Here is a 48,985-nt window from a genome sequence, read left to right as displayed (position 1 = left end):
AGTGAAACGCCGTAGTGCCGATGGTAGTGTGGGTATTACCCATGTGAGAGTAGGGTGCCGCCAGACTTTTAAATAAGAGCGAGAGCTCAGCAGAGATGCTGGGCTTTTTTGCTATTTACAGAATAACAAATTAAAATCAATCAAACTGACGACTGAACGGGATATGATTTGAAATGAGCTCATTAATCGCTTTTAATAAACCATTTAAAGCGGTATCTCATGAATAATATCAAACAGCAGATTGGATCTACCTAATACTTATTACAAATATTAATAAGTTTGTTTGATGTTAATAACATGTCTATTATCTACATTAAGTCGTCGATTACAAAATTCCATTAAATATCTATTGTTATATCAGTGTAATGTCGTAGTTCAATTTTCATAACATGAAAAATATAAATCTGTAGATTTAACCTGCCCAATGAGTGATAAATTTGTTTGATGCTAATAACATATCTGTTATTTAGACTAGACTGTTGATTATAAAATTCCATTAAATGTTTGACACCTATCTAGCCAATAGTCTAGTTAAGTGCTCTCTATAATAACAATGAGTCAAATTTATGCTCTTTATTGGAAAGATATTGAATCGAAGTTAATGTGTGTAGATTAAATATTTAAAAAAAGTGTTAGCTAAGGTATCTCTGTTATTGACCATCTATTAATATGAAAAAGTGATCTTTGATTAACTTATGCTTTGATAACATTGTGTGAATAATTGAAAAAGCTTAAAGTTTGGAGAGTTTGATTGGAAAGACAAAAAGAGAAAGCAATACTCCTAATAAGGAATATTGCTTGTTTGTTAATATTAACCTAAAAGTAAGGCATCGTCGGTAACTTTTTCACCGCGTGTTTTTTCAAACATAGCTAATAAGTCATTTACTGTCATCTTATCACGTTGTTCACCAGAAACATCAAGTACGACTTGTCCCTGATGAAGCATTACGGTCCTGTTTCCGTATTCTAGAGCTTGTTTCATTGAATGTGTTACCATCATGGTTGTTAAGTGGTTTTTGCCCACTATTTCATTAGTCAGATCTAGAACGAATTGAGCTGTTTTAGGATCAAGTGCAGCGGTGTGTTCATCGAGTAACAAAATTTTAGATGGCTGTAAGGTCGACATCAATAAACTTATTGCTTGTCTTTGTCCTCCTGAAAGTAACCCCATCATATCGGATAAACGATTTTCGAGACCTAAATTTAAAGTCGCAAGCTTTTCCTTAAATATGGACTGAATTTTGCGATTAAGTGCAGGGCGTAATGTAAAACAACGTCCACGATTATAAGCAATAGCAAGATTTTCTTCGATGGTTAAATTTTCACAGGTTCCCACCATCGGATCTTGAAACACTCTGGCAACCATTCCTGCTCTTTTCCAGGCAGGAACACGCGTTACATCTTTGCCATTGATGATGACATGCCCCGAGTCACTAAGTAAATCTCCGCTAATAATATTAAGTAACGAACTTTTACCCGCACCATTACTACCAATAATCGTAACAAACTCACCTTCTTTTATATTTAAATTTAAGCCACGTAATACGTGATTTTCAATAGGTGTACCTTGGTTAAAAGTTAATTGCAATTGTTCAACGTTAAGCATGTTTATTTCCTCTTTTTTTCGAGTATTTTTTTAATTGCTTAGGTAGTACAAGAGCAAGTACAACCAATATTGCGGTAATAAGATTTAAGTCTTCTGTGCCTACGCCTATTTTGTGCAAAAACTCATTACTAAGTGCAACGGCTATGAATAAACGATAAAGAATAGCACCTAGAATAACTGCCAGCATAATTGCCCATATACGTTTTGTTGGGAAGATACTTTCACCAATGATAATAGAAGCAAGACCAATAACGATTGTCCCCACACCTATGGTAATATCAGCACTGCCTTGGGTTTGCACAAATAATGAACCACCTAATGCGATTAAGCCATTGGAAATAGCCATGCCTAAAATGGTGATGCTGCCCGTTGGGACACCTTGAGATCTAGCCATTCTTTGATTTGTACCGGTAGCTCTCAATGCCAATCCCATTTGGGTGTTTAAAAATAAATGTAGCAATAACCAAACCACAACAACAAAGCCAAAAACCATAACGGATTGAACAATATATTGGTTACTGTAGTCTTCTGAAATAAAGGGTGAAAAAATAGTTTTCGCATCCAATAACGCAAGATTCGGTGATCCTGAATATTCAGTTGTTTCGTGAGTAATATAACGTCCAAGCCCTAATATCCTTAAATTGATTGAATACAAACCTATCATGACAATAATACTGGATAATAATTGCAAAATATTGAGCTTAACATACAGCAATCCAGTCAAACTACCGGCGATACACCCCGCAAACATACCTAAAAGTGTGGCAATCCAAGGGTCAATACCAATATAAATACATAAACCACATACTGCGCCACCTAACGGGAAGCTAGCATCGGCTGTAAGATCTGGAAAATCGAGTAAACGGAAAGATATAAAAACACCTAAGCTCACAATGGCATAAATAAGTCCAATTCCCAGCGAGCCTATTAAAAATTCAAAAGACATGAAAAAAACCTATTAAAATTAACCGCTAAAATTAGCGGTATCGTGATAAAATTAAAAAACTATTCAACAATCTTCGTTGCTGATTTCAATACATCTTCAGATAATACGACGCCTTGTCGCTCAGCTGCTTTTTTATTGATTGTTAACTGTGTAATGCTACCTATTTGTGGCGGAATATCGCCAGGTTTTTCACCATTAAGAATGCGGATAACGATTTTACCAGCTTGGCGTCCTAAATCGTAATAACTCATTCCCAAGGCCGCGATGGCTCCACGTTCGGCTGAGTCAGGATCGGAGGCTAACAAAGGTATTTTACTTTCATTAGCGACTTTTGCTAAAGATTCGTAAGCCGAAACGACATTGTTATCGGTAGTGGTATAAATCAGATCAACTTTACCTTTTAAACTTCTTGCCGCTGTAGAAATATCTGAAGTACGTTGAGCTGGAGCTGCGATAATTTGCATACCACGTTTTTCCAGTGCTGATTGTAATTGTTTAAGTACAATAGTTGAATTGACTTCGCTAGGACTGTAGACATAACCAATGTTTTTCGCATCTGGTTTGATTTTTAACATCATATCTATTTGCGCATCTAACGGTAGTGCATCAGAAACACCGGTTACATTGGTTTTTGACGCTTCCCAACTAGGGGTTAATCTTGCGGCAACGGGATCTGTTACAGCCGTGAAAATGATTGGAATACGTTTAGTCGTCGCTAATAAAGCTTGTGAGCTAGGTGTTGCAATTCCGACAATCACATCGGGTTTATTAGCAGCAAATTGTTTAGCGATTTGAACAGCATTAGCACTACTGCCTTGAGCGCTGGCATACTGTAATTTTAAGTTTTCACCGTTGATATAACCATTATCTTTTAATTCATCTTCCACCCCTCTTCGAACATTATCTAATGCAGGATGTTCAACAATGGCTGTGATAGCAACATACTTTTGTTCCTTTGCTGTATCAGCAAACGATGAAAAAGTAAGGGTTGATAAACAGAGTAGCATAATAAGTTTACAAATACGATTACGCATATAGGTACCTTTGTAATAATTTTTTTACAACTTAGATAAATATGTGTTTACTATAAATCATATTTAAATAATTTTCTAGAAATATCACTTTATTTAGCTGTAAATTTTTAATTACAATCTGTTATGATTAGTGCTTGTAAAGCACTTTTAATCGACAAAAATTGGGTATATTTTGCTTCTTTTATAGATAAAAAAAACGAAAATAATCATTCGTTCGAGAGTAAGCGAGTTCTGTTGATAATAGGGGTATGCTCTGCTGATTGATTCAGCAAAGCATAAATGGGATTATGTTATTCACCAATGACTTTATAAGCGGACTGAATAACTTCAGGCGATAATGTTGCGCCTTGTTTTTTCGCGGCTTCAATATTGATAACCAGTCGTAATGCTTGTCCAATTTCTGGCGCAATACTGCCGGGTTTTTCTCCATTCAAAATGCGAACAACAAGTTTGCCTGATTGACGACCAACATCATAATAACTCATGCCATAAGCCGCAACGGCGCCTCTTTCAATTGCATCAGGAAAAGATGCTAATAAAGGAATTTTGTTTTCATTAGCAAATTTCACTAATGATTCATAAGCAGATACAACATTGTTATCGGTTGTCGTATAAATCAAGTCAACTTTGCCTTTTAATGAATTTGCCGCAGTTGAAATATCCGCAGTTCGTTGTGCGGGCACTGCAACCAATGAAATATTTTGTTCTGCAAGTTGTGCTTTCAAATTTTTCATTACCACAGTGGAATTGATTTCACTTGGACTGTAGATGTATCCTACCGATTTTACATTCGGGACAATTTTTTTCATAAAGTCGATTTGAGGCCCAATCTCTTGAAAATCAGATACACCCGTAATATTGGTATTGGTTGGTTCCCAATTTTTAACTAGCTTTGCGGCAATGGGATCAGTAATTCCTGCAAATACGAGTGGGATTTGTTTAGTTACTGCGGCTGTTGCTTGTGCACTTGGTGTTGCAATAGCGACGATAACATCGGGTTTATCGGCGATAAATTGTCTAGCAATTTGTGCTGCAGTCGCGCTACTGCCTTGGGCGCTTTTGTACTTAACCGTTAAATTTTCATTCAATATATAACCACTGCTTGTTAATTCATCTTTTACACCATCTCGGATTTGATCTAGTGATGGATGTTCAACAATTGCTGTTATAGCAACACTTTTTACCGTATTTGCTATACACATAAAAGGGGTAATTAACATCAAACAACTGATTAAAAAAAAGCGTTTCATAAAAATAAACTCGCAAACTAGTACAATAGTATTATTCTAAACTGATTCAACCAAAATGTTAAGGTGTAATTGGACTTTTTTGTCATTCTTATTTTTTAAAAGGATGAGGCATTATCTGATTAATATAAAAATACGCTAAAATTTCAAGCAAATTAAGAATATAATAATCAGATTATTGGTTTTTTATCCTGCTTTTCATGAAAAAAAGCTAAAAATAGCTGCTAATATTGTTCAGTTACCTATTCAAGGTTAATTCTAAATTTATTAGAAGCTAAATTCTTATTGTGCAAATACAAAGGGATTGATACCACTTTTTGCAAAACCTTCTTCTTCGGTTTTGATATCAAGTATTAAAGAGGCAATATCATCAGCAACAACTTCAATATGCGGATCTTTATCCTGATCAAAGATTTTTAAGTAGCTGTGGCAAGCATCACAACATTCTGTTTTAGTCGCTGACAATTCACTATCTAGCGAAAAATATTCAATATTTTTCATATTATCACAGCTGGTACATTTTACTCTTGGCACATACCATTCACTCTCACATAAACTACAATGTAAATAACGCAGTCCATTATGACCACCCAGTTGAATGACGCTGGCAACCGGCATGCTATTACAAACGGGACATAGCCAATTTTTATCACTATTTTCGGATACTGCTTTACCTTTTATTTGGCTAGCTAGCTGGCTATAGTAAACAGAGAGTGCAGACCAAATAAATACGGCTTCATTGCCATCAACTGCGTGGAATTCGCCTTTAAGTAAATGCAAAGCTTTATTTTGTAATTGCTCAATACTATTTTTATCCAGTTGTTCAATCACGATTGAAATCTGATCGGTTAAATTTGATGATGATTGTAATAACGCCTTTAAATAATCCTGCCAAGAGTAGGGTAATGAAAAGTTTTCTATACTCAGTGGCGGTAAATCATTATTTAATGGCTCGAATAGCTCTTTATTTAGTGGTTTTTGGCTAACTAAGTCTGCTTGCGTTTGCGCTAATTGAGCACAAAAACAGAGATAATCACTAAATGGACTATTTTTTGCTAATTCTTTTAACCTATTAGCTCGATGCAAATAGAGCGTTGTTGGAGAAGGATAAAAAAGTAAGGGAATTTGTCTGATAACGGAATTGATATTTTGTTCTTCAAGCTGGACTTGTGGGATGATTTTTATACTCATTATTGGTTACCATTCATGATTATTTTATCCATAATCGATTTAGTGATTGAGATAATTCCGCTGATAAGTATCAGCGGATAAAATAGATATATTTTAGAAACAACTATAAAGCTGTTTTTTGTTCGACTTTTGTTGTTCGCTTCATGTCTACAGGTTTATCTGCTTCCAGTTCCTGTTGATAGATTTTTTGCATTTCTTCTTCATACCATGAAGAGTGGTTTTTTCGAGCCCAAGCTCGAGATACATACCCTGTAATCATCCCTTTAATTGAACCTTTAACCCAGATAGCCATATAAGCATGACCAATGGCGAGCAAGATTAAGCAAATAGCTGCAAACGAGTGGAAAAAGATTGCAATACGAACAATTTCAATTGAAAAATAATCTGAAACATATCTTCGCCACATAATCATACCGGTTACGAATAACACAGTGATTAAACTCATGATACACCAAAATAAAAATTTCTGACCAACATTATATTTGCCAATGGGTATACCTTCTTCTTTGCCCATGATGACGTGTTTAAAATTCTTGATCCATAACAGATCATTTTTATTAGGGATATTATGATGAGCAAGCTTTACAAACATGAACATCAGCAGTATAAAGACGATGCATCCAATTAGGGGATGTAACGCTCTAACCAGTTGAGGGGTTCCAAGAAAAAGCCCAAATAGTTTAATGGACGGAAAAAATAACGATAAACCAGATAATGCCGTTAAGATGAAAAGACACACCATACACCAATGGCAAAAACGTACAATAAGTGGTGTTCTAAGAATCATTCCTTTTTTATTCATGATGTTCCTCCTTTTGTGGTATGTCGGCACTATTTTTACGACCAAAAATAGGTAATCCTAATCGTTTTCTTGCTTGTTTATCCGCTTGTTTTTCCTGTTCGATATCTTCTTCGTCTACTTCAATTGCACCGACGCCCATGTAATGGAAAAGTAATCCTCCAAAAGTAGCAATAAAGGCGGCAGCTGAAAGTGGTTTCCAAGGGCCTTTCCAGAATCTAACCAGTTCACTGATATGGGGTTCATCTGGCAAACCGTGATACAGATCGGGTTGATCAGCGTGATGTAATACATACATGACATGCGTTCCATTGACCGCTTGAGGATTATAAAGCCCTGCATGTTCAAACCCCCGTTTTTTTAAATCGGCTATTCGGTGCTCAGCATGTCGAATCATATCTTGTTTAGTCCCGAAATGAATAGCACCAGTCGGGCAAGTTTTAACGCAAGCCGGCTCTTGTCCAACCGAAACACGATCAACACATAAGGTACATTTATAGGCTCGATTATCTTCGTTACTGATACGAGGAATGTTAAACGGACAACCTGCTACACAATAGCCACAACCAATACAATGTTCCGACTGAAAATCGACTATTCCGTTAGCATATTGAATGATAGCACCTTCAGAAGGGCAAGATTTTAAACAGCCAGGCTCAGAACAGTGCATACACCCATCTTTGCGAATTAGCCATTCAAATTTTCCGTTAATTTCAACTTCAGAATAGCGCATTACCGTCCATGCTTTAGGCTCCAAATCAGCGGGATTATCGTAAACACCGATCGTATTGCCTACTTCTGCTCGCAGGTCATTCCATTCGCTACAGGCGACTTGGCATGCTTTACAACCAATACAGGTGGTGACATCAATTAATTTGGCCACCTCCTGTTGATAATCACGTGCTCGCGGCGCAGGCGTTAAATCATTAGTTGCAGAACGACGAATAATATCTTGAGTTTGTAATGACATAATTAATCCTCCTGCCTATGCCACGGTGGTAACTTTTTCGATGTTAACTAAGAATGATTTATATTCTGGCGTTTGTGAATTTGCATCACCTAAATGAGGGGTTAATTCATTGACCAAAAATCCTTTCTTAGTTTGTCCAGTGAATCCCCAAACAATTGGGATTCCAATGGTTTCGATCTCTTTACCGTCTACCGTTAACGTAGGCAAGCGTTTAGTTACTACCGCTTTCGCTTTTATATAGCCTCGATACGAAGTCACTTTAACGGTGTCGCCTAATTTGATTCCTTTTTTATTGGCAAGATTTTCGCTTAGTTCGATAAATTGTTCTGGTTGCGTAATTGAGGCCAATCTTGCGTGTTGTGTCCAAAAGTGGAAATGCTCTGTAATACTGTATGTTGTTCCCACATAAGGAAATTCATCTGCTGAACCTAAACGCGCTAAATCTTCTTTAAATGCTCGAGCAACCGGATTATTGATTTGTTCTGGATGCAACGGATTATTGGTAATTGGCGTTTCAAATGGTTCGTAGTGCTCAGGGAAAGGCCCATCAACCAGACGATTTAAGCAGAATAATCCACCTAAACCATCGTTATTCATAATAAAGGCGCCTGCACCAGAACTTGGAGACAAGGTAGCGGTAAAGTCAGCAACATCATTGCCATCCCAATGAGAACCATTCCATTTTATCAATACTCGGTTTGGATCCCATGGATTGCCGTGTTCATCTGCCGATGCCCGATTATAGAGTACACGTCGATTCATTGGCCATGACCATGCCCAACCAGCATGGATACCTTTACCAGATGGATCTGTTGGATCACGTCTTGCCATTAAATTACCTTGTTCAGTCCACGAACCACAGAATATCCAGATACCTGAAGAGGTGGTACCATCATCTTTAAGCTGAGAAAAACCACTTAATAATTGACCTTTTTTCAGAATCACATTACCGTTGGTATCCGTAAGGTCAGCAAGAGCACGACCATTACACTCTTGGGCTAATTCTTCTGCTGCTGGTCCTTCTGGATCTTGGTAATCCCAAGAAAGATTATTAATTGGTTCATGATAAGCACCGCCTTCTTCAGCATAAAGTTCTTTGATTCTTAGAAAGATACGTGAAATGATTTCGGGGTCATATAGCGATTCATAAGGAGGCTTTGCTGCTGCCCAATGCCATTGCAATAAACGAGATGAATTGACAATCGTACCGTTTTCTTCAGCGAAACAGTTAGTCGGTAATCGAAAGACTTCGGTTTGAATTTTGCTTGAATCGACATCGTTTGACTCACCATGATTTTTCCAAAATTCGGCTGTTTCAGTGGGTAATGGGTCAATGCTCACCAAGAATTTGAGTTTAGATAAACCTTCACGAATACTATTTTTATCAGGTAAGGCAGCGAGTGGGTTGAATCCTTGACAAATAAAGCCATTGGCTTGACCGTCACGCATCATTTTACTAAAGCGTAAGATATCGTAAGTTTTATCCCATTTAGGTAACCAATCAAATCCCCACTGATTGTCTTTAGTCGCTTTATCACCATACATCGCTTTCATAAAACTGATAAAGAATTTGGGATAGTTACCCCAGAAGTTCACCTCATTGGCGCCTAACGGTTTAGGGGTTTTTTCATCCAGATACTGTTCAAGCGAAACTTGCGAGTCTTTAGGTAAGTCCAAATATGCAGGTAAACGATTGGATAAGAGTCCGACATCGGTTAAACCTTGAATATTTGAGTGTCCACGTAAGGCATTAATTCCCCCACCCATGACACCCACATTACCTAAAATAAGTTGAATCATGGCAGCAGTACGAATAATTTGAGTACCATAAGTATGTTGTGTCCAACCTAAAGCATATAAAAATGTTGCTGCTCGGTCATTGGTTTTCGTACTGGCAAGAGAGCGACAAACATGTAAAAATCCGTCTATCGGGCTTCCGGTAACTTTGTTTACCATTTCTGGTGTATATCGACTTACATGTTGTTTTAACAGATTCCAAACACAGCGTGGATGCGTGAGTGTTTTATCTCGAAGTGCATAACCCTTTTCATCTTTTTGATATGTCCAACTGGCTTGATCATATTGGCGATTATCAGCATTATAGCCACTAAATAAACCACTATTTTCATCAAAATTAAAGTCATCACTCACAATTAAGCTAGCGTTACTGTGTGTGACTAAATATTCAAAATTAACTTCGTTATGGGTAATGAGATAATTAATAATACCTAGTAAGAAGGCAATATCCGAACCTGCACGAATCGGAACATATTTATCGGCAACCGAAGCCGTGCGGTGAAAACGAGGATCAATAGCGATAAGTTCAGCGCCATTTGTGATTTTAGCTTCAATCGCCCACTTAAAACCAACCGGATGAGCTTCAGCGGCATTTCCACCCATAACGATGACGACATTGGCATTTTTAATGTCATTCCAGTTATTTGTCATCGCACCACGCCCATACGTTGCTGCAAGACTAGATACCGACGGGCCATGACAAACCCTTGCTTGAGTTTCAAGACTTAGCATACCTAATGAGCGAGCTATTTTGAACGCTAACCAACCCGTTTCATTACTCGCAGCTGAAGTGACCAACCAACCGGTTGATGTCCAGCGATTCACGGTTGTACCTAGTTCATTTTTTTCGATAAAGTTTTTATCTCGGTCTTCTTTCATCAATCGAGCAATACGATCAATCGCTTCATCCCAACTGATACGTTGCCATTGATCAGAGCCAGGAGCACGATATTCGGGATATTTAACACGTTGTTCACTTTTGATATAGTCTAGCACCCCAGCACCTTTTGGGCAGAGTGAGCCACGACTAACCGGATGATCAGGATCGCCTTCTACATGAAAAATGGAAGATTCGGCATTTTTAGCCCCATCTCCTCGACTATAAAGTAACATTCCACAGCCAACCGAACAGTAGGTACAGTTATTGCGGGTTTCTTTCGATTTTAATAATTTGAATTGGCGAGTTTGTGCGAGCGCCACATTGGGAGCAAGTCCAAGCGTGGCAACTGTTGTTCCTGCCATGCCACCAGCGCAGATCTTAAAGAACTGTCTACGGTTAAATAGCATATGAACTCCTTAAAAGCTGACATTACATTTTAATTTATAATATTGGTAGGTACTAATATCCCTATTGGATAATAATTCATAATAATCGTTTATTAATTAGAAATAAAGGAAAAAACAGATATCAATGGTTAAAATTTGACTTTGATCAAAAAATCAGAAGAAAAGATCCGATAATTTTTATTAAATTTTATCTAAAATTGTTAACAGCACTTTGCAATAATTGCGTAAAGCTCATCCTAACAAAACTTAAAATTATTATCAATATACAAGCTATCAAGTGAATCGATTGGTATTGTGGATTTTGCTATATTCAACAATATTGATAGAGCTTGCCACTGATAAAAGGACAAACTCTATCGATACCAATTCGTGATTAAGGATTAATTTCCTCAATTGTTTGCAAGACTCGATGTGTAATGAGAGGTTTTAAGATATTATTCATGTTTTCAATTTTTTGAAAACTGGCACTATCTTGATCATCCAGATAACCTTGTTCTCGTAGTGATGCAACCAGTGTTGAAAAGACCCCTTTATCAAAAAATTCTGGCGCATTGATTCCATGTAATACCGATAATCTTTCCGCAATTAATCGACCTTCTTTTTCTAAATTAGCTCGACTAATTGAAGGGTCTTTTTGCAAAAGCGAAAAAGCAATCGCATAACGTTGTAAGGTATCTTTTGATGACGAAGCAATTAATTGTAACCCCGACATTTTTGCATAATTGAGCACTAATTTATCTGACGTACAACTAATTAAATTTAAGTCACAATAGGTGGCGATAATTTGGTTTACATATTCAACTAACTGCGCTTCATTATGATATAAAAACAGTTCAGATTTAATTAATGGGAAAAGCAATTTTACCTGTTCTAAAACCGCTTCTGAGGAGATGCGATTATTCTTCACAAGAATTCTGGCAACGATTGCAGGAATGATCAGCAAATGTTGAATATTATTACGATAATAAGTCATTAAAACCGCTTGTTCAGTGGTTAAACCGACAATTTCGCCAGCCTCATCGGTTGTGATAACAAATTTACCCATCTGTTTAGCATGTTCAAATAGTTCATCTGCGCTTTGAGCGGGAATCGTTATCAAATCAGAATAAGGAATATTTTTTAATAATGTAAGAAGATAATTAATATGTTCTATGAGTTTAACTTTAGTTAATGCCCGTTGATCCGCTGCCAATAAGATAGAGCAACATAAATTCATGGCGTTAATAGCTGCTGAGGCATTGATACGCTCCATGATCTGTTTTGCCAGAACATTGGTAGTGGGTGTCAACCAATTTGGGCGAGCGGTGCCTGTTGGTTCAATTGCATCACGCCATTCTGGTATTTGTTGATTTAAAAATTGGTTCAGTGGGATAGGTTGACCAAAATTAACATAGCCAAAACCTAATTTTTTTAATTTTAAAAAGGCTTTTATCGTACGCCATAAACTCTCTTTTTCTTTTTTTGCTCCGCGTAATTCATTGGCATAAGTCGCCACTTCTAAAACGTGTTCATAACCAATATAAACCGGTACAACGGTGATAGGTCTTGCATCGCCACGCAATAACGTTTGAATGGTCATCATGAGCATGCCTGTTTTCGGATCGAGCAATCTACCGGTACGTGAACGCCCACCTTCGATAAAATATTCAACAGCATAGCCTCGAATAAATAACTCAGCTAAATATTCACGAAAAACGGAAGTATAAAGTTTATTTCCTCTAAACGAACGACGAATAAAGAAGGCACCTAGTCGTCTAAAAATCGGACCAGCAGGCCAGAAGTTCAAGTTGATACCAGCAGCAATATGAGGTGGTACTAATCCTTGTCGATAAAGAACATAAGATAATAAAAGATAATCCATGTGACTGCGATGACACGGTGCATAAACAATTTCATGTCCATTTTGCGCCAGTTCCCGAACTGGATCGGCATTGGTTACTTTTAAACCTTGGTAAAGTCTATTCCATGCCCAAGTTAAAACAATATCGGTAATTCTTAGCATTCGATAAGAAAAATTAGCGGCAATTTCGTTTAACATTGCCAGTGCATTTTTTTTCGCTTTATCAAGACTAATATTTTTGCTTTTGGCTTCTTCTTGAATTGCATCAGAAAGGCTAGGATTAGTTAATAATTTATTCAGCATTTGTTGCCGTACAGGCAGTTTAGGACCCACTGATGCCATTCTTTGTTTGGTAAAATGAATACGTGCAACACGAGCAAGCTTATGGGCTAAGACCGAAATATTTTGTTGATTATTGATTTCAATATTTTTTAATGACACGGTTCTTGAAAAACGGGTATAGCAATCTCGACCTGAAACAATGATTTTATATAATTTATAAGTTGCTCCCAGCACTTGTAGAGAAGGGCTTTTTTTGCCTTCTTTATCTGGACTGCGTCCGAACATCACCGAAACCGGTAACATTTGAATATCCAACTCGGGATTTTCTTGATGAGCAGAAATATATTCTCTTAAAATGTCGATTGCTTTTGTTTTTTGTTGATTAGAGGCAAAAATACCTGGGCCTTTATCAATAAAAATATATGAAGGAACCATATTACCATTAATATCGATGCCTTCTAGCGGATCAGGTAAGCCGAACTTGGAACATAAAGAACGAACAACCATAAGATCAATCTTAGAATTATAGGGCAAAACATATAATATGGGTTTATTAGTATCAAGACCTAATTCAGAAACAGGATCTGCTGGTATAGGTTTACTTTTAACAAATAATTTAATTGGGATTTGGATTAGTGAAAAAGAAACTTTAGTCCACCACGAAAACATAAAAATAAACCTCATCGTATTTCGCTAATTATAGGCTTAAATAATGAAATATACTTAATCAAGCTAATACAGAAATTAGTATTTAAATCATAATAGTGAATCTCTCTTATTGTTTAAATAAGAGAGAAAACACTAAGTATATACTTGTTATCATTTAAACGTTAGCTAATTTGCACAATCTTTCGTCGATATAGTTTGAGTTAAATAACTCTATTTATAACGATAGTTGAAAGCATTATAAATGTTTATTGATATCAACTCCACGAATCTCTTTGTTTTTTATCCTCTCCAATCGTTGGATCAGGGTAATAACATCTCGTCCTTCACGCATGCCATCGATAAGTTTACGAGCTTGTTTACAATCGCCAATTTTATGATAAACATAGTTATTTTTAGTTGGATGTTCAGAAAAAGCTTGGCTAAAGGTGTTTTCACTTAGCATTCCTAAACAGACAAAACCATAATCGAATTCTAATTTAAATTGGTGACCATCTTTATCTTTAACTAAAAAGTGATTTTCAGCGACTTCCAGTAAAGTTGTTGAAAGATGAACATCAACCTGATTATGTTTGAGCATGGTCATCATAGAAATACGACCAATATAATCCAAATCTTCAGCCATAGCAGGCTTCATTTCAACAATGGAAACCGCCTTGGCGTTGTTTTCAGAAAAATATTCAACGACATCCAGCCCGACAGCTCCCCCACCGATGACAACCACTTTTTTATTGGCAATATCGGTAAATTGATTGAAGTCTTCCATGATATCAAAAATCGAAAATACTTGTCTGTTTGGTGCACTAAGCTGATCGTGTAATCCTTTAATAGGGGGTAATAAAGGTTTTGAACCGGTTGCACTAATCACTAAATCGGGTTGTAATTTTTCGATTATTTCAGGCGTTGCTCGTGTATTAAGATTGATTGTGAGATTTTTTAAACTTTTGGCACGGTTGATAAGAAATTTAGGTAAATCGGCAATACGTTGTTTATATGGAAATCGAGAAATCATCATTGACAGACCACCCAAAAAAGGCTTTTCTTCATATAATGTAACATTACATCCGACTTCTGCTGCTGTGCATGCGGCTTCAAGTCCAGCCGTTCCGCCTCCCACTACAACAACATTAAGCGGGGTTGAGATCTGATAGCGTTTATAGTCTTCATAACTGATAATATCCGGATTAACTGTACAGCGAATTGGTTTAGATCTCGCAATGCGATGATCTGCACAACCAATATTACATGAAATACATTTTCTTAATGTGTCGATTTCGTTATTTTGTACTTTTTCAACCCAATAAGGTTCGGCAATTAGCCCCCGCCCTAAAACGACAAAATCAGCAATCCCTTCTTCAATTGTTTTGGCGATGATTGACGGGTCTCGAAAGTTACCAGACGCAATGGTCGGTTTATTAAATTTATCTCGCACAGCTTTTGCCATGTAAGAACGCCAACCGTCTGGGAGATTCATCTGATCAATCTGAAATTGGATAGTATCATTTTGGGCGGCAGATACATCAAAAACATCCACACCCTCACTCAGGTGTTCTAAAATAGCTAAGGTATCGTCTAAAGTATTTCCTCCATCTACAAAATCGACCGCACTAATCCGTAAAAGGATTGGAAAGAAAGGGCCGACTTTGCTACGCATTTCATCAATAACCAGACGAATTAATCTTGCTCGGTTTTCGATACTGCCTCCAAATTCATCTGTACGGTTGTTATACAGCGGTGATAAAAATTGACTCAGCAAATATGAGTGTCCGGCATGAATTTCAACAGCATCAAAACCGGCTCTTTGGGCTCTGTGAGCTGCTAGTCCATATTGTTTAACAATATCATGAAGCTCTTCAATCGTTGCTGGTCTGGGAATATTGCCACCTGTTTTAGACGGTATATTGGATGAAGAAATGGGTTGCAAGCCATTTAAGCGACCGGGGTAAGCGGATGCGCCTGCATGATTAATTTGTACTGCGACCGATGCCCCATGCTTGTGCATACGTTCGGTAAATTTATACAATCCGGGAATGTATTGATCGTTGTCGATTCTCAGTTGTGTGGTACCGTTAGTACCATAAGGAAAATCAACACATACGTTTTCAAGGATAATAAGCCCAGTTCCGCCTTTTGCTCGTTGTTCATAGTATTGAATATGGTCATCCACCATTTCGCCATGTAATGTGGCAAAGTTAGTCCCTATCGGTGGCATAACAATTCTGTTGCGTATAGTTGTTTTATTAATTACAAACGGTTCAAATATAGCTGAAAAATTGGGCATATTTGTCTCCTTTTTATTTAAATAATTTCTCTATCAAACATTGCAAAATAGTCTTCAAAACGTGTTAAAGTTAATAATAAATCCATTGCTAACTTATGTTTATATTTTATAGATCAAGTTTAATGTATTCATTTTACCTATAAATAGATGAAAACTAGAATGGCTCGCGTTATGCTAAGCGCGAGCCATTACGAGAATTCGTTATCTATTTAATTAGAATTTTTTCGTTTTATACCATTTTCTATCGACTAATTTATTCTCTAAGAATTGTTTAAATTCCATAAAATGAGCAGTCGTATTATGAAACTCAATGGCAGCTTGGTTTGCCCATATTTCTGAGAAAATAAAAATATGTTGGTTATTGGTATCCAGACTGAGTTCATAACGAATGCAACCAACTTCTTTTCTGCTTTCATTCCGCACTTTTAGGGCAGCTTGTTGATATTCGTTTACCCACTCTGGTTTTACCTCATGTATTGCAATAATATTTAGCTCACACATCGATACTCCTTATGGTTATTCTCTATTTTGATTGTGGTTTTCAAATCCTAAAAAGCCAATTAACCACCATGATCACGGTCGTGAGCTATAAGCCTAATTGACTGATATTTTTTATTTGTTCGATGCTTTCGAAGCCGCATGTTGTTGTTCTGCAAATTGGCGACGACCACCCGGACGAGGGACTAAATCTCCAAGCATTACTTCGTAACCACCATCAACCACAAGCTCAGTACCATTTGAATAATCAGAACGTTTACTTGCCAAATATAAAACAGCATTAGCAATATCAATGGTTTCACCAATACGACGGCTGGCAATCATACGCGTACGACCTTGTTCAACTTCTTTATCTTCATAGAATTTTTTTGATAAAGGTGTTTTGACAAAACATGGACAGACTGCATTACTGCGAATACCAAATTGTCCCCATTCAGCAGCAAATTGTTTAGACATCATCGAAACCCCAGCTTTGGTTGAACTGTAAGCACCACTGTAAGTTTCAGGCGTGTGCGACGCCACCGTTGAGATATGCACCATACGACCTGATTTTTGCTCAATCATTAAACGCCCAAAACGTTGAGACATAAGGAAATATCCTGTTAGGTTAATATTAACGGTAGTATTCCATTCATCAAGAGGAAGGTCTTCAATCGGACAAAAACGTAAAATCGCTGCAGTATTAACCAGTACATCACAACGTCCAAATTCTTGTTTTACTTTTGCGACCGCTGCATCTACTTGTGCTTCGTTAGTGGTATTACAGGCAAGACCGATTGCTTTTATACCGTATTCATTACTTAACGATTTAGCGAGTTGTTGACATTTTGTTTCATCTAAATCGATAAGTACGAGATTCGCTTTTTGTTTGGCAAATTCACGGCAAATTTCGGAGCCCATGCCACCAATTGCACCTGTGATGACACAAACATCATTTTCTAATCCTAACCAACTTTGGCTCATAAAAACTCCTATTGTTCAACTTGATAACTTTTATTTATACTTTCTTCGCATATCTTTCTGTTTGATTAAATCTTAATGTCAAAGTAAGTACCAAATTATTTAACCTACTGTTTACTTTGATACAACACATCTAAAATATAACGTAACTGTTTGACATCTAATTGCCCCGGTGCTGAGGCATTTTTAGCTGCTCCAAATGTCATTGCTGAACCAAATGTTGTTCCTGCCACTCGGCTAATTGCCCCCAGCCCTGCCATTGACATGGTAATGATGGGTCTGGTTGCATATTTTTCATTCATTTCTGTGGTTGCCGCTAATAAGGTAAGGACGTCATCTGTGGTCTGTGGCATAACCGCAATTTTGGGAATATCAGCACCTAAATCTTGCATTTTACGTAATCGAGAAATGATATCGTTTTTCGCAGGTGTTTTTTCAAAGTCATGGTTAGATGTGACAACCAATACATTATGTTGATGCGCTACATTAATAATTTCTTTTACGTATTGATCGCCGATAAAGACTTCAACATCGACCAGATCGACCAGTCCACTCTTAGCTATTTCTTTGTTTAATTCAAGATAATCGGTTAGTGGCCACGGTTTTACTCCACCTTCATTAGCGGTACGAAAGGTAAATAAAATAGGTTTGCTCGGTAATAAGGTTGCAATTTTTTTAGCAACAGTTTTCACAGTATCAATATTATCAACTTGGGTGAAGTGATCTACTCGCCACTCCAAAACGTCAAAATCTATCGATTGTAAAAATGTGACTTCATCAAGTAGTTCGGTTTCAGTTTTCCCCACAATTGGGACAATAATTTTCGGCGCACCCGATCCTATAACTAGATTTTTGGTTGTAACTGTTTTCATTTTATATCCTGTTGGTAAAAGATTATGTTTATAATGATTAATCTTATATTGTGTGATTCAAATCAGACAATAACATAAAATAATCTGCTAACTCATTTTTAATTTGATTATTAGGTAAAAAGATTACTTATCGACTAATCATTAAATCCCATTTTTTCTTTTACATACTCAATAGGTGCATCTTCACCCGTCCAAATTTTGATTTGCGCTGCACCTTGCCAAAGCATCATGCCAATCCCATTTAAAGTTTTACAACCTTGCTGTTCGGCGATTTCAAGCAATTTGGTCTTACGTGGGCTATAAATACAGTCTGTTACGACAAGATCCGGTCTTAACATCGTTGGATCAGTAATTAAACTTTGCCCTTCTAATGGTTTCATTCCAACACCTGTAGCGTTACAAAGTACTTCACTGGTGGCAATGGCTTGACGGAGTTGCTCTTTATCTGCAAGGTCGGTCACACTGACTTTACATGGTGTGTTTTCATTTAATTTTTTTGCAATTGCTTCAATTTTTGCATAGCAGTCATCTTTCTGATTGAAGATGGCGATCTCTTTCACACCATCAAGCGCAGCTTGTACTACAATAGCTGTTGCTGCACCGCCTGCGCCAAGAATCGTCATTTTTTTACCTATGACATCAATGCCTGCTTCTTTCAACATGCGCATATAGCCAATGCCGTCGGTGTTATAACCGGTTAATATGCCGTTATCATTCGAAATTGTATTGCAAGCCCCACTCATTTCAACCGCAGGTGTTAACTTATCAAGATATTGGCAAACCAATTGTTTATTGGGCATCGATACCGCACTACCTCGCAAACCTAAGGCACGAAGACCTTTTATTGCATCGGGTAATTTTTCTTGATCAACTTCAAAAGCCAAATAAATATAAGGGATATTTAGTTTTGAATAAATAGTGTTTTGCATTTGCGGTGATAAACTGTGACGTATTGGATAAGCCATTAAACCAATCAATAAATAATGGCCGTCAATATTATTTCTCATTAAAAATTCTCCACTACACGCTTTTTTTCAATAAAGCGTTAACAATTAAGATTGTTCAGCAACACGTTTTAATAATGCACGTGTATCTTCAATATACATTTTAGCGCGTTCAATTGGGGATTTAGATAAAGCTAATTCGTCATTACAACATTCAATTGAAATCGGCATTTCAGGTAAAGCTTTCAACAAAGATACAAGGTCAATACCACCACGCCCCGGCGATAAACGATAATTACGGGCTTGATAAAGTAGTCCTTCTGTGTCTTGAGGTTTTTCTTTGGTACCATCACACAGTTGCATATAACGCCAACAATCTTTAGGTACTTTTTTCAAATCGTCAAGGGTATTTGGACCTCGATCAAAATGCAGGGGATCAATTATCATACCTTGATTGTTTTGATTCGCTTTTTTTAGCAGTTCAACTCCGGCATTGACGCCAGGGATGTTCGTCCATGGCATCGGTTCGATATTGATAGCAATGCCAAGGGGAGCGGCAATGTCACAAAGCTGGGCAAAATTATCGGCTAGTCGATTTTGATCGGGATCGTTACCCGCCAAAAGTACCTGACTGGCACCTAATCTTGCGCCCGTTTCCAGTACGGGTAAAAAGTTAATGACACGGGTATCGGGTTTTAAACGGAAGATTTCTATATCTAATACCTTAATTCCTGTCTCTTTTAAACGGCGTTCAATTTCTCGAACCAATGGCGTATCGCCGACGGTCGCATATACCGGTTCAGTTGGCGTAGCCGGTATAAGCCTCAAACCGACATGAGTATAACCCGCTTCTGCTGCAACGAGGACTTGGTTAGCAGGTGAAACATCTAAGACAGTTAACGCTGCCAATCCAATTGGACGGTTAGACATATCTTTCTCCTTAATTAAAAATTTAATTCATCTAAAGCATAAAATTAGTGTAATTTTTAAATAAGCCACATTATGATTCATTATTATATTTCTATAAATATAATGATTTCTATTAAAAATATCTATTATTTAAAATAGCCATTTATTCTGTAATTAGCAAGGATAAAAAAAGGATTTTTATCAAAATGAGATCTTTATCAATAAAAAATTAATCAGACAGTTATAAAAAATATGGGGAGTTTATTGAGCAATGTGTTGATTTTGCTTTTTATTTTAATCTGTCACTTAAAATCCATTTAGACGTCAACTATTTTTAGAATAATCATGGTTACAAGCCAGCATTTACTATCAATTGCACTTTCTATAGTCATCCACTAAAATAATTAACTTTGTTTATTTAAGAGAATATATCTATGAATACAGTTTTTGAGCTTTTATCGTCAATAAACGCTGTGGTTATTGCGGTAATTTGTATGTTAATTTTATCTCTTTGCCGTGTTCATGTGGTAATTAGCTTAATTATTGGTGCCTTTGTTGGTGGTTTATTTAGCCATTTAACGTTAAAACAAACAATTGATGCATTCAATACAGGTATTAGCAATGGTGCAAATATCGCTCTTTCTTATGCTATGCTTGGTGCTTTTGCAGTTGCAATTTCAAAATCGGGATTGCCTGAATTATTAGCGGATAAAGCGGTTAAACAGCTGACAACAAGCAGTGCTAAAAAACGCATAAAATGGTTATTAATTATTATTATTGCGTTGGTGAGTATTTCTTCACAAAATATCATACCTATCCATATTGCTTTTATTCCACTGTTAATCCCACCACTATTGTATGTGATGTCTCGATTACAGTTAGATCGACGAATGATTGCCTGTATTATGACATTTGGACTCATTACACCTTATATGTTCTTACCGGTTGGTTTTGGTAATATCTTTTTAAATCAAATTTTATTAAAAAATATCACTGCATCCGGCATGGATGTTAGTCATGTGAATGTAATGCATGCTATGGCGATACCCGCGCTAGGGATGTTTGTTGGGCTACTTTGGGCAATTTTTGTCAGTTACCGTAAACCAAGAGAATATAAAATTATTCGTGAAGAGACGAATTTAGAAACAGTAAATAGTGTAAATAAGCGTTCACTTATTGTGTCTCTATTGGCGATTGTTCTCTCTTTTGCTATCCAACTTTATACAGGTTCAATGATTTTAGGGGCGCTAATTGGTTTTATTTGCTTTATTGTTTCGGGAACCATTAAATGGGGTGAAGCAGACGGCGTTTTTACCGATGGCATTAAAATGATGGCCATGATTGGTTTTGTTATGATTTCTGCCCAAGGCTTTGCCGAAGTGCTAAAACAAACAAATGATATTGAACCGTTAGTGATTAACAGTGCTGCTTTATTCGCGGGTAATAAAGTTATTGCTTCATTTATGATGATGTTAGTCGGATTGGTGATCACGTTAGGTATCGGTTCGTCATTCTCGACGGTGCCTATTATTGCGGCAATCTATGTCCCACTTTGTATTCAGCTTGGCTTTTCACCTATTGCAACAGTTTGTTTAATTGGTGCTTCTGGGGCGATTGGTGATGCTGGTTCTCCGCCTTCTGATACTATTTTAGCAACGTCGGCTGGGCTTAATAGTGATGGTCAGCATGATCATATTCGTGATAGTGTTATTCCAACATTCACCCATTTTAATATCCCTTTATTTATTGCGGGTTGGGTTGGATCGTTAATTCTGTAATAACATTAATAAAGGCTGTCATTGCTTATGAATAACAAGTTATATCAAAATATCCGAGCGGTTTGTGCTCAGGCTATTTTTAATGTGTTGGAAGAAGGGCAATCGCTTAGTTCTGCATTGATGACTTTAAATCCTAAAATTGCCGATAAAGATAAAGCGTTAGTTCAAGAAATCTGTTTCGGGGTAATGCGGGTATTACCTGAACTGAATTTCTATATTCATAGCTTGATGAACAAAGTGCTTACTGGTAAAAATAGAGTTTTACACTATTTATTGTTAGTGGGTGTTTACCAAGTTCTCTATACCCGTATTCCGGAGCATGCAGCAGTAGGAGAAACAGTTAACGCGGTTAAGGAATTAAAAAAAATCGCTCTCAAAGGATTAATTAATGGTGTGTTGCGGGAATTTTTACGTCAACAAGCTGTTTTAACAAACCAATTCACGCAAGACAGTAAACAAGATACCGCCCGAACTCTCCATCCGACGTGGTTACTAACGCGTCTTAAGCAAGCCTATCCACAGCAGTGGCAAGCAATTGTAGCGGCTAATAATCAAAAACCTCCGATGTGGTTGCGAGTGAATCTTAATCACTATTCAGTGAGTGAGTACCAACAACTGCTTACCGAAGCAGGTATTGAGTCACAAGCTTGTACAGTTATACCTTCCGCCATTAGATTATTACAACCTGTTAATGTGACCAAATTGCCTTATTTTTCTGAAGGTGTGGTGACCGTACAAGACTTGTCTGCACAATATGCGGCTTATCTACTTGCCCCGCAAAATGGCGAGCAAATTTTAGATATGTGTGCCGCACCTGGTGGTAAAACTACACATATTTTAGAAGTCGCTCCAAATGCTCAAGTACTAGCGGTTGATGTTGATGCGAGTCGTGCTAAACGGATTAATGATAATTTAACGCGTTTAAAACAATGTGCTGAAGTGAAAGTTGGTGATGGATTAACGCCAGAAAAATGGTGCGCAGGGCGTCAATTTGACCGGATTTTACTTGATGCCCCATGTTCAGCTACGGGTGTTATTCGGCGTCATCCAGATATAAAATGGTTACGTCGTGATAGTGATATAGCCCAACTCACTGAGTTACAACATGCGATCTTAACGAATATTTGGTCTTATTTAAAAACAGGTGGTACTTTAGTCTATGCGACTTGTTCAATTCTTCCAGAAGAGAATAGATTGCAAATTGAGCGTTTTTTACACGAAAATAGTGATGCAAAATTGCAAGGCGAGGTTAAACAGTTTTTACCTACCGACAACGGCGGTGATGGGTTTTTTTATGCGGTTTTAACCAAACATAGCTAACAGAACGTTTAATGTGATGATGTCTGCCTCACGCTATATCATCACATTTTGTCATTAGCAGTAACTTTTTATCAATTCAGCTAATTCCTGTCCATGTTTTAAGGCTTTGGTTTTTATTTCTGTTTTATCATCAAATGGTGATACACCATATAATAATGCTGGTGGAAGATATTCCATTTGTATATACAGAGACGAAAATTTTACTGATTCAAGAAAGTGGTCAATTAAATTTTCACCGTATTCTTGGTAACTTTTTTGCCCTATTGTTAAACTCTGCAATAACTTTTTACCTTTTAATTTATCACCTTGTGAGCCATAAGCAAATTGGTAAGTCAACACTTCATCAAACCATAACTTTAATATTGCAGGCATATTAAACCAATACATAGGATATTGAAGAATAATAAGATCATGTCTCAATAATGCGGCTTGTTCTTGTTCTACATCGATTTGATAATTAGGGTAAAGTTGATGTATATTTCGGATTTCAAGATCGGTAACAGTTTGCTGTAATGTCTCAATAATTGTTTTGTTAGCAATGGATTGCGCCATATTGGGATGGCCTAAAATCATTAATGTCATAGTAATTTCCTTTCCTTTTATGTAAAAAATGCACGTTACTCAATTGTATAAACTATATACTAGTATAAAAATAATACTAGTATAAACTAAAATATAGGTTAATTATTGGTCGCTTGGACAATTTTTAGTAGATGTGGTAAATTCTCGGTTTATTTTGTGTTATAAAGATATTTGTAATGGCTTATACTCTCACCTATAGTGATCTCCCCGAAAATATTCAAAACTGGCAAGGTTTACCTTTATCTTTGAATGGTTGTGAAGTGGTTCCGCTTGACTATAATGCAGGTAAAACAGGTTGGATCATCTATGGTAAAAAATTAAATAAAACGATACTGTCAAAATTCCAAAATCAGTTGGCGATGCCAATGGTAATAGTTTCTTCTTGGAAAATTAAAACTTACCAAATTGTCCGGATTGCTGGCGTTATGCCTAAAAAGGCAAAATCTATTTCCCTAGCATTAGGCATTGATGTATCACCTATTGATAATTTACCAACCTTACACTCACCGGGTTTGCTTGTTATGGATATGGATTCCACGGCGATTAAAATTGAATGCATCGATGAACTTGCCAAATTATATGGTGTTGGACATCAGGTAGCGGCTGTCACCGAGCAAGCTATGCGGGGCGAGTTAGACTTTGCGACCAGCTTACGTAAGCGAGTTGCAACCTTGAAAGGAGCTCCTCAAGAACTTTTACAGCAAGTAAAAAATGGCTTACCTTTGACATCGGGACTGACTTATCTAGTTAAAGAATTACAAAAAAGAAATTGGTATGTCGCTATCGCATCAGGGGGATTTACCTATTTTGCCGACCATTTAAAACAAAAATTAAAATTGGTCGATGCTTATGCAAATGAATTAGAAATCAAAAATGATAAATTAACCGGTAAAGTGACGGGTCAAATAGTCGATGCTAAATTTAAAGCTCGAACATTACAGAATTTAGCTGCATCGTTAGATATACCCATTGAACAAACGGTTGCTATTGGCGATGGTGCAAATGATTTAATGATGATTCGGATTGCAGGTCTTGGTGTGGCTTATCATGGTAAACCTAAAGTGGTTGAAAAGGCACGAATTAGCATTAATTATGCAGATTTAACTGGATTATGGTGTATCTTATCGACCAGTTTATTAAGTGAAGGTTAGGAGATTAAGTTGGCAAAAACCGTTAAACGTGCTTTTGTTTGTAATGATTGTGGTGCAGATTATCCTCGTTGGCAAGGTCAATGTAGTGCATGTCATGCTTGGAATACCATTACCGAAGTTAGGCTGGCAAGTGCATCATCACGCAATGATCGGTTAACCGGTTATGCAGGTAGTGGCGTTGGACAGGCAAAAATTCAAAAACTGTCTGAAATCAGTTTAGAAGCGTTACCTAGATTCTCTACCGGCTTTTCCGAATTTGACCGAGTGTTAGGGGGTGGTGTTGTCCCTGGTAGTGCAATTCTCATTGGGGGTAATCCGGGTGCCGGTAAAAGTACCCTGTTATTACAAACCATGAGTAAGCTTTCAACGCAAATGAACACCCTTTATGTGACGGGCGAAGAGTCCTTACAGCAAGTGGCTATGCGTGCTCATCGCTTAGGACTACCTACAGATAATATTAATATGCTGTCAGAAACCAGTATTGAGCAGATCTGTTTGCTGGCTGAACAATCACAACCTAAACTCATGGTTATTGATTCCATTCAAGTTATGCATCTTGCTGATATTCAATCATCGCCGGGGAGTGTCGCTCAAGTGCGGGAAACCGCTGCTTATTTAACTCGTTTTGCTAAAACCAAAGGCATAGCCATTATTATGGTTGGACATGTTACTAAAGATGGGTCACTTGCCGGTCCTAAAGTCCTTGAACACTGCATCGATTGTTCAATTTTATTAGATGGTGATGCGGATTCCAGATTTAGGACGTTGCGTAGCCATAAAAACCGGTTTGGTGCAGTGAATGAATTAGGTGTTTTTGCGATGACCGAGCAAGGATTGAAAGAAGTCAGTAATCCATCAGCGATTTTTTTAAGTCGTGGGGATGAAATGCTACCCGGTAGCTCGGTGATGGTGTTATGGGAAGGGACACGTCCATTATTGGTTGAGATTCAAGCGCTGGTAGACCATTCAATGTATGGGAATCCAAGACGCGTAACAGTTGGGCTTGATCAGAATCGATTAGCCCTTTTACTGGCTGTCTTGCATCGGCATGGTGGATTACAAATGGCTGACCAAGACATTTTCGTTAATGTCGTCGGTGGTGTAAAAGTTACTGAAACCAGTGCCGATTTAGCTTTGATTGCCGCCTTAGTATCAAGTTTTCGAAATCGTCCACTGCCACAAGATGTGGTTATTTTTGGCGAGATTGGCTTAGGTGGCGAGATTCGCCCTGTGCCAAGTGGTCAAGAGCGGATTTCTGAAGCGGCAAAACATGGCTTTAAAAAAGCGATAGTACCGATTGCCAATATGCCGAAAAAGAGACCTGAAAATATGCAAGTTTTTGGTGTCAAAAAAGTTTCTGAAGCTTTAGATATTTTGAATGATTTATAGCTAATTGGTTGATGCGTCTGTTATTTTGCCGATAAAAAATACCGGCAAAATAACAGTTGAATAAGCTATTTTAGATGATGTGTTAATAACAGATCTCATAACAAGGTTGATAAGCCGTTCCACCCGGTAATTTCATCCGATCTTGTTTAACAAAGCTACGTAATAAATCATCCAACTGTTTCATTATTTCCTTATCGCCTTGTAACTTATAAGGGCCTCGTTCAGCAATTTGTTTCATGCCAAACTCCTTCACATTACCGGCAACAATTCCCGAAAATGCACGACGTAAATCAGCGGCTAATAATTCCACAGACTGATCTTTGTGTAAATTCAATGAAGCCATATTTTCATGAATGGGTTCAAAAGGTTGTTGTAACGAACCATCAATTTTAAGGAGCCAGTTAAAACCGTAAGCATCACCTGTTTTTAAGCGTGAGGATTTTACATGTTTAACCCCTTTTTTCATAATACGTGCAACTTGTTCTGGAGAATCAATAATAATTTGATAAAGCTTGGTGGCTTCTTCGCCTAAGGTTTGGCGAATAAAGTCATCAATGGCAGCAAAATAGCCTTCGCATTCTTTAGGGCCAGTTAAGATAAGTGGCAATGTCTGATCTTTATTTGCTGGGTTTAACATAATGCCTAAAATATAGAGCAGTTCCTCAGCAGTACCCGGACCACCAGGGAAGATAATAATACCGTGTGCCATACGGACAAAAGCTTCAAGCCGTTTTTCAATATCTGGCATGATGATAAGCTCATTGACCAAGGCATTAGGTGGTTCAGCGGCAATAATTGAAGGTTCAGTCATCCCAATAAAACGGCTATCTTTATAGCGTTGCTGAGCATGACCAACAGCGGCGCCTTTCATGGGAGCTTCCATAATGCCGGGGCCACAGCCAGTGCAGATATTAAGCTCACGTAGCCCTAACTGCATACCGACTTGACGGGCATAATAATATTCGTTTTCATTAATTGAGTGACCACCCCAGCAAACCACAAGATTAGGCTCTTCGCCGACATGTAGCGCATTAGCATTACGTAAAATCGAAAAAACCAAATTAGTAATATAATAGGAATGATCTTTATCAAGGTTGACATTCGACACTAATTGCTTAACAGCACTGATTTGACTATTTAAAAAAAGAATATCGCGCAACACCGCAAAAAGGTTAGCTTGAATTGAACGGATAATGCGTTTATCCACAAAAGCACTTTCCGGCGCATCGATGAGCTCTAGCTTAACGCCTCGTTCTTTACTAATCACATTAATTTCGAACGATTGAAACCTATCTAATAGCTCTTTCGTATTATCGGTTTTACTACCCGCATTCAGTGTTGCCAATGAGCAATTTCGAAATAATTGATATAATTCACTATTTGCTGATCTCTTTAGAATATCCACTTCAGCTTGAGCGAGTAAATCCATAGATCCTAATGGACTTATATGGGTGGTAATCATCACAACCTCCATTTGACGGTTTTATCGACAAAGGAGTTATTATATACTCAAACAGATTGAATAAGTAAAGTTTATAAAATGAACTTTTTTCAATTTTATCGTAATTATCCTATTGAATAATTGAAATACAGCAAAAGGATTGATTTATCATAATTAAATTTATTTGATATTAATATACCTCTGACTTTATTTGGATGTAAATAAATCAATTAATATTGTTGTGCTAAATGATTAATTTAAAGCGAATAATCGTTGAGAAAGCAGTAATTGTTATTCTAAATAGTTGAAAATGATGAAAACAGTGATGAATTAACTTAACCTTACAATTTTATTCAGAATGTTCGAATTGATTAATTGATTATAGTCAAAAAATATTGTCTATGTTAGACTAAACCAAACTCTGAAGCTTTTTTACCTAAGTGTTGCCTTGGCCTGTTTCATATGGTGAATTAGCCGCGGTATAGCGCAGAAATGGCTATGCTTCCCGATTTGGATAAGGTGTTTTTTTTATATGCAATTAGTGGATAATTATCAGCGTCGATTTCAATATCTGCGTTTGTCGATTACCGAACTATGTAATTTTAAATGTCAGTATTGTTTACCCAATGGTTATCATCCAAATAAGCTTCACCATTTTTTATCGCTTAATGAAATTGATAATATTGTGTCAACATTTGCTGAGCTTGGTGTTCATAAAATTCGACTTACGGGCGGGGAGCCGACATTGCGTCGAGATTTTACCGAAATTTTGTCGGTTATTTCGGCTTATCCCAGTATTCGTGAGCTTGCAATCACGACCAATGGCACACGGTTATTAAAAAATATCAACCATTGGCATCAAGCTGGTCTAAATTCAATCAACATTAGTATAGATAGTTTTTCCCCCCATATATTCAAACTAATCACAGGTCAAGATAAGCTGAAAGAGCTGATTGCTGGCATTGAAAAAACGTTAGAAATTGGCATACCGAAAGTGAAGATTAATACTGTTTTAATGAAAGATCTCAATAGCCATTTATCAGACTATTTATCTTGGATTAAATACAGACCGGTTGAGTTGCGTTTTATCGAGCTTATGGAAACCAATGAAAGCCGTAATTTATTTCATCGTTATCACTTAGCTGGTCAATCAATTGAACGTCAATTAATTGAGCAAGGTTGGCAGTTACAACCGAAGCAAGCTCTATCAGGGCCGGCAAAAGTTTATGCGCATGATGATTATCAAGGTAAAATTGGTCTTATCATGCCATATTCAAAAGATTTTTGTAAAAGTTGCAATCGATTGCGAGTGTCATCAATTGGGCAGTTACACTATTGTCTGTTTGGTGATTCGGCGATTGATTTACGTGATTTACTGGTCAGAGCAGACCAAAAAGCACAACTTAAATCACGCATTCTTGCTTCATTGGTAGTCAAACCAGAAAAACATCGATTACACGATAATCTAGTGGGTATGATGCCTAACTTATCTTACATTGGTGGTTAATACTGCATTTTGTTTCGGGATAGTTGAAAGCTGCCAATGTGCTATTGCCCAATCTAACAATTGTTGTTGGGTTGCATCTTGCCAATCTTGTGGTATCTGTTGCCCTAAAAATTGCAGTGCTTGAATGGTTAATGAGGTTGGATTATCCAATTCGATTGGTTTAGCATGATTTTGTTTCGACAGTTTATTACCATTATGATCTAAGACGAGTGGTAAATGGCAATAGGTTGGAGCGGTAAAGCCTAACTGTTGATAAAGTGATATCTGTTTTGCGGTAACCGGTAGCAAATCAGCACCACGAACTATTTCGGTAATGCCTTGCTGATGATCATCCAGAACGACCACCAAATTATAAGCAAATAGTCCATCTTTTCGGTGAATAATAAAATCTTCTTGCGCACTGGCTGGTTCAACTGTTTGTAATCCAAGAATGTTATCTTCAAATTCAAAGATTGGATGGGTTTGCTTTAACCGAATGGCTAAATGCTGCTGGTGGTTCGGGGTTAAATTTCGCTGACGGCAAAAGCCATCATAAATATGATTGGTAAGATGATGGATTCGTTGTCTCGAACAGTCGCAATAGTAGGCTTGCTGTTTGGATAGTAATGATTGCAATACCGATTGATAACGCTCACTACATGTTGATTGGTATAGAACATCATCATCCCAAAACAGATTGAATATTTCTAATGTTTTTAAAATGAGTGAGGAAGCGCCTTTGACTTCGCGTGGTGGATCGATATCTTCAATACGGACTAACCATTTACCTTGATAAGCTTTAGCTTGTAAATAGCTACCGAGAGCCGTCACCAACGAACCAAAATGTAATGGTCCGGATGGTGAGGGAGCAAAACGACCAATATAGCACATGGGCTTATCTGGTAGTGTAATGTTTGAGGAAAGTAATTAAAATTACATTCCCATTTGTTTTTCGCGAAGTTCCGCTAACGTTTTACAATCGATACATAGATCCGCCGTAGGTCTAGCTTCAAGACGACGAATACCAATCTCAACGCCACAAGATTCACAAAAACCAAAATCATCAGTTTCAATTTTCTTTAATGTCTTTTCAATTTTTTTGATCAGTTTACGTTCTCTATCGCGTGCTCTTAACTCTAGACTGAACTCCTCTTCTTGAGTTGCTCGGTCAGCTGGATCTGGAAAATTTGCAGCCTCATCTTGCATGTGCGAGACTGTTTTGCCCATTTCGCCTTGTAATTGCGCAAGCCATGCTTCTAAGATAAGTTTGAAATGTTTCAATTGCTTAGGGTTCATATACTCCTCGCCTTTCGCCTCTTTATAAGGCTCAAGCCCAGCAATTGAAAGCAGGCTAAGAGAAGATGTATTAACTTTTTGTTCCTTTTTCACAGCAATCCCCTTAAGTACAGATTATTTGCAAGCGCTAAACTATAGCAATAAATTAGCCATTGGCAAAATTTTTTTATGATTTTTTTTACATAATTAGAGCAAATTAACATAACTATATGTATTAATGTATATAATTATGCTATCCACTGTTTCATGTCATTTTTAGGACACTTAGCAACAAGATCTGACAATTTGTCATTATCGGGAAAGACCAGTGTTGGCTCAATATCAAAGAGTGGATAAAGGACAAATTCTCGGTTTTTCATGTGGTAATGCGGTATGGTTAATCGTTCACTATTGATAATCAAATCATCATATAAAAGAATATCCAAATCTAAAGTTCTTGCTCCCCAACGATTATCTTTGCGAACTCGCCCTTGTGATTTTTCAATCGATTGTAAGGCATCTAATAATTCAATTGGTGAAAGGCTCGTTGTTAACTTAATCACAGCGTTGAGATAATCATTTTGATCTTGTGGTCCTAAAGGTTTACTGCGGTAAAAAGGCGAGACTTCAACCAGTTGAGTATGAGGCAATTGAGTTAAAGCGGCTATTGCTCGATTTGCTTGAGCAAAAGGATCGTCAAGGTTACTTCCTAACGCGATATAACAAGTTGACATAATTAGATAAGTGAAAGTTTAGGTTAATCATTTGTTATCTATATTAGCATACTAATGATGAGTCAAAAATAGTTATATGAAGGGAAAAAGACGACTGCATAATGCAATAGTATTAAGTTTAGTTATTAAAATATAACTAGATAATCTTTAACTTAACGCTGATTTTACGCTATTTTGGTCAAGCCTATTTATGATAGTTTGATGAGTGAATATATGATGAACTTAAACCAACAATTATGCTTGTTAGTTAAAAATACGCCTATTCTTAGTGATTCGACTGTTATTAATAATGCGATGAATGGCATCGTCGATTATTTTGCATGTTGTTTACAAGCTCGTCAGGATATGAATGTTCAAAGATTACTCGCTTGGATAAAAGAAGAAGGCGGGCATGAGCGGTCTTGGCTGATTGGTCAAAAAAAGTTAGCTACACCACGTCAAGCGGCATTATTCAATGGCTTTCAAGCCCACTGTTTAGATTATGATGATGTTCATTCAGATATACGAGGCCATCCTTCAGCGGTGATTTTATCGGCACTGTTTGCCAGTATTCGATTAGATCATATGCCATTCCAGATTGATGGACGGCGATTTTTAACGGCTTATGTTATTGGTATTGAAGTCATGGCGTTGCTGGGTAAAAGCGTCAATCCACAACATTATGAAAAAGGATGGCATGCCACTATTACGCTTGGTGGCATAGCAGCCACAGCTGCAATTTGTTATTTGTATAATGAACCTTTTTTATCGCAAGCATTAGCACTTGCAGCAACCCAAGCTTCGGGTATGCGCTTGTTAATGGGCACACCCATAAAATTTTTACATGCAGGACTGGCAGCGCAACATGCTATCCAAACTGTTGATTGGTTAAGAGCAGGGCTACAAGCAGATCAAAATTTTTTAGATGAAAATTTAGGATTTCTCGCCATGTATGGACAAGGGAATACGGCGTTGAATTTAACCAGTTGGGCAAAGCCTTGGAAGATAATTGACCCTGGATTGTGGTTTAAAACTTATAGTTTTTGTTCCGCTGGAGCCTATATCGCGGATGCAGGACAATTACTTTCTCAACATCCGCAATTTCGTGTTGAGAATGTGGCTAACATTACCCTTTACTTTGCGCCACCTAAGAGTGATGCTGCATTAATTTATCAACAGCCAACGCTTGCTGAGCAAGGGCGCTTTTCAGCTGAATATATTTTGGCCTTAATTTTATTAGGTTTACCCACTGATTTTAAAGCATTTTCGGCAACGCCAATCGCTGACAATATTCAACAACTGATGCAAAAAATGCAACGCAGTTATCACATCACCCTTGCACCACATCCTCAAGCTTATAACGGTCGTTATGTGGTGGTTGAGATATTACTTAATAACGGTCAAAAAATCAGCCAGCGCATCGACCTTCCCAAAGGATCACCAAAGAATCCATACAGTCAAAATGAAATGACAGCAAAACTCATAAACGCTATTGATGATCAATCAACTGCAATAGCGCTAAGACAGGATATCCAAGCATTTGCAAAAGGGTTAGATGTCAGCAATTTTATAAAGCGTTATATTGTTCAGTTATAGTAGAAAAGTCTGGATTCACTTAAAAGAATGAAAGTTGAAGCTTGTTAATAAGGTGTTTTTTTAATTTTGCGTGAATTCTAAATAGGGGGGAACGATGCAAAATCCCCCAATTTCTTGTCTTGATATAAGCATTTAGTGAGCGAACGTTTTTTTCTTTATTAAATTTCGAAATTAATATCATCGGTTAGTTGACGCAAAAAACGTTGAGTTAACTCGTTTTGTGGATGATCGATAAGAGTTTTAGCATAGCCTTCTTCTACAATGACGCCATTTGCCATAAAAATGATTCGGTCAGCGACATATTTAGCAAATTCCATTTCGTGAGTAACAATGATCATCGTGATATTTTCTTTGGCAAGTTGTAACATGACTTGAAGCACCTCGTGTACACGCTCAGGATCGAGTGCCGATGTCGGTTCATCAAATAGTAGAACTTTAGGTCTAACCGCCAATGCTCTGGCAATAGCCACCCGTTGTTGTTGCCCACCGGATAAAGTTATGGGGTATTGGTCAGCATAAGGTAACATGCCAACCCGTTTTAGTAGCGTTAATGCTTGTTGTTTGGCTTCGTTTTTATTGATCTTTTTACCCAGAATCAAGGGATAAGTAATGTTCTCTAACGCCGTTTTGTTTTTAAATAAATTATAGTGTTGAAATACCATCGCTGATTGTTTGCGTAATTGGACTTCTTCTTTATGGCGATAATGTTCACTATCCAGAATGACATCACCTATTCGAATTGTACCCGTATTGAGTTTTTCTAATAAATTCAGACAACGTAATAACGTGGATTTACCTGAGCCTGAAGGTCCAATAATGGCGACAACTTCACCTTGTTTTACATGAAGATTTATCTCTTTTAATACTTGATGATGACCAAACCGTTTAGACAGATGTGATACAGAAATCATGAGCTTGCTCCTTAACGGTAATACGGTTTGCTTAATTTACGTTCTAACTGTTTTTGTAGCCATGAATAAGCAACAACCGTTAGCCAATAAACAATGCCGACCGCTAAATAGGTTTCAAAATAGAGGAAGGAGCTCGCCGTTAGCATTTTGCCTGCTGCTAGCAGTTCTTGTACGCCAACAAAAAAAGCGACAGACGAGTCTTTGAGTAATGAAATAAACATGTTACCGGTATTAGGCAAAGCATTAACCAATGCTTGTGGCAAAATAATGTTTCGGTAAACCTGAATCGTGCTTAGTCCCGAGGTTAGTCCTGCCTCTTTTTGTCCTGGGTCGACTGACGCCAGACCAGCACGGAAAATTTCGGCTAGATAAGCAGAATATTTTAAGCTAAAGCAGACAATAGCGGCGGTTGTTGCTCCCATGTGCTTTAATACAGGAAAGATCTGCGGTAAACCGTAATAAATAATAAAGAGCAATACGACCGAGGGAATCCCACGAAATAGCGAAATAAACAGCGAAAAAATTGCGTCAACAATGATGATTTTATTGTTACGTAACAATGCGATAGTCAGACCTAACACCATAGCAAATAAAATTGAGACAACTGCAATAAAAAGTGTGACCGGTAGATACGGTAATATCTGAGGAAACACACTTAAAAAATAGTTTACATTAAAGTTCATGAGGTAATATCTTCACCAAAATATTTAATCGAAAGGTTTTTTAACGTGCCGTTGTTACGTAACTTGTCCAAAGCTTGATTAAACTTTTGACGTAATGCTTGACCTTTTTCATCTTTACTAAATGGAAAAGCAACTTGCTCAATCGTTATTGGCTCGCCTACTAATTTAAATGGAAGATTTTTACGTTTGATTTCAGCCAGTAAGATGGGTTTTGAATTAACATAACCTTCAACCCGTTGATATTCGGTATCATACATGGCTCCGTCACGGGTTTCGTAAGTTTTAATCGTCACTTCATTATTTGGAAAGGCTTTTTTCAAATTATTGATATGATTTGAACCTAACACTCCAGCAATGGTTTTACCTTTAAAATCAGATAACGTATTAATATCGTTATTTTCTTGATGGGTAACGATCTGGCTACCGTAAAAACTATATGGCTGAGAAAAATCATACTTAGCTTGGCGAGCAGGTGTGATTGCAACGGCATTGGCAATGGTATCTAAACGTCCAGAATCAAACTGTCCCATTAATCCTCCAAATTCAGCAACTACCCATTCGACTTGATAACCCAGTTCATTGGCAATGGCTTCTGTCAGTTCAACATCAAATCCGATTAATTTATCTTGTTGTTTATAACCATTTGGATAACTTTGACCGGTTGAACCGACTCTTATGATCGGCTGCTTTGTGGTCGAATCTTGGCTATTTGTATCGCATCCGCATAATAATGTTAAACTGGCGAGTAGTATCGCAGAGAAAATAGTTCTGATTGTTTTCATTGTTTGTGATTCCTTTTTTTCCATTCAGTGTAGTTTTTATGATTAAAAATTTTTTCAAAATAGAGTGTGGTATGATCAGGGGTTAAATCGGCTTGCCCAATAGGTTTATAACCTTTGTTGATGTAAAGTGTGGCTAACCATGGATGATTTGCGGCTGTTCCTAATGTCGCCGCAGGAAGTCTTAATTGTTTAATTAAGATTTGTTGTTCAACAAAATCCCATAACGCATGACCGTAGCCTTGACCTTTATATTGTGGGTCAGTGGCAAACCAACCTAAATGCGGTAATCCATAAGGCCCGGGATTATTGCCCCATGGAAAACGAATCGTTAATGTTGAAATTAATTTACCCTGTTTTTCATAGAGATAAACAGCATTTGATTCAATATGATCGGCAATTTGTGTTTGATTAACTGTCGCAGCAGCAAAATGGATACCAAGTTGTAGGGTTGCTTGATAAGCATTATGCAATAGCGTTTGATAAGCTGGGATATCATTTTGCGTCATTAGGCGGAACGTCATACTAAGACTCCACTTTGATCAGCATACCGGATTACTTGTTCCACTTTTTCAGGCGCTAAACCAACATAATTAACGGGTTCTAACCAACTATCGAGTTCATCTTCGGTAAACTCTTTATTCAAGATAGGATCAGCTAATAACACTGCTTTAAAGGTTTTATTTTGCTCAAAAGCTTGCATGGCGCTTTGATAAACCAAACGATGAGCGGTCTGTTTGCCTAATCGCTTGCCTATTTCAAACATCACTTTTTCAGACAGCAGTAAACCATTTTGTAAGGTTAAGTTAGTTAACATGCGTTCAGCATTGACTTTTACCCCTTGTAGTACAGCTAATGCCGTTTGAAGTTGTGAAGAAAGGTAGAGATTAATTTCAGGAAGCGCTATCCATTCCGCTCGCCAACTCATGGCGTCTCGCTCATGTTCAACTTTCATGGATTCATGAATTAAAGCGACACTTTTTAATAATGGTGCGGTTAAGCTAGCTAAGCCTTCTAATGCGGCTGGATTTCGCTTATGAGGCATAGTGGTTGAACCGATTTTTCCGTCAGAAAAGGGCTCTTCAACTTCGTTAATTTCAGTGCGCATTAAGTTATAAAACTCATTACCCATTTTACCCAGCGTCCCACTGATTAATCCAATGACGGATGCATATTCGGAAAACCGATCACGTGCAGCTTGCCAACCAATGTTGGGTGTATTGAGGTCTAATAAAGTTAATGTTCTGGCTTCAACTTGTACCCCTAATTCGCCCATGGCGGCATAAGTACAAATTGCACCACTGATATTACCCACTAAAACCCGCTGTTTAATTTCACTTAACCGCTGTAAATGGCGAACAAACTCATCCAACCAAACGGCAAGTTTGAACCCAAAAGTAGTAGGAAGTGCCTGCATACCATGAGTGCGTCCAACCATAGGTAAATATTGATACTGTTTGGCTAACTTTTTTAATTCACATGCCACCAGTTTGGTGTCACGTTCAATAATGGCAAATGATTGCTTAAGTTGTAAAACGGTTGCCGTATCGACAATATCTTGCGTGGTTGCACCATAATGAATAAATTGACCGGCATCGCCAACTTGATCTTGTAGCGCATTGATCGTTGACATTAAAGAGTGCTTGGCTTTTGCAGCTTGTTTGGCAATTTGTTCAATGGACAGTTTCGAAGCATCGGCTTTAGCAACGATTGCATCAGCGGCATCGCAAGGAATGACACCTAGTTCACCTTGTGCTTTTGCTAGTGCGACTTCTACAGCAACTTGCTTTTCTAAGCGATTTTGTTCTGACCATATCGCTCGCATTTCACTGGTACTAAAATTATTACCTAAAATCAAATAATCAATAACATGTGACGCCACCGAAATATCCTCAAAGATTAATTAATGTTTTATTATTCAATTATTAAAGATTATTCAAACAGCGTCTAATATCCTCTTGGACTATGGATATAACTAAAAAGAATTAAGGTTGTTGGGTTTTGATCACGGGTGATAGAGGAAGTTAATTGTTGAATGTTTATTTTGTTTTGATGAATAGACTCAACTAGGGGAATTTTTTCAAAATTTCTTATTTTTTATTCGTATTATGCACGATACTTGATCTCTTTAATGTTATCATCGTGGGGACAACGTGAGCCTGCTTAATAAAAAGGAATAAATAGTGATGAATAACAAATTATTTAAATTAGTCTGCTTAGGCTCTTTTTTAACCTCTTTTGCCTATGGCGTGATGTTAACGCTGCCGTTATTTTTAACCGACACTTTAAAGCTTTCGTTGGTGATGTCGAGTGAAATTATTTCAATGGGGATCATTGGGGTGGTGGCGTCGATTTTGTCGATTCCTTATGTGTTGAAATCTGTTTCTACTAATGTTATTGCTGCAATGGGGGCGTTAATTTATGCCTTTGCTATCGCATTGATTTTGTATACAGGTGGTGTTTTTCTTTATATTGCAGGTTTGTTGCTTGGTGCAGGGTGGGGGATTATTTATACGTTGGGGCCGATTATGGTGTCGTCAACCAGTAATACTGCCGAATTAAGTCGTCATTTTATGTTTATTTCGGCATTTAATATGTTAGGTGCCGGATTATCGCCAGTGATAGTCAAAACACTGCTCGATTATAATATTGCTATTGAATATATGTTTATGTTTGCTGTGTTGTTGAGTTTGTTAGCCGGTGGGATATTTTTTAATGTAACCTTATCCAATGAGCAAAATAGCAGTAAATTATCGATTTTGCCAGTAATGAAAACCATTGTTACTTCAAATGCGGTCATTCCGTTGATAATGGTTTTTTTAGGCGCCTGTATTTACATTTCAATGATGAACTTTCAATTTGTGTTTGCGAAAGAGAAGAATTTAAACTTTTCGATATTTTATATTTCTTATACTTTTTCATTATTATTTGCCCGATTCTATCTGGCTAAATTTATTTTAAAACTGTCACAGCAGTTAGCCATGATCGGCTTGTTATTCATTATGTTGATCGCTTTGTGTCTGTTTTTGGTTACGACAAATAATATTTTTTATATTGTACCGTCATCATTATTAGGCATAAGTTATGGTTTGGTTTATCCGTTAATTCAAACTCAAATGGTTAAAGATATCGATGCTGAAAAGCGGAGTATTTATTTAACTATTTTTAGTTTAAGCTACTTTATTGGCGTGTTTGGCTATCCGTATCTGTTTAGTTTAGGATTAGATTCAAGCGGTGTTTTAGGCTCGTTTTTAGTGCTGATTTCACTGTGTGTGTTAGATATTGTATTTGCCTGTTTATTATTTAAAAAATTTACCAGATAAGTCGTGATATCCTTAATATGCAGAGGGATTGATTATCAATCCCTCATGCTGTCTTTATCAAACTAACACAACAGTTAATCAACAATAATGCCTAAAAATTGACATCACAAAATAGGTTTATAACACTTCAACTATCGATTCACACAGGCGTGACATATTATCAAGGGTCATGCCAGCGACATTGATTCTTCCCGAGTTCACAATGTAAATACCGTAGTCGTTACGCAGTTTCAGTACTTGTTGTTCTGTTAATCCACTGAAAGAAAACATGCCGTTTTGTTTAGCGATGAAGCTAAAATCTTGATTTGCACCTTTATCTTGTAATGTTTTGACAAATAATTGGCGCATACGATGAATACGTTGACGCATACTTGTCAATTCATCGATCCACTCTTCTTTTAATTCCTTGTTATTTAAAATATAAGATACAATTTTGGCGCCGTGAGCGGGTGGATTAGAATAATTGGCACGAATAATGGTTTTAACTTGGCTAAAAGCCCGATCCGCAATCTCCGTATCCGCAGCGATTAAGGTAAAAGCACCAACTCGTTCATTATATAGCCCAAAGTTTTTAGAGTATGAGCTAGCAATTAATAATTCTGGGTGATGATCGGTGAATAGTCGTAATCCATACACATCTTCTTCTATACCTTGTCCAAATCCTTGATAAGCTAAATCAAACAACGGTAACCAACCATTTTTTAAGGCTAAATCTGAAATGGCTTGCCATTGTTCAGGAGTTGGATCGATACCGGTTGGATTGTGACAGCAACCGTGAAAAAGTACCGCCTCACCTGCTGCAATTTTACTTAAATCTTGCATCAATCCATCAAAGTCTAAGCTATGGGTTTGTGCATCATAATAACGGTATTCTCGCACTTCAAGACCAGCAGTTTGGAAGACACTTCGATGATTTGGCCATGAAGGATTACTGACCCAAATACGTTTTACTTTGGTTCGGCGAGCTAAAAAATCGGCCATGATTCGTAAAGCGCCTGTGCCTCCAGGAGCTTGTGCCGTTCTGGCTCGTTCATTTTCGTTACCAAATAATAAGATTTGTGTGGCGATATTAAATTCTTTGATTCCGTCAATGGATAAGTAACTTTTTGTGGTTTCGTTATTTAATAAAAATTGTTCGGCTTTTTTGACGCTTTCTAAAATAGGTGTTTGGGTGGTTTCATCTTTATAGACACCGACACTTAAATTAATCTTACTGGTGCGTTCATCTTTATTATAAAGATCGGCTAATCCAAGTATCGGGTCGGCCGGTGCTGCTGTTAAACTTTCAAACATAATTCACCTATTTCGTCTAATCACTTTCATCGCATTATATACATAATATTTTATAATACACAATTTCGATACAGACAATTTGTGAATAAATGTTTAGACGATAATCTTGTTAATTGTTATGAATTATTTTTTTACATTAAATTGAAAGATTATTAAAAAATGATGTTAAATTTTCAGCTAATATTGTCAGTTCTCCACTAATGAGATCTTCTTTAACCACTTCGCCAGTTAAATTATTTATGGCGATAATTTCGGTACTTTCATCGGTAGAGGCAATAAAAATAGTTGGTATTCGTTTTAATCTTTTTTGTTGCGACAAATGGGCAATTAAGTTTTGCTCTAAATTTGAGAAATCGTCATCATTCCATGCTTGTAGTAATACTAAATGAGTATCAGCAAAGTTTGCGCTTATATTTCCGGCATATTGTGTGCCATAAAAAACATGAGCACTTTGACACAGATTGATGTTAACGACTTGTTCTACAATAGTTAGATCTCTTGCCGGCTCTAATAAAAAAGGTTGCCAATATACTGCAAGTTGCGCTGTTTTTAGTATACAAGGTGAAGGAATGGCATGTAATTCTTCACTTTTAGGGGCATAATCAAATTGAGTCATCCAACGAGAAGTAAAATCAAGTAAGGCTGTTTTTTCGGGTGATTTCATAAATAAGTTAAGTCTCTTTTTTGAATTTATTTTATATTTCGTCCATTATTATACAAATTAACTTACTTTAGGTACTACTAAGTAAGTGCCCATTTTTTGTTTTCTAAAAATGAGAAAAAAATGTAAAGCAATTTTGGCTTTTTAGTGTGGTTAATATAAATTTTTAATATATCTAATATGATTTTATTGAAATGATAAATATTATTTGTAAATAACTCAAAATATTAATCTAACTATCGATGAAATATGAAGTTTAATTTTCTTGCTATCCTTTGCCGAAACGTGAATAATAAGGGGGGATATTTTTATCCTTGTAATGCAGCAATGGCGTTAGACATTACAGTTTGTCAAAACAAAATAGCGTAAGTAGAATCAAGATAATTAGATAATATGTTTATTTTAAACAATCATATAAAGATTTAGTTTATTTGCTAGAACCAATAAAATGAAGGTTTGCAAATTAACCATTGAAATAATATCAATAAATTATATATTTAGGAATAATTCGGCGTGTCATTTGTACTTTTGAATTTAGCGGTTATCCCCCTAAAATATTATTTTAATGTAGTCAATGTGAAATCGGTGTCACATAAAATAATAACAAAAATAACACAAATAAAATAATGCACACTGTATAGAAATATCGAATTAAGTACTTTTTTTATCATTGTTAAAATAAGCATTTATCAATAATACGATTCTACCTACAATTAATTAAGATTAATGAAGAGTGTAGAATAATGAAAAGAATGCTAATCAATGCAACCCAGCAAGAAGAGCTGCGAGTTGCGCTTGTTGATGGCCAACGCTTATATGATTTAGATATCGAAAGTCTTGGGCATGAGCAGAAAAAGGCCAATATCTATAAAGGTAAAATTACTAAAATCAATCCAAGTTTAGAGGCGGCTTTTGTTTCATATGGTGGAGAGCGAGATGGTTTTTTACCATTAAAAGAGATTGCCGATAGTTATTTTCCATCCAATATGACCGGTCGTCGCACCATTAAACATCTTGAAGAAGGTCAAGAAGTTCTTATTCAAATTGAAAAAGAGATTCGAGGCAAAAAAGGTGCTGCGTTAACGACTTATATTAGTCTTGCCGGTAGTTATTTAGTTTTAATGCCCAATGATCCACGTGCTGGTGGTGTGTCTCGCCGAATTGAAGGTGAAGATCGTGCAGATTTAAAACGTATTATTGACGCTATTGAAAAGCCTAAAGGCATGGGCGTAATTGCCAGAACGGCGGGTGTTGGTAAAAGCCAAGAAGAGTTACAACAAGATTTAGATGCGTTAGTCAATTATTGGGCAGCGATTCAAAATGAAGCTAAGAATCATCCAGCACCAAGTTTAATCCACAAGGAAAGTGATATTATTACCCGAGCATTTCGTGATTATTTACGTGATGATGTGGGTGATATATTAATCGATAATCCGAAAGTCCTTGAGATCGCTAAAAAACGATTAGTTGATTTGGGGCGTGTTGAATACGTTAATCGACTAAAACTTTATGAGGGGGATGTACCTCTATTCAACCATTTTCAAATTGAAGGTCAAATTGAATCTGCGTTTCAACGTGAAGTGCGTTTACCTTCCGGCGGTTCTATTGTAATTGATGCGACCGAAGCATTAACAGCAATCGATATTAACTCCGCTAAATCGATACGGGGTAGTGACATTGAAGAAACGGCCTTTAACACTAATCTTGAGGCAGCTGAAGAAATTGCTCGTCAACTACGTTTACGTGACTTAGGTGGTCTAATTGTTATCGATTTTATCGATATGACACCAATTCGTAACCAACGTGAAGTTGAAAATCGCTTAAAAGAGGCGATGAAAACAGACCGAGCACGTATTCAAACAACACGAATTTCTCGATTTGGTCTGCTTGAAATGTCACGCCAACGATTAAGTCCGTCTTTGCGTGAAGCGACTCATCACATTTGTCCACGTTGTCAAGGAACGGGAACGATTCGTGATAATAATTCATTATCGCTTTCTATTCTTCGATTAATTCAAGAAGAAGCGATGAAAGATAACACAGTCCAAATTGATGTTATCGTGCCAGTGCCAATTGCCAGCTATTTATTAAATGAAAAACGTCGCGCGATTAATAATATTGAAAGGATGCACCCTGATGTAAAAATTGTCATTGTGGGTGATGAAGAGATGGAAACGCCACTTTATAAAGTGATTCGTAAACGTGTTGGCGAAGAGACTGATGTACTGAGTTATAACTTACCGAAATTAATCCGAGAACTGGAAGAAGAGGAAGAAGACGCAGCGGCTGAAATCATCGTTGAACAAGCGGTATTATCAGGGCCAAAAGTCGAAGCGAACACGACATCGAAAGAAAAGAGCGAGCCTAAAGTTGAAAAATCTGGGGGCTTGTTCAGTGGATTATTTAGTAAGTTACGCAAATTATTTGTTGCTGAAAAAAGTGAACCTGAACCAGAAGTTAAACCAAAACCGACTAAAAGACGTGAAAATAATCGATCGAATAGTCGCCGTCAGCGTAATAGTCGCAATAGCAATGGTGCAAATGCTAATAGCAGCGCAGCAACAGAAGACGTGAAAGAGACAACTCGTAGTAACAGTCGTCGTACTAAGCAAAATAATAGTCATTCGGCGAATGCGGTAAACGCGACTAAAGCTGAAAAAACAGCGAATAGTAATGAAGTGGTCACACCGAAACAAAAAGAAGTGAAACCAAGACGTCAACAACGTTCATTGACAAAAAGCGTACGTGTGAAAAATAGTGAAGCACCGATTCAAGTCAATGAAGAGCGTGTTGTTATTCCATCGTTATTATTACCGGTGATAGTGCCTGAACAGGCTGAGACAACACCTGTTTTAGAGTCACAACCAAAACGTCAACGACGCACTTCCAGACATCTACGTATGAATGGACAACGTAATAAACGACGGGTACGAAGTGGCGATCTTAAAAAATCACCTATGCCGTTACAATTTGCTGCTGCATCTCTTGAATTGGCATTAGGTCGGGTTGCGATTGATTATAGTCAAATCACACAAGATGAACCAAGTAATGTGGTTCCTGTTATTCCTTCACTTTTATTACCTGTTATCGTTAAAAATGAAGTGACAGAAGCCCGTTCTGAACCGACAATTGACACAGCTGATTTGAATGATGGATCCATCAATTCTGCATCAACTCAAGATTATGATGCTGCAAAAGACAGTGAACAAGAAAGTCATGATAGCGATGTGAATACTGATGTGTCTCAAGCTACGGGTCACGCTTCGTCAGTAATGACTAAAGCCCCTGCACCAGAGTATGTAGATTCTGAAATTGGTTTCAAACTACGGGAAGAATCAGACTATCACTTTGAAGGGAAAGGAGAAGCGGGCGGTTTAAGCTCTCAAAACCATGCCTTTGCTAAAGCAAGTAAACCTTCCTATCCTTCAGAATAATAGTTTCAAAACTGATATTTATAAACAGAGTGGTCATCAGACCACTTCTGTTCCTACTTAGACAAATAAAAGCGATAAGATAAACATGATTATTTATATTTTGAAAAAAATAGTCACTTTTGTATTAATTATCTGCATTTTGGCTCAGATCAGCTTTTGCCTTGTCTATTTTTCGCCCCATTCTATGTTTAATCATCTTCATATTGTTGATGCTTACAGTTCTTTCTTTAGGCAATTATTGCAAGGACAATTTACATTAACTTCAGGGGAAAAGGTCTCGTTTCTTTATACTTTATCCGCGACGATTGAACTGTGTATTCTAGCCTTAGCGGTAGCACTAATTGTTGGTTTACCGTTGGGTATCTTTTTAGGTTTGAGTAATATTAATTGGCTAAATAGCACGATTCGGTTAGGGTGCTTATTACTATATTCATGTCCTATTGTGATGCTAATTGTGATTGTTATGTTTTGGGTCTCTCCAAATTGGTCTGTATCAATACATTTTGATACCTCTTCCTCCGCTATTGGTACATCGTTATTAGAGATTTTACTGTCTGACAAACAGAATAAAATAGATTTATTGATTGAGCAGTTTCAATATTTGAAACTGCCGATAATCATTCTTGCGATACAGCCTAGCATTATAACTATTCAGCTTATTAGCCAAAATGTCAAAAATACCTCACGCCAGAACTACATAAAAATGGCTGCAATTCGAGAAAGGTCACCTTTAAAAATTTTGCGACGACATTTATTGCCCAATACCATTCCAGCAACTATTCCTCAATTGACTTATAATACGACTACATTGTTGTTTTCAACAATGATTGTCGGAATATTATTTAACCGTGTTGGCTTAGGGCAATGGGTCATGGGTGCTTATCATCATCATAATTATTTTATTATCTCAATTGCTATTTTTGCTTGTGGAACGGTGATAAGCTTTTTAACACTATTGGGCGAAATTACCGCTGTGGCTATTTATCCATTACGTCATAAGGAACATCATGTCTAAGGTAACAAGGTTATTAAATAGTGTGGCATTATGTTTTAATAAGCTACATAGTAATCTTTATTCAATTGTTGGCTTTTATGGCATTATGGCAATTGTCTTTGTTGCTGTTTCAACAAAGTGGTTTTTTCATGCTCATTTAGATCCTATTTATGCAAGTTCCTTACCGCCAGCATGGTTTATGAATGGCGATATTAATCACATTTTAGGCACCAATGCTAAAGGACAAGATATCTTTGATTACTTATTAATTGGTTATCGCTCAACCTTATCGATGACACTAAAAGCGGTATTTTATGTTGTTGTGATTGCAGGATTAATTAATTATTTAATGTTCTTTATTCCATTTCTACGATCTTTTATTTTATTGATTTTCCGATTTTTTATGGTCGTACCGCCACTATTGGGGGTTATCGTTGTCAGTATGTTATTTGAAGATGACATAACCAATATGTTGTTAATCATTGGGTTATCTTATTCACCACGATTTATATACAATATCCATCAACGAGTGATTAAGGAGTGGAATAAAACTTATATCACGGCTTATCGGCTTGATGGTTTATCCAAAATAACGATTTTAAATCACTATATTTTGCCTAATATTCTGCCGGTCTATTTAACTGAAATTGTATCGTTATTTAGTTCAATTATCTTAGCCATTACCAGCATCACCTTTTTAGGATTTGCTAACGATACCTCCAGACCCGATTTAGGGATGATGATGTTTAAAATGAAAGACATTATTGGTACCAATTACTTGGCCTTTTTATCCCCCGGAATTGCGGTTTCAGCTACCATTATCTTTGTTTATTTATTAAACTTTGGATTAAATGGTCGACGAGCAGGGCATTAATCATGGCATTGTTAGATATTCGTAATTTAACGATTGAGTTTATTACTCCTGACGGTCTGTTACGTGCTATCGACCGGGTTAACCTTAGATTATCAGAAGGTGAAATTCGAGGATTAGTAGGCGAATCCGGTTCTGGTAAAAGCTTAATTGCCAAAGCGATTTTAGGGATCACCAATCACAATTGGAAAATTTCGGCAGATCGCTTTCATTTTAATAATATTGATTTATTAAAACTTACGCCTAAACAACGCCGTAAAGTTATTAGTGCGAATATTTCCATGATATTCCAAGAACCACAATCATGTTTAGATCCATCAATGAAAATTGGGCAACAACTGATCGAGGCAATACCTAGACGCACCTTTAAAGGTCATTGGTGGCAACGGCTATTTTGGCGTAAAAATCGTGCGATTGAACTATTGCATCGGGTTGGAATCAAAGAGCATAAAGAAATATTAAAGTCTTATCCGTTTGAACTGACAGAAGGTGAATGTCAAAAAGTCATGATAGCCATTGCATTGGCCAATCAACCTAAATTACTCATTGCCGATGAGCCGACTAATGCTATGGAAGCCACGACAGAAGCCCAAATTTTTAGGCTACTGGCTAGCATGAATCAAAATATGGGCACCACGATTTTACTTATTAGCCATGATTTGCAAATGATTACAAGGTGGACAGATCGAATTAATGTATTGTATTGTGGACAGACGGTTGAAGTGGCGGATAGCGAAGATTTAATAAAATCGCCTTATCACCCTTATACACAGGCGCTCATTTACGCCATTCCAGATTTTGGTAAGGCAATGCCACATAAAAGCCCGTTAAATACTTTACCGGGTGTTATTCCGTCACTTGAACATTTACCTATTGGCTGTCGATTGGGCCCACGTTGTCCTTATGCACAAAAAAAATGTATTCAAGCACCCGAATTAATCCAAATTAAAGATCACTTTGTTGCTTGTCATTTTCCTTTAAATACTGATGAGTAAAATTATCAATACCAGGACTAAACCATGAACCCAATTTTAAAAGTGCGTAATTTGTCAAAGCAATTTAAAATTCCTAAAGGATTTTTGGGGCATCTATACATTGATGCTGTTAAACCAATATCTTTTTCGATCAATGAAGGAAAAACTCTAGCTATTATTGGGCAAAATGGATCGGGCAAATCAACATTAGCTAAAATGTTAGTTGGAATGGTCAAACCGGATAGTGGTGATATTTGGATTGATGGCACAAAAGTCGAATACGGCGATTATAGTTACCGTTGTCAACTTATTCGCATGATTTTTCAACATGTTGAAAGCTCTTTTGATCCAAGACTTCGCATTGGTCAATTGCTTGAAATTCCACTCAAACACAATACACATTACGATGCGTTTGAACGTGAAAAAATGATAAGCGACGTATTAAAGCAAGTTGGGTTACTGCCTGAACATGCTTCTTATTATCCAGCGGTGATGGCATCGGGGCAAAAACAACGGGTCGCCCTAGCGAGAGCATTAATTCTAAAACCTAAAGTTATTATTTTAGACGAAGCGTTAGCCGCATTAGATATCTCGATGCGTTCACAGATTGTTAATTTGATGTTGTCATTACAAGCCGAGCATAACATCTCTTATATCTATGTGACTCAAGATATAGGGATGATGAAGCATATCAGTGATCAAATCTTAGTGATGCACAAAGGCGAACTTGTTGAATACGGGAATACCGCCGAAGTGTTAGCCTCGCCACTTAGTGATATCACGCAAAAACTCGTTAATAGCTATTTTGGCGAAGCGTTAACCGCTGACTCATGGCGCACCGATACACGGGCTTTTTAACTCTTCCCTTACTGTTGTCAATTATCCAATCTAAAAAAGACCAATGCGAATTTAACGTTATTCGTATATAGTAGTATCATGATTTTCTTTGAGATATTGGATTTAGCTAATCAAAATAAAAACCTCGACAAATAATCTAAAACATCTTATATTTAGCTATACAGATTTCTAGACGTCTATTTTAAGTTTTAAAAGATTGTTGATTATTAGGAGTTTTTGCTATGCCTATTTGTATTCCTGATTCATTACCAGCCGTTGATGTACTTCGTAAAGAAAATATTTTTATCATGACATCTTCTCGTGCAAATACACAAGAAATTCGTCCGCTAAAACTGCTCTTTCTTAATCTTATGCCTAAAAAAATAGAGACAGAAAACCAATTTTTACGACTACTTTCTAACTCCTCATTACAAGTCGATATTCAACTATTACGTATTGATCAGCGTGAATCGAAAAATACACCAGTCGAGCATTTAAATAGTTTCTATTGTGATTTTGACGATATACGTGAACAAAATTTTGATGGGCTTATTATCACTGGCGCACCGTTAGGAAAAGTGGCCTTTACGGATGTAGTCTATTGGTCAAAATTAGTTGAAATTATCACATGGGCAAAAGAACATGTCACTTCAACCATGTTTGTGTGTTGGGCAGTACAAGCCGCATTGAATGTATTATATGATTTACCAAAATTTACACGATCACATAAATTATCTGGGGTTTATCAGCATCAGATTTTGCAACCTAATGCCATTTTAACCCGAGGATTCGATGACTCTTTTTTAGCACCGCATTCACGGTATGCAGATTTTCCGATAGAAAAAATAAAAAATTATACTGATCTCTTAATACTGGCAGATTCAGATATCACTGGGCCTTATTTAATGGCAACAGCAGATAAACGGATGGCATTTGTTACTGGGCATCCTGAATATGACTCTTTTACTTTAGCCAATGAATATTTTCGTGATCTTAAAGCTGGCATTCAGCCTACTATCCCAGAAAATTATTTTCCTCATAATAATCCAGACTTAACCCCTAAAGCCACATGGCGTAGTCACGCTTATCTATTGTTCAGCAATTGGCTTAACTATTATGTCTATCAATTAACACCATTTGATTTAACGACACGCAATTTAACAATTGATGATTAAACCGAACATAAAGAAATTATACCTAGATTAAAAGAGCCAGAAATAAATTCATTACTCTGACTTTTATCGGTTATTGCTTATGCAATACCATTTGATTAATGATTTATAATTAAAATTTGTTTGTTGAGATTAAAAAAATAACAGGTAATTATTTCTAATAAATTGCGTATTTGTTTCCAAAAAAAGAAAA

At 37.0% G+C, this 48,985-nt stretch carries 40 protein-coding genes and 1 riboswitch; of the genes, 13 read left to right on the top strand and 27 right to left on the bottom strand.

Going from position 1 to position 48,985, the window contains the following annotated elements; genetic code table 11:
* Positions 1-811 precede the first annotated feature (811 nt).
* From ACGH47_RS10960 to ACGH47_RS10890, 15 genes are all read right to left on the bottom strand, one after another.
* On the bottom strand, positions 812-1,606 hold the full coding sequence (locus ACGH47_RS10960) for an ABC transporter ATP-binding protein (protein ID WP_267349556.1): 795 nt from the start codon (positions 1,604-1,606) through the stop codon (positions 812-814).
* Positions 1,599-2,552: an ABC transporter permease gene (locus tag ACGH47_RS10955; RefSeq protein WP_267360713.1), complete on the bottom strand. Its 954-nt coding sequence runs from the start codon at positions 2,550-2,552 to the stop codon at positions 1,599-1,601. The genes ACGH47_RS10960 and ACGH47_RS10955 overlap by 8 nt, the downstream gene beginning before the upstream one ends.
* A 59-nt stretch (positions 2,553-2,611) precedes the next feature.
* Positions 2,612-3,586 carry an ABC transporter substrate-binding protein gene (locus tag ACGH47_RS10950; protein WP_267349559.1) on the bottom strand — a complete coding sequence of 325 codons (975 nt, stop codon included), beginning with the start codon at positions 3,584-3,586 and terminating at the stop codon, positions 2,612-2,614.
* Between the two features lie 290 nt (positions 3,587-3,876).
* Positions 3,877-4,836, bottom strand: a complete 960-nt coding sequence (locus ACGH47_RS10945) for an ABC transporter substrate-binding protein (RefSeq protein ID WP_411623409.1) — start codon at positions 4,834-4,836, stop codon at positions 3,877-3,879.
* Between the two features lie 279 nt (positions 4,837-5,115).
* On the bottom strand, positions 5,116-6,024 hold the full coding sequence (gene fdhE, locus ACGH47_RS10940) for a formate dehydrogenase accessory protein FdhE (RefSeq protein WP_411597418.1): 909 nt from the start codon (positions 6,022-6,024) through the stop codon (positions 5,116-5,118).
* A gap of 103 nt (positions 6,025-6,127) precedes the next feature.
* Complete coding sequence (locus tag ACGH47_RS10935) at positions 6,128-6,826, bottom strand: formate dehydrogenase subunit gamma (protein WP_411623408.1); 699 nt, start codon at positions 6,824-6,826, stop codon at positions 6,128-6,130.
* On the bottom strand, positions 6,819-7,793 hold the full coding sequence (gene fdxH / locus ACGH47_RS10930; RefSeq protein ID WP_411623407.1) for a formate dehydrogenase subunit beta: 975 nt from the start codon (positions 7,791-7,793) through the stop codon (positions 6,819-6,821). Before fdxH ends, ACGH47_RS10935 begins: the two co-directional genes overlap by 8 nt.
* Before the next feature lie 15 nt (positions 7,794-7,808).
* Entirely contained in the window at positions 7,809-10,877 is a 3,069-nt protein-coding gene (gene fdnG / locus ACGH47_RS10925; protein ID WP_411623406.1) for a formate dehydrogenase-N subunit alpha, read from the bottom strand.
* Between the two features lie 373 nt (positions 10,878-11,250).
* Positions 11,251-13,668 (bottom strand): glycerol-3-phosphate 1-O-acyltransferase PlsB, encoded by a 2,418-nt coding sequence (gene plsB, locus ACGH47_RS10920; protein WP_411623405.1) that lies wholly within the window; start codon positions 13,666-13,668, stop codon positions 11,251-11,253.
* 235 nt (positions 13,669-13,903) lie between these two features.
* On the bottom strand, positions 13,904-15,946 hold the full coding sequence (locus tag ACGH47_RS10915) for an FAD-dependent oxidoreductase (RefSeq protein ID WP_411623404.1): 2,043 nt from the start codon (positions 15,944-15,946) through the stop codon (positions 13,904-13,906).
* A gap of 213 nt (positions 15,947-16,159) precedes the next feature.
* Complete coding sequence (locus tag ACGH47_RS10910; RefSeq protein ID WP_411623403.1) at positions 16,160-16,447, bottom strand: putative quinol monooxygenase; 288 nt, start codon at positions 16,445-16,447, stop codon at positions 16,160-16,162.
* A gap of 111 nt (positions 16,448-16,558) precedes the next feature.
* Positions 16,559-17,407 (bottom strand): SDR family NAD(P)-dependent oxidoreductase, encoded by an 849-nt coding sequence (locus ACGH47_RS10905; protein ID WP_220216033.1) that lies wholly within the window; start codon positions 17,405-17,407, stop codon positions 16,559-16,561.
* Between the two features lie 104 nt (positions 17,408-17,511).
* Positions 17,512-18,276, bottom strand: a complete 765-nt coding sequence (aroD, locus tag ACGH47_RS10900) for a type I 3-dehydroquinate dehydratase (protein ID WP_267378965.1) — start codon at positions 18,274-18,276, stop codon at positions 17,512-17,514.
* A gap of 134 nt (positions 18,277-18,410) precedes the next feature.
* Positions 18,411-19,283 carry a shikimate dehydrogenase gene (locus ACGH47_RS10895; RefSeq protein WP_267360698.1) on the bottom strand — a complete coding sequence of 291 codons (873 nt, stop codon included), beginning with the start codon at positions 19,281-19,283 and terminating at the stop codon, positions 18,411-18,413.
* A 45-nt stretch (positions 19,284-19,328) separates the two neighbouring features.
* Positions 19,329-20,150, bottom strand: a complete 822-nt coding sequence (locus ACGH47_RS10890) for a sugar phosphate isomerase/epimerase family protein (protein WP_220216030.1) — start codon at positions 20,148-20,150, stop codon at positions 19,329-19,331.
* Between the two features lie 413 nt (positions 20,151-20,563).
* Here ACGH47_RS10890 and ACGH47_RS10885 point away from each other — a divergent pair, with 413 nt between their 5' ends.
* Both ACGH47_RS10885 and rsmB read left to right on the top strand, forming a co-directional pair.
* On the top strand, positions 20,564-21,907 hold the full coding sequence (locus ACGH47_RS10885) for a Na+/H+ antiporter family protein (protein ID WP_220216029.1): 1,344 nt from the start codon (positions 20,564-20,566) through the stop codon (positions 21,905-21,907).
* Positions 21,908-21,934: 27 nt separating this feature from the next.
* A complete protein-coding gene (rsmB, locus tag ACGH47_RS10880) occupies positions 21,935-23,227 on the top strand; it encodes a 16S rRNA (cytosine(967)-C(5))-methyltransferase RsmB (RefSeq protein WP_411623402.1) in 1,293 nt (430 codons plus the stop codon).
* 54 nt (positions 23,228-23,281) lie between these two features.
* On the opposite strand, the gene ACGH47_RS10875 is transcribed toward rsmB, so the two are convergent.
* Complete coding sequence (locus tag ACGH47_RS10875; RefSeq protein WP_411590887.1) at positions 23,282-23,809, bottom strand: NAD(P)H-dependent oxidoreductase; 528 nt, start codon at positions 23,807-23,809, stop codon at positions 23,282-23,284.
* A gap of 176 nt (positions 23,810-23,985) precedes the next feature.
* Between ACGH47_RS10875 and serB the strand changes: the two genes are divergently transcribed.
* Together serB and radA are read left to right on the top strand one after the other, a co-directional pair.
* Positions 23,986-24,960: a phosphoserine phosphatase gene (gene serB, locus ACGH47_RS10870; RefSeq protein ID WP_267349584.1), complete on the top strand. Its 975-nt coding sequence runs from the start codon at positions 23,986-23,988 to the stop codon at positions 24,958-24,960.
* A gap of 9 nt (positions 24,961-24,969) precedes the next feature.
* Positions 24,970-26,349: a DNA repair protein RadA gene (gene radA / locus ACGH47_RS10865; protein ID WP_267349586.1), complete on the top strand. Its 1,380-nt coding sequence runs from the start codon at positions 24,970-24,972 to the stop codon at positions 26,347-26,349.
* A gap of 82 nt (positions 26,350-26,431) precedes the next feature.
* Here the strand turns inward: radA and ppnN are convergent, their stop codons facing one another.
* The gene (gene ppnN, locus ACGH47_RS10860) at positions 26,432-27,808 is read right to left on the bottom strand and encodes a nucleotide 5'-monophosphate nucleosidase PpnN (protein ID WP_411623410.1); all 1,377 of its coding nucleotides are present in this window, start codon (positions 27,806-27,808) and stop codon (positions 26,432-26,434) included.
* A 389-nt stretch (positions 27,809-28,197) separates the two neighbouring features.
* Positions 28,198-28,328, top strand: a riboswitch (molybdenum cofactor riboswitch).
* On the opposite strand from ppnN, the gene moaA reads away from it, so the two are divergent.
* Positions 28,323-29,297 carry a GTP 3',8-cyclase MoaA gene (gene moaA, locus ACGH47_RS10855; RefSeq protein WP_411623401.1) on the top strand — a complete coding sequence of 325 codons (975 nt, stop codon included), beginning with the start codon at positions 28,323-28,325 and terminating at the stop codon, positions 29,295-29,297. Its footprint overlaps the riboswitch before it by 6 nt.
* On the opposite strand, the gene gluQRS is transcribed toward moaA, so the two are convergent.
* The 3 genes from gluQRS to folK form a co-directional block, all read right to left on the bottom strand.
* Positions 29,277-30,167, bottom strand: coding sequence for a tRNA glutamyl-Q(34) synthetase GluQRS (gene gluQRS, locus ACGH47_RS10850; protein ID WP_411590893.1), 891 nt, complete (start codon positions 30,165-30,167; stop codon positions 29,277-29,279). The genes moaA and gluQRS overlap by 21 nt on opposite strands.
* Positions 30,168-30,209: 42 nt before the next feature.
* The gene (dksA, locus tag ACGH47_RS10845; RefSeq protein ID WP_065559802.1) at positions 30,210-30,665 is read right to left on the bottom strand and encodes an RNA polymerase-binding protein DksA; all 456 of its coding nucleotides are present in this window, start codon (positions 30,663-30,665) and stop codon (positions 30,210-30,212) included.
* Between the two features lie 134 nt (positions 30,666-30,799).
* Positions 30,800-31,285, bottom strand: a complete 486-nt coding sequence (gene folK, locus ACGH47_RS10840; RefSeq protein ID WP_411623400.1) for a 2-amino-4-hydroxy-6-hydroxymethyldihydropteridine diphosphokinase — start codon at positions 31,283-31,285, stop codon at positions 30,800-30,802.
* Between the two features lie 213 nt (positions 31,286-31,498).
* Between folK and ACGH47_RS10835 the strand changes: the two genes are divergently transcribed.
* A complete protein-coding gene (locus tag ACGH47_RS10835; protein ID WP_411623399.1) occupies positions 31,499-32,860 on the top strand; it encodes an MmgE/PrpD family protein in 1,362 nt (453 codons plus the stop codon).
* Between the two features lie 158 nt (positions 32,861-33,018).
* Here the strand turns inward: ACGH47_RS10835 and ACGH47_RS10830 are convergent, their stop codons facing one another.
* From ACGH47_RS10830 to purB, 5 genes are read right to left on the bottom strand one after another with little or no spacing between them, the layout of a single operon-like run.
* Complete coding sequence (locus tag ACGH47_RS10830) at positions 33,019-33,771, bottom strand: amino acid ABC transporter ATP-binding protein (RefSeq protein WP_411590898.1); 753 nt, start codon at positions 33,769-33,771, stop codon at positions 33,019-33,021.
* An 11-nt stretch (positions 33,772-33,782) separates the two neighbouring features.
* On the bottom strand, positions 33,783-34,454 hold the full coding sequence (locus ACGH47_RS10825; protein ID WP_220216019.1) for an amino acid ABC transporter permease: 672 nt from the start codon (positions 34,452-34,454) through the stop codon (positions 33,783-33,785).
* Entirely contained in the window at positions 34,451-35,236 is a 786-nt protein-coding gene (locus tag ACGH47_RS10820; RefSeq protein WP_411623398.1) for an amino acid ABC transporter substrate-binding protein, read from the bottom strand. The genes ACGH47_RS10825 and ACGH47_RS10820 overlap by 4 nt, the downstream gene beginning before the upstream one ends.
* The gene (locus tag ACGH47_RS10815; protein WP_411623397.1) at positions 35,233-35,757 is read right to left on the bottom strand and encodes a GNAT family N-acetyltransferase; all 525 of its coding nucleotides are present in this window, start codon (positions 35,755-35,757) and stop codon (positions 35,233-35,235) included. The genes ACGH47_RS10820 and ACGH47_RS10815 overlap by 4 nt, the downstream gene beginning before the upstream one ends.
* Positions 35,754-37,115, bottom strand: a complete 1,362-nt coding sequence (gene purB / locus ACGH47_RS10810; RefSeq protein ID WP_411623396.1) for an adenylosuccinate lyase — start codon at positions 37,113-37,115, stop codon at positions 35,754-35,756. Before purB ends, ACGH47_RS10815 begins: the two co-directional genes overlap by 4 nt.
* 304 nt (positions 37,116-37,419) lie before the next feature.
* On the opposite strand from purB, the gene ACGH47_RS10805 reads away from it, so the two are divergent.
* Positions 37,420-38,556: an MFS transporter gene (locus ACGH47_RS10805; RefSeq protein ID WP_267349604.1), complete on the top strand. Its 1,137-nt coding sequence runs from the start codon at positions 37,420-37,422 to the stop codon at positions 38,554-38,556.
* Positions 38,557-38,673: 117 nt separating this feature from the next.
* Here the strand turns inward: ACGH47_RS10805 and ACGH47_RS10800 are convergent, their stop codons facing one another.
* Positions 38,674-39,849, bottom strand: coding sequence for an aromatic amino acid transaminase (locus ACGH47_RS10800; protein WP_411597403.1), 1,176 nt, complete (start codon positions 39,847-39,849; stop codon positions 38,674-38,676).
* Positions 39,850-39,985: 136 nt separating this feature from the next.
* The gene (syd, locus tag ACGH47_RS10795) at positions 39,986-40,513 is read right to left on the bottom strand and encodes a SecY-interacting protein (protein WP_411590905.1); all 528 of its coding nucleotides are present in this window, start codon (positions 40,511-40,513) and stop codon (positions 39,986-39,988) included.
* A gap of 740 nt (positions 40,514-41,253) precedes the next feature.
* On the opposite strand from syd, the gene rne reads away from it, so the two are divergent.
* The 6 genes from rne to metA all read left to right on the top strand — a co-directional run bounded on the left by rne (position 41,254) and on the right by metA (position 48,795).
* A complete protein-coding gene (gene rne / locus ACGH47_RS10790) occupies positions 41,254-43,944 on the top strand; it encodes a ribonuclease E (RefSeq protein WP_411623395.1) in 2,691 nt (896 codons plus the stop codon).
* 85 nt (positions 43,945-44,029) lie between these two features.
* Positions 44,030-44,959 (top strand): ABC transporter permease subunit, encoded by a 930-nt coding sequence (locus ACGH47_RS10785; RefSeq protein ID WP_411623394.1) that lies wholly within the window; start codon positions 44,030-44,032, stop codon positions 44,957-44,959.
* Positions 44,952-45,812: an ABC transporter permease subunit gene (locus ACGH47_RS10780; RefSeq protein ID WP_220216010.1), complete on the top strand. Its 861-nt coding sequence runs from the start codon at positions 44,952-44,954 to the stop codon at positions 45,810-45,812. The genes ACGH47_RS10785 and ACGH47_RS10780 overlap by 8 nt, the downstream gene beginning before the upstream one ends.
* A gap of 2 nt (positions 45,813-45,814) precedes the next feature.
* Entirely contained in the window at positions 45,815-46,804 is a 990-nt protein-coding gene (sapD, locus tag ACGH47_RS10775; protein WP_065559789.1) for a putrescine export ABC transporter ATP-binding protein SapD, read from the top strand.
* Positions 46,805-46,828: 24 nt separating this feature from the next.
* The gene (locus tag ACGH47_RS10770) at positions 46,829-47,641 is read left to right on the top strand and encodes an ATP-binding cassette domain-containing protein (RefSeq protein ID WP_220216008.1); all 813 of its coding nucleotides are present in this window, start codon (positions 46,829-46,831) and stop codon (positions 47,639-47,641) included.
* Positions 47,642-47,862: 221 nt separating this feature from the next.
* The gene (gene metA / locus ACGH47_RS10765; RefSeq protein WP_267360665.1) at positions 47,863-48,795 is read left to right on the top strand and encodes a homoserine O-acetyltransferase MetA; all 933 of its coding nucleotides are present in this window, start codon (positions 47,863-47,865) and stop codon (positions 48,793-48,795) included.
* The last annotated feature ends 190 nt before the right edge of the window (positions 48,796-48,985 follow it).

Origin of the sequence: Gilliamella sp. CG16 (assembly GCF_046635785.1) — a bacterium.
In the GTDB taxonomy this organism is placed as follows: Bacteria; Pseudomonadota; Gammaproteobacteria; order Enterobacterales; family Orbaceae; genus Gilliamella; species Gilliamella apicola_I.
Note: the sequence above shows the minus strand (reverse complement) of the source record. Positions and strands in the feature narration are given on the sequence as shown.

Coding starts and splice junctions, on each gene's coding strand:
- ACGH47_RS10960 (WP_267349556.1), bottom strand. CDS start 1,606: ATGCTTAACGTTGAACAATTGCAATTAACTTTTAACCAAGGTACACCT.
- ACGH47_RS10955 (WP_267360713.1), bottom strand. CDS start 2,552: ATGTCTTTTGAATTTTTAATAGGCTCGCTGGGAATTGGACTTATTTAT.
- ACGH47_RS10950 (WP_267349559.1), bottom strand. CDS start 3,586: ATGCGTAATCGTATTTGTAAACTTATTATGCTACTCTGTTTATCAACC.
- ACGH47_RS10945 (WP_411623409.1), bottom strand. CDS start 4,836: ATGAAACGCTTTTTTTTAATCAGTTGTTTGATGTTAATTACCCCTTTT.
- fdhE (WP_411597418.1), bottom strand. CDS start 6,024: ATGAGTATAAAAATCATCCCACAAGTCCAGCTTGAAGAACAAAATATC.
- ACGH47_RS10935 (WP_411623408.1), bottom strand. CDS start 6,826: ATGAATAAAAAAGGAATGATTCTTAGAACACCACTTATTGTACGTTTT.
- fdxH (WP_411623407.1), bottom strand. CDS start 7,793: ATGTCATTACAAACTCAAGATATTATTCGTCGTTCTGCAACTAATGAT.
- fdnG (WP_411623406.1), bottom strand. CDS start 10,877: ATGCTATTTAACCGTAGACAGTTCTTTAAGATCTGCGCTGGTGGCATG.
- plsB (WP_411623405.1), bottom strand. CDS start 13,668: ATGTTTTCGTGGTGGACTAAAGTTTCTTTTTCACTAATCCAAATCCCA.
- ACGH47_RS10915 (WP_411623404.1), bottom strand. CDS start 15,946: ATGCCCAATTTTTCAGCTATATTTGAACCGTTTGTAATTAATAAAACA.
- ACGH47_RS10910 (WP_411623403.1), bottom strand. CDS start 16,447: ATGTGTGAGCTAAATATTATTGCAATACATGAGGTAAAACCAGAGTGG.
- ACGH47_RS10905 (WP_220216033.1), bottom strand. CDS start 17,407: ATGAGCCAAAGTTGGTTAGGATTAGAAAATGATGTTTGTGTCATCACA.
- aroD (WP_267378965.1), bottom strand. CDS start 18,276: ATGAAAACAGTTACAACCAAAAATCTAGTTATAGGATCGGGTGCGCCG.
- ACGH47_RS10895 (WP_267360698.1), bottom strand. CDS start 19,283: ATGAGAAATAATATTGACGGCCATTATTTATTGATTGGTTTAATGGCT.
- ACGH47_RS10890 (WP_220216030.1), bottom strand. CDS start 20,150: ATGTCTAACCGTCCAATTGGATTGGCAGCGTTAACTGTCTTAGATGTT.
- ACGH47_RS10885 (WP_220216029.1), top strand. CDS start 20,564: ATGAATACAGTTTTTGAGCTTTTATCGTCAATAAACGCTGTGGTTATT.
- rsmB (WP_411623402.1), top strand. CDS start 21,935: ATGAATAACAAGTTATATCAAAATATCCGAGCGGTTTGTGCTCAGGCT.
- ACGH47_RS10875 (WP_411590887.1), bottom strand. CDS start 23,809: ATGACATTAATGATTTTAGGCCATCCCAATATGGCGCAATCCATTGCT.
- serB (WP_267349584.1), top strand. CDS start 23,986: ATGGCTTATACTCTCACCTATAGTGATCTCCCCGAAAATATTCAAAAC.
- moaA (WP_411623401.1), top strand. CDS start 28,323: ATGCAATTAGTGGATAATTATCAGCGTCGATTTCAATATCTGCGTTTG.
- gluQRS (WP_411590893.1), bottom strand. CDS start 30,167: ATGTGCTATATTGGTCGTTTTGCTCCCTCACCATCCGGACCATTACAT.
- folK (WP_411623400.1), bottom strand. CDS start 31,285: ATGTCAACTTGTTATATCGCGTTAGGAAGTAACCTTGACGATCCTTTT.
- ACGH47_RS10835 (WP_411623399.1), top strand. CDS start 31,499: ATGATGAACTTAAACCAACAATTATGCTTGTTAGTTAAAAATACGCCT.
- ACGH47_RS10830 (WP_411590898.1), bottom strand. CDS start 33,771: ATGATTTCTGTATCACATCTGTCTAAACGGTTTGGTCATCATCAAGTA.
- ACGH47_RS10825 (WP_220216019.1), bottom strand. CDS start 34,454: ATGAACTTTAATGTAAACTATTTTTTAAGTGTGTTTCCTCAGATATTA.
- ACGH47_RS10820 (WP_411623398.1), bottom strand. CDS start 35,236: ATGAAAACAATCAGAACTATTTTCTCTGCGATACTACTCGCCAGTTTA.
- ACGH47_RS10815 (WP_411623397.1), bottom strand. CDS start 35,757: ATGACGTTCCGCCTAATGACGCAAAATGATATCCCAGCTTATCAAACG.
- ACGH47_RS10805 (WP_267349604.1), top strand. CDS start 37,420: ATGAATAACAAATTATTTAAATTAGTCTGCTTAGGCTCTTTTTTAACC.
- ACGH47_RS10800 (WP_411597403.1), bottom strand. CDS start 39,849: ATGTTTGAAAGTTTAACAGCAGCACCGGCCGACCCGATACTTGGATTA.
- syd (WP_411590905.1), bottom strand. CDS start 40,513: ATGAAATCACCCGAAAAAACAGCCTTACTTGATTTTACTTCTCGTTGG.
- rne (WP_411623395.1), top strand. CDS start 41,254: ATGAAAAGAATGCTAATCAATGCAACCCAGCAAGAAGAGCTGCGAGTT.
- ACGH47_RS10785 (WP_411623394.1), top strand. CDS start 44,030: ATGATTATTTATATTTTGAAAAAAATAGTCACTTTTGTATTAATTATC.
- ACGH47_RS10780 (WP_220216010.1), top strand. CDS start 44,952: ATGTCTAAGGTAACAAGGTTATTAAATAGTGTGGCATTATGTTTTAAT.
- sapD (WP_065559789.1), top strand. CDS start 45,815: ATGGCATTGTTAGATATTCGTAATTTAACGATTGAGTTTATTACTCCT.
- ACGH47_RS10770 (WP_220216008.1), top strand. CDS start 46,829: ATGAACCCAATTTTAAAAGTGCGTAATTTGTCAAAGCAATTTAAAATT.
- metA (WP_267360665.1), top strand. CDS start 47,863: ATGCCTATTTGTATTCCTGATTCATTACCAGCCGTTGATGTACTTCGT.